This is a genomic window from Ideonella sp. (genome assembly GCF_041914305.1).
Lineage (GTDB): Bacteria > Pseudomonadota > Gammaproteobacteria > Burkholderiales > Burkholderiaceae_C > Ideonella.
Genome location: NZ_JAYSDQ010000003.1, coordinates 338958 through 393973 on the forward strand (window position 1 = coordinate 338958; position 55016 = coordinate 393973).

The following is a 55016-nucleotide window of genomic DNA, read 5'->3' on the forward strand; positions in this document are numbered from 1 at the left end:
CTCGCGCCTGACGATGGAGGCCAAGGTCTTCGGCGGCGGCGCGGTGATCAGCGGCATGAACTCGATCAACGTCGGTGAGCGCAACACGCAGTTCGTGCTCGACTTCCTGTCGACCGAGCGCATCCCTGTCGTCTCGAAGGACGTGCTGGACATCTACCCGCGCAAGGTCTGCTACCTGCCGGCCAGCGGCAAGGCGATGGTCAAGCGCCTGGCGCCGACCAATGCCGAAGCGCTGGTGGCCCAGGACCGCGCGGCCGCCCAGAAGGCCGCGCCCGCCAACACCGGCGGCGGCTCGATCGACCTGTTCTGACCACCCGACAACCCAGCCCAGCCAAGGAAGACAAGAATGGCCAAGACGCGTGTGGTGGTGGTGGACGACTCGGCGCTGGTGCGCAGCCTGCTGGCCGAGATCATCAACCGGCAGCCCGACATGGAGTGCATCGGCACCGCGGCGGATCCGTTCGCCGCGCGCGAGATGATCCGCAACCTGAACCCGGACGTGATCACGCTGGACGTCGAGATGCCGCGCATGGACGGCATCGACTTCCTGTCCAAGCTGATGCGCTTGCGGCCGATGCCGGTGCTGATGGTGTCCACGCTGACCGAGCGCGGCGCCGACGTGACGATGCGCGCGCTGGAGCTGGGCGCGATCGACTTCGTCGCCAAACCCAAGATCGGCGTGGCCGACGGGCTGAAGCAGCTGGCCGAAGAGATCACCGAGAAGATCCGCATCGCGTCGAAGGCGCATGTGAAGCGCGCCCCGCCACCGCCGGTGTCGGCCACGCCCGGCACGCCCGCGGCCGCCAAGCCCCCGGTGGCCAACCTGGGCCGGCTGTCGACCGAAAAAATCATCTTCATCGGCGCTTCCACCGGCGGCACCGAGGCCACCAAGGAAGTGCTGATGAACCTGCCGGCCGACGCGCCCGCGGTCGTCATCACCCAGCACATGCCGCCCGGCTTCACCCGCTCGTATGCGGCGCGGCTGGACACGCTGTGCAAGATCCGCGTGAAAGAGGCCGTGGACGGCGAGCGGATCCTGCCCGGCCACGCCTACATCGCCCCCGGCGGCCTGCACCTGAGCGTCGAGCGCTCGGGCGCCAACTACGTGGCCCGCGTGCGCGACGGCGAGCCGGTGAACCGCCACAAGCCCTCGGTCGAGGTGCTGTTCGAATCGGCTGCCCGCGTGGTCGGCCAGAACGCCTTCGGCATCATGCTGACCGGCATGGGCGCCGACGGCGCCAAGGCCATGAAGACGATGCGTGACGCCGGCAGCTACAACTACGCGCAGAACGAATCGACCTGCGTGGTCTTCGGCATGCCGCGCGAGGCGATCCAGCACGGCGCCGCCAACGAGGTGCTGCCGCTGCAAGACATCGCGACGCACCTGATGGAAAAACTGCGCTCGATGCACGGCGCATTGCTGCACCGCGTCTGAATCAGCGCGCCGCGTCAGCGGCGCGCTTCAAAGCAGCGTCACACCCGGCAGGTTCAGCAGCGAGGCCTCTCGCATGATGCGCACGAACTCGGCCAGGTAGGGCCGGTCGGCCAGGCGTTCCGGGGTGGCGGCATACAGCCGCCCGGTCAGCCCTTCGCGGCCGATGCGCTGGTGGGCCACGTAGCCGCGATCGAGATAGTTCTTCACCGCCCACACCGGCAGCGCCGCGAGCCCGCGCCCACTCGCCACCAGTTGCAGCATCGCCACCGTCAGCTCGCTCGTGCGGCGCGGCGGCGTCACGCCGGCCGGGCGCAGCACGTGCCGCACCAGGTCCAGCATGTCGTCGGGCACCGGGTAGGTGATCAGCGTGTGGTCGGCGAAGTCTTGCGCGTAGAGCCAGGGTTTGGCCAGCAATGCGTGGCCTTGCGGCAGCAGCGCGACGATCTCGAAGCTGAACAGCGGGCTGTAGACCACGCCGGCCTCGTCGTCTGACAGCTCGGAGACGATCGCCAGCTCGGCGCGGTCCTGGTGCAGCAAGCCCACCGGGTCGGCATGAAAGCCCGACACGATGTCCAGTTCGACCTCGGGCCAGCGGGCGCGCAGCGCGTCCATCGCCGGCATCAACCAATCGAAGCAGGTGTGGCACTCCACCGCGATGCGCAGCGTGCCGGCAGCCCCACCCACGAGCCGCGCCACATCGCGCTCGGCCTCGCTGACCTGCGGCAACACCGCATCGGCCAGGCGCAGCAGGCGTTGCCCCGCCGCGGTGAACGCCACCGGGCTGGACTTGCGCTCGAACAGCGCCGTGCCATAGGCCTCTTCCAGCCCCTTCATCTGATGCGACAGCGCCGACTGCGTCAGGTTCAGCAACTGCGCCGCGCGCGACAGATTGCCGGCCTCACGCAACGCCAGCAGCGTCTTCAAGTGGCGCAGCTCCAGCAGCGACTGGTTCATGAGTCCAATTCAAGTTCGTTCAAGAAAACTTTCGCTTGAATCATAGTGGTGCCCTGCCGATCATGCCAAGCGATTCATTCAAAGAATGCTCGATCATGATTCAGACTCATATTCTTGGCTTTCCACGCATCGGCGCACAGCGCGAATTGAAATTCGCGCTCGAGCGGCACTGGCGCGGTGAGATCAGCGCCGACGAACTGGACGCGACCGGCCGCACCCTGCGCCGCCGCCACTGGGAGCAGCAGCGCGACGCAGGCCTGAGCTTCCTGACGGTCGGCGATTTCGCCTTCTACGACCAGGTCGCCAACCACATCCAGCTGTTCGGCTGCGAGCCAGCGCGTTTCGGCTTCAGCGCCGCCGAGCCCGCGTTGGCGCGCCATTTCACGATGGCCCGCGGCGTGGCGCACACGCTCACGCACACGCACGGTGACGGCTGCGGCTGCGGTGCCCCGGCGGCCAGCGGCACGCCGGCGCTGGAGATGACCAAATGGTTCGACACCAACTACCACTACCTGGTGCCCGAGTTCACGGCCGATACCGCCTTCGCGCTGGCGCCGCAGCGCCTGCTGGCTGAGCTGGCCGAGGCGCAGGCGCTGGGGCTGCCGGTCAAGCCGATCTTGCTGGGCCCGCTGACCTTCTTGTGGCTGGGCAAGGCCAAGGCCGAAGGCATCGATCGTCTCGGCCTGCTCGACCAGCTGCTGCCGCTTTACGTCGACCTGCTGACCCGCCTGGCCGCGGCCGGCGTGCAGTGGGTGCAGCTGGACGAACCGATCCTCGGCCTCGATCTGCCGGCTGCGTGGACGCAGGCTTTCGAGCGCACCTACCAGCGCCTGGCCAAGGTCGATGTGTCGGTGCTGCTGGCGACCTACTTCTCGCCGCTGCAAACCAACCTGCCGCTGGCCTGCCGGCTGCCGGTGGCCGGCTTGCATGTGGACGCGGTGCGCGCGCTGGACGAGCTGCCCGCGGTGCTGGACGCGCTGCCGCTGGACCGCGAACTGTCGATCGGCATCGTCGACGGCCGCAACATCTGGCGCGCCGATCTAGACACCGCGCTGGCCCACCTGCGCCCGGCCCTGGAGCGCCGTGGCGGCCGGCTGTGGCTGGCCCCTTCGTGCTCGCTGCTGCACGTGCCACTGAGCCTGGCGAACGATGCGTCGCTCGACGCCGAACTGCGCCGCTGGGTGGCCGGCGCTGCCGAGAAGCTGGCCGAGCTGCAACTGCTCAAGCGCGCGCTGCTGAAGGGTGACGACGCCGTGGCCGGCGAGCTGAGCGCGGCCCGCACCGCGACCGACGAGCAGCGCCACAGCCCGCGGGTCACGAACCCGGCGGTTGCGCAGCGTTTGCGGCAGATGCCGGCCGGCATCGACCGCCGCATCAGCGCCTTCGCCCGGCGCCAGCGCCTGCAGCGCAAGCGGCTGAAGCTACCACCGCTGCCGACAACGACGATCGGCTCGTTCCCGCAGACACCGGCCATCCGCGCCGCGCGCGCTGCGCACAAGCGCGGCGAGCTGCCGGCCCAGGCCTACCGCGAAGCGATGCAGCACGAGATCGCGCAGGCCGTGGCGGCGCAAGAGGCGTTGGGGCTCGACGTGCTGGTGCATGGCGAGGCCGAGCGCAACGACATGGTCGAGTACTTTGCCGAGCAGCTGCAGGGTTATGCGTTCAGCGCCAACGGCTGGGTTCAGTCGTATGGCTCGCGCTGCGTGAAGCCTCCGCTGCTGTTCGGCGACGTGTCGCGCCCGGCGCCGATGACCGTCGAATGGGCCCGCCACGCGCAAAGCCTGACCCAGCGGCCGATGAAGGGCATGCTGACCGGCCCGGTCACGATGCTGCAATGGTCGTTCGTGCGCGACGACCAGCCACGCGCCGACACGGCCTTGCAGCTCGCCCTCGCGGTGCGCGACGAGGTGCTGGACCTCGAAGCCGCCGGCATCGCCGTCATCCAGATCGACGAACCGGCCCTGCGCGAAGGCCTGCCGCTGCGCCGCGCCCAGTGGCCCGACTACCTCGCGTGGGCGACCCGCGCCTTCCGCGTCGCGGCCAGCGGCGTGCGCGACGACACGCAGGTGCACACCCACATGTGCTACGCCGAGTTCAACGACATCCTGCCCGAGATCGCCGCGCTCGACGCCGACGTGATCACGATCGAGACCAGCCGCTCGGACATGGCGCTGCTGCAAGGCTTTGGCACCTTCCGCTACCCCAACGAGATCGGCCCTGGCGTGTACGACATCCACTCGCCGCGCGTGCCGGCCGCGGCCGAGATGGTGCGCCTGTTGCGCAAGGCCGCCGAAGTGGTGCCGGCCGACCGGCTGTGGGTCAACCCCGACTGCGGGTTGAAGACCCGCAGCTGGCCCGAGACGATGGCGGCGCTGCGCGAGATGGTGCAGGCGGCACAGCAGTTGCGCCACGAGCTGGCGCGGGGAGCGCGAGCCCCGGCCGAGACGGCCGAGGCCTGAGGGCTACAGGAAGATCGCCTGCAGGTCGCTCAGGAAATCGAAACCGCGCGCGGTGGGCCGGATCACCCGGCCCGTCGGCCCGCTCACGGTCTCGAGCAGGCCTTGCGCCTGCGCCATCTTCAGCCCTTCGGTGATGGCCGAGGGCGGCAGGCCAGTGCGGTCGGTGAACAGGGCCTCTTCGAAGCCCTCGCGCAGGCGCAGCGTGTTGAGCATGAACTCGAAGGGCAGCGACTTGCGCGCGACCTCGTCTTCGTTCGACGCGGCCTTGCCGGCCAGCGCCTCGGCCATGTAGCGCGCCGGCTCGCGCCACTTCACCGTGCGCAGCACCCGGTGCGGGAAGCTCAGCTTGCCATGGGCGCCAGCGCCCAGGCCGAGGTAGTCGCCGAACTGCCAGTAGTTCAGGTTGTGGGCGCAGCGGTGGCCGGGGCGCGCATAGGCCGAGACCTCGTAGCGCTGCAGGCCGGCCTCGCCGGTCAACTCGACCAGCCGGTCCATCATCATCGCGCTGGTGTCGTCGTCGGGCAGCACCGGCGGCTTCACTGCGAACGCGGTGTTCGGCTCCAGCGTCAGGTGGTACAGGCTCAGGTGCGGCGGGTTGAAGCCGAGCGCGGTGCGCACGTCGGTCTCCATCTCCACCAGCGTCTGGCCTGGCAGCGCGTACATCAGGTCGAGGTTGAAGGTGTCGAAGGTCGACGCCGCCTCTTCGATCGCGGCAATGGCCTGCGCGCGGTCGTGCACCCGGCCCAGCGCCTTGAGCTTGGCGTCGTCGAAGCTCTGCACGCCGATCGACAGGCGCGTGACCCCAGCGGCGTGAAAGGCACGAAAACGCTCGCGCTCGAAGGTGCCCGGGTTGGCCTCGAGCGTGATCTCGCAGCCGGGTGCGAGCGGCAGCAGCAGGCGCAGGTCCGACAGCAGGCGCTCGATGCCGGCCGGCGAGAACAGGCTGGGCGTGCCGCCGCCGATGAACACCGTCTGCACCGTGCGGCCCCAGACCAGCGGCAGGCTGGCTTCGAGGTCGGCGCGCAGCGCGTCCAGATACTGGGTTTCGGGCAGGTCGCGGTTGTTCCTCGACGCGCCGATCTCATGCGAATTGAAATCGCAGTACGGGCACTTCTTCATGCACCACGGCAGGTGCACGTAGACCGACAGCGGCGGCGGTGCGCCGAGCTGCAGCGTGCCCGGGCGGAGGAAGCGATCGGCTGCGGTCGAGTCCATCACAGGCGCCATGCACTTCGCATCAACGCGATCATCTGCACCGCGGCGATCGCGCGGTGGCTGTGGGCGTTCTTCAGTTCGGTGGGCAGCGAGGCCACGGTCCGGCCGAGCGTCGGAATAAACATCAACGGGTCGTAGCCAAAACCGCCCTCGCCTTGCGGCGTTGCCAGGATCTCGCCGCCCCAGCGGCCGAAGGCGATCAGCGGTTCGGGATCTTGCGGGCTGCGCAGCGCGATCAACGAGCAGACGAAGCTGGCGCGGCGATCGGTGGCGCCTGCCAGGCGGTCCAGCAGCAGGCGGTTGTTGGCGGCGTCTTGCGCACGGCGCTGCGCTTCGCGGTCCGTGCCCGGCTCGGGGGTGAACGGCGCGTACACCGCCGACTGCACGCCCGGCTCGCCGCCCAACGCATCGACGCAAAGGCCCGAGTCGTCGGCGATCGCCGGCAGCCCGGTCACCGCAGCCGCGTGGCGCGCTTTGGCCAGGCCGTTCTCGACGAAGGTGTGGTGCGGCTCATCTGCCTCGCTCACGCCGAGCGAGCCCTGCGTGACGAGCTCGATGCCCAGTGGCGCGAAGAGCAGGCCCAGCTCGGCCAGTTTCTTCGCGTTGTTCGAGGCGAGCACCAGCTTCACCGGCTCAACCCTTGCTCAGCGGCTGGGCCAGCGCGGCGCGCTGTGCCTCGGCCAGCTCCTGGATGCCCTTGCTGGCCAATGCCAGCAACGCGTCCATCTCGGCGCGGCTGAAGGTCGCGCCTTCGGCCGTGCCCTGGATCTCGACGAAGCCGCCGCTGGCGGTCATCACCACGTTCATGTCGGTGTCGCAGGCCGAGTCTTCGATGTATTCGAGGTCCAGCAGCGCGGTGCCGTCGATCAGGCCCACCGAGATCGCGGCCACGGCGTCGCGCACCGGCGAAACGGCGATCTTGCCGCTGGCCAGCAGCACCGAAACCGCGTCCTGTGCGGCGACGAAGGCGCCGGTGATCGCGGCCGTGCGGGTGCCGCCGTCGGCCTGCAGCACGTCGCAGTCGAGCGTGATCGTGCGCTCACCCAGCAGCTTGAGGTCGAACACCGCGCGCAGCGAGCGGCCGATCAGGCGCTGGATCTCCTGCGTGCGGCCGCTTTGTTTGCCGCGGGCGGCTTCGCGGTCGCTGCGGGTGTGGGTCGAGCGCGGCAGCATGCCGTATTCGGCCGTCAGCCAGCCCTCACCGCTGCCCTTCTTGTGCGGCGGCACACGCTCTTCGACCGACGCGGTGCACAGCACCCGCGTCTCGCCGAACTCGATCAGCACCGAACCCTCGGCATGTTTGGTGAAGCCGCGGGTGATGCGAAGCGGACGCAGCGAATCGGGCGCGCGGCCTTGGGAACGTTGGAAGCTCATGGGGTCTTTCTTGAAGCAGAAACGGCGCCCTGTGGGCGCCGACAAACATGGTCAGGATGCGGCCTCAGCCGGCGCCGGGCCGCCCCAAGGCGGCTGAGCACCCGCTCGGCGGGTGGTGACGGTAGTCCGTCACCGGGTGCTCCATCAACTCAGGGCCGCTTCTTGGACGAGCGCTGGATCGCCTCGTTGATCTCGCGGATCGAGCGCTCGATCTCGGCCTCGTCCAGGTCGCCCGGCGCGGTGTCGGCCAGGCTGGCCTGGATGGTCGAGGCGAAGACGTCTTCGCCCAGGCTGCGGGTCGATACGCCGGCGGCACTGTCGCTTTCTTCGACCGCTTCCCATTCGACCGCCAGCACGGTGACGTTGTCGCCATGGGCGCCGCCGTTGCGCAGCGCCCGCTCGACCATCTCGGGCACGCCGTCGGACAACGAGCGGGTCGACAGCAGCTCGACGATTTCTTCTTCGTTCAGCTGGCTCCACAGGCCGTCAGAGCAGACGATCAGGCGGTCGCCGGTCTGCAGCGTGACCGGACCCACCGTGTCGACCACCGGCTTGCCGGGGCTGCCCAGGCAGGTGAACAGCACCGAGCGGTTGAACTTGGCGTCGATCGGCACGACCTGCGACAGCGTGTTCTGCAACTCGGTGTACGAGTGGTCGCGGGTGCGAGCGATCAGGTTGCCGCCGCGCACCAGATAAAGCCGCGAATCACCGCAATGGGCCCAGAAGGCGGCGCGGCCTTGCAGCACGCAGGCGACGACCGTCGTGCGCGGCGTGTCGACCAGGCCTTTTTCGGTGGCGTAGCGCAGCAGCTGGTGGTGGCCTGCGAGGATCGAGTCTTGCAGGAAGCGCAGCGGGCTTTTCAGGCTCGACTTGGCTTCCCGCTGGAAAGCGGCGGCCAGCGTCTGCAGCGCGAGCTGAGAAGCCACTTCGCCTTCAGGGTGGCCGCCCATGCCGTCGGCAAGCGCGAACAGGCCCGAATCCCGCGTGTAGCAATAGCCCATGCGGTCTTCGTTCTTCTCGCGGCCGCCCTTCCGGCTGACCTGGTAGACGGAAAATTTCATCGTGCCCCGGTCTTCAGGTTCTCGATCTGCAATTTGAGGCGCTCAGTGAAACTGAGCGAGGTATAGCGCCGTTCGGTCTCGCGTGACAACTCTTTTTGCAACGCGAACACGCTTTGGGGCCGTGAAAGCGGATCCAGCGACATGCACCACTCGGTGACCTCGATCAGGTTGTCCGAGTAGGTGTTACGCATGCGCGACATCGACAAGGTCAAACGGTCTTTGTCGATGCGCTGCGGCGCGTCGGTGGGGGGGTAACCCTGCATGCAGGCGTAGATGCAGGCGCCGATCGCGTAGATGTCGGTCCAGGGGCCGAGCGAGCCGTCGCGGCGGTACATCTCGGGCGCGGCAAAGCCGGGCGTGTACATCGGCCGGATGAAGTTGCCCTCTTTGCTCAGCACCTCGCGGGCGGCGCCGAAATCGAGCAGCACGGCCTTGTTGTCGTTGGTGATGAAGATGTTGGCCGGCTTGATGTCCAGGTGCAGCATCTTGTGCTGGTGGACGATGCGCAAGCCTTTCAGGATCTCGTCGAACAACGAACGGATGGTCGACTCGCGGAAGACCTTTTCCTGCTTCAGGTCGCGCGCGGTGACGATGAAATCCTGCAGCGTGTCGCCCTGCAGGTAGTTCATCACCATGTAGACGGTTTCGTTCTCGCGAAAGAAGTTCAGCACCGAAACGACGCTGGGGTGCGAGATCTGCGCGAGCGAGCGGCCTTCTTCGAAGAAGCTCTTCAGGCCCAGCCGGTACAGCGGCTGCTTTTCGGGTTTGACGCGCGGCACCAGCTCGCCGACGGAGCGCTCGGCCAGCGAGGCTGGCAGGTATTCCTTCAGGGCAACCAGGTGGCGTTCTTCGTCTTCAGCGAGGTACACCACGCCAAAGCCGCCGGCCGCCAGTTTCTTGATGATCTGGTAGCCACCGACCACGGTGCCCGCGGGCAACGGGGCGGGTTTGGGCTTTGACATAATTGGGTTTTTGCTTGGTGCAAAAGCTTCATGCCAGTTTACAGCATGACCGGGTTCGCGAGCGCCAGCGCCGCCCCGGTGGCCGAGGGTGAAGCCCACCCTGCCGGTGTGACCGTGGAAATGCGCACGGTCAACAGCCGCTTCCTCGACATCGCGTTCCGCTTGCCTGACGAGTTGCGTCAGGTCGAGCCCGCGTTGCGGGAGCTTTTGACCGCCGGCCTGCGCCGGGGCAAGGTCGAGGTACGCGCCCTGCTGGGCCGCAGCGCCGACGAGGGGCTGCCCCAGCCCAGCACCGAGCAGCTGAACCGGATGGCGCGGATCGAAAGCACGGTGCAGGGCTGGTTGCCGAGCGCGGTCGGGCTGTCGGTGCACGAGGTGCTGCAGTGGTGCCGCGGCGGCGGCACCGGCAACGCCAACGCCGGGCTCGACGAGCTGGCGGTGCAGGCCGCCCGCACGGCGATCGACGCGCTGCGCGAGGCCCGCGCCCGCGAAGGCGCGCGGCTGACCCAGATCCTGGGCGAGCGCATCACCACGCTGCGCCAACTGGCCGAGCAGGCCGCGCCGCTGGTGCCGGCCGTCGTGCAGAAACAGCAGCAGCGCTTCATGGAGCGTTGGAGCGAGGCGCTGAACTCGGCCGGTGCGGCCGGCGCGGTGTCGGCCGAGGCCGCACGCGACCGGGCGCTGAATGAAGCGGCGGCCTACGCCATCCGCATCGACGTGGCCGAAGAGCTGTCGCGCCTGGTGTCGCACCTGGACGAGATCGAACGCCTGCTCGCCAAGGGCGGCGAGGTCGGCAAGCGGCTGGACTTCCTGATCCAGGAGCTGCACCGCGAGGCCAACACGCTCGGCTCGAAGTCGTCGGCGCTCGAGCTGACCGGCATTTCGGTCGACATGAAGGTCGCGATCGAGCAGATGCGCGAACAGGTCCAGAACATCGAATAAGCGTTGGCATGGAAACCCCCGGCAACCTCTTCGTCGTCGCAGCCCCCAGCGGGGCCGGCAAATCCAGCCTGGTCAAGGCCTTGCTGGAGCTCGATTCGCACCTGTCGGTGTCGATCTCGCACACCACCCGCCCGCCGCGCGGGCAAGAGCAGCACGGCCGCGAGTACTGGTTCATCTCGCCCCAGGAATTCGCCGGCATGGTCGAGCGCGGCGAGTTCTTCGAATGGGCCGAGGTGCACGGCAACCGCTACGGCACCTCGCGCCTGGGCATCGAGGCCCGCCTGATGGCCGGCGAAGACGTGGTGCTGGAGATCGATTTCCAGGGCGCGCTGCAGATCAAGCAGCTGTTCCCGCATGCGGTGCTGATCTTCATCCTGCCGCCCAGCTGGAGCGAGCTCGAGCAGCGGCTGCGCCGGCGCGGCGAAGATCACCCCGAGGTGATTGCCCAGCGCCTGGTCAATGCACGGGTCGAGGTCGACCAGGCCCGCCATTTCGACTACGTTATAATCAACGCCTTGTTCGAGACGGCGCTTTTCGACATGAAAACCGTCGTTCACTCGCAACGGCTGAAATACGCGGCCCAGCGTCGCGCCAAATCCACCGTCTTCGCCGCGCTCAATCTCGATTGATGCCGCGCGCAACTTGATTCGAAAGAACCACCATGGCCCGCATCACCGTCGAAGACTGCCTGAACAAGATCCCCAACCGCTTCCAACTCGTGCTGGCCGCCACCTACCGCGCCCGCATGCTGAGCCAGGGCCATGCGCCCAAGGTCGAATCGAAGAACAAGCCGGGCGTCACCGCGCTGCGCGAAATCGCCGCCGGCGAAGTTGGCATCGAGATGCTGCGCAAGGTCCCGACCTGACCGTCTCTTGCTTCATCGCACACCCAACGGGCGCCTGCAAGGCGCCCGTTGTGCTTTACGTGCGCGATCTCCACGCGCCCGGCTGGCCGGGTGAACTAGGCTAAATTCCCGGCATGGGGATTCGCTCCTTCGCCGCCGAACTGCTGCCCACCGCGCTGCAGGGGCGCCCGCGCGCGCCCACCAATGTGTCGCCGCCGAGTGCCGAGGTCAGCACCTTTGCCGGCCTGTCGACCAAACTGGGCCACTTGCCCAAGGCCGAGCTGAAGGCGATCCGCGACGCCTACAAGTTCGCCGACGAGGCCCACCTGGGCCAGTACCGCGCCAGCGGCGAGCCCTACATCACCCACCCCATCGCAGTGGCCGGCCTGGTGGCCGACTGGAAGCTCGACGCCCAGGCCATCATGGCCGCGTTGATGCACGATGCGATGGAAGACTGCGGCATCACCAAGACCGAGCTGATCGAGCGCTTCGGCGCCACGACCGCCGAGCTGGTCGATGGCCTGACCAAGCTGGACAAGCTGAACTTCTCGACCCGCGAGGAAGGCCAGGCCGAGTCGTTCCGCAAGATGCTGCTGGCGATGTCGCGCGATGTGCGCGTGATCCTGGTCAAGCTGGCCGACCGGTTGCACAACATGCGCACGATGAGTGCGATGAAGGCCGACAAGCGCCAGCGCATCGCCCGCGAGACGCTCGACATCTACGCCCCGATCGCCCACCGGCTGGGCTTGAACCAGGTCTACCGCGAGCTGCAGGAGCTGTCGTTCACCTACCTGTACCCCTGGCGCCATGCGGCGCTGGAAAAGGCCGTGCAACGCGCCCGCGGCTACCGGCGCGACATCGTCTCGCGGGTGCAGAAAGACGTCACCAAGGCATTTGCCGAGGCGCGCCTGAAGGTCGAGGTCAACGGGCGCGAGAAGACCGTCTATTCGATCTACCGCAAGATGCGCGAGAAGCACGCCGGCTTCGCGTCGGTGAACGACATCTTCGGTTTCCGCATCGTCGTGGCCACCCTGCCCGACTGTTACCTGGCGCTCGGCGTGCTGCACCAGCTGTACAAGCCGGTGCCCGGCCGCTTCAAGGACTACATCGCGATCCCCAAGGCCAACGGCTACCAGTCGCTGCACACCACGCTGGTCAGCCCGCTGGGCACGGCGGTCGAGTTCCAGATCCGCACCGAGGCGATGCACGCGGTGGCCGAGGCCGGCATCGCCGCGCACTGGCTGTACAAGGTCGGCACCAAGGGCGGCAACCCGTCGGATGTCGCGCAGCGCCTGGGCGCGCTGTGGCTGAAGTCGCTGATCGACATCCAGGACGAAACGCGCGACGCCGGCGAGTTTCTCGAGCACGTGAAGATCGACCTGGTGCCGGACGCGGTCTACGTCTTCACGCCGATGAGCAAGATCCTGGCGCTGCCGCGCGGCGCGACACCGGTCGACTTTGCCTACGCGATCCACTCGGACGTGGGCGACCACTGCGTGGCGGTCAAGATCAACAGCGAGCCGGCCACGCTGCGCTCCGAGCTGCGCTCGGGCGACGTGGTGGAGGTGATCACCGCACCGAACGCCCGGCCCAATCCGGCCTGGCTGAACTTCGTGCGCACCGGGCGCGCGCGCTCGAAGATCCGCCACTACCTGAAGAACCTCGAGCAGGAAGAGTCGCAGGCGCTGGGCGAAAAGATGCTGGCGCAGGCGCTGCGACTGGAGGGCCTGACGCTGCCGCCGCTCGAGCCCGCCGGGCCCGAGTCCATCTGGCCGGCCGTGCTGCGCTGGAGCGGCAACCGCAACCCGGCCGAGCTGATGACCGACATCGGCCTGGGCAAGAAGATTGCGACCATCGTCGCCAAGCGCATCACGCAAGACCTGCACGAGCTCGGCCACAAGCCCGATGCGGTGACGCTGAGCCTGAACCGCTACAGCAACCCCGATGGCGAAACCGTGCAGGGCCTGGTGGTCATCGACGGCGCCGAGGGCGCGAGCGTGACGATGGCGCCGTGCTGCCGGCCGATCCCGGGCGACGCGATCGTCGGCTACCTCGGCCGTGGCGAGGGCCTGACCGTGCACACCTCCGACTGCCAGGTCGGCCAGCGCCTGTACGAGCGCGACCGCGAGCGCTGGATGCAGGTCGAATGGGCCGAGGAGCCGACGCGGGCCTTCGAAACCCAGCTGCAGGTGCTGCTGCACAACGGCAAGGGCGCGCTGGCGCAGGTGGCGCAGGCGGTGAGCCGGGCCGAGGCCGACATCACCCACATCGACATGGGCGGCGAGCGGCCGGGCGAGACGGCGGACATGAAGCTGCTGGTCAGCGTGCGCGACCGGCTGCACCTGGCCGAGGTGCTGCGCACGCTCAAGCGCACGCCGGCCGTGCTGCGGGTGAACCGCGTGCGTCCCTGATCGGGCGCCGCGGGCCCGCCCTGCTTACTGCGGCACCAGCTTGAAGGTGGCGTGACGGGCACCGTCACCTGACACGCCGGTGGCCAGGATCACACCGTCCCGGTTGATGTCCCGGGCCCGTTCCAGCACAAAGCCCGCGCCCGACCCATCTTTGCACCCTGCGCTGCCGACCAGGTTGTTCAGGTCGCGGGGCGCGCCGCTCACCCCGAACCACACCATCGCGCGCCACGACTCGAAGTCAGGCAGTTCGCTTGCGCCGACGATGACTTCGTCGTCGTTCAGCTTCAGCGCGATGCTGGCCTTGTGGCCTTTCGGCATGCCCAACCCATGGATGCCGCTGGCGTCCCAGGCCACCGCCATCGCCGCGATCAGGCCGTTGTCCTTTTCGTAGGTGCCGGAGCCGACGACCGTGCCCTGGTTGTTGATGGCCGTGGCCTTCGAGCCGCCCCCGGTGGGCAGGCCACCCAGGTCGACAATGGTCCAGGGGTTGTCCCAACGCACCGCGTGCTGGCCGCCGCGGGTGGACTTCTTCACATCGCTCCAGCCGACGACGATGCCGGCGTCGTTGATGCCCAGCGCTTCGCTGACACGCTGCACCTGGCCGTTGTGTCCGCCCAGCGTGCCCAGGTCGAAGACCTTGCCCTTGCGCCACAGCGTGGCGTGCATGTTGCGGGTGTAGGGCCAGTCGAACGCGCCGCTGGCCCCGACGATGTCGCCCTTGTCGTTGATCGCCAGGGCGCGACCTGCGCCTGCCCAGCTGCCGGGCGGGATCGGCAGCACCTCGGCCTGGCCATTGCGCCAGGTCATCGGGGTCGGTTCGAGGTACGAGCGAAGGATTTCGGCGCCGACGACCTGGCCAGCGTTGTTGACGTCGGCCACCTCATGGAACGGCAGGTTCAGCATCGGCAGTTCCACCGGCTCTTCACCCACCACCCACACCATGGCCTTGGCCACTTCTTCCAGCTCGCCGGGGTTGTAGCGGGCAACGCCAGCGACGGTGCCCAGGTCGTTGATCGCGTGGCCCTCGGGGTACTGCGAATCGCCCTGGCCTGTCCCGGTCAGGTAGGTGCACTGATAAGTCGTGGGCGTGGCGGCGCAGGCCGCGGCAGCTGCCAGCGCCAACAAAGGCGTCATGGCGGCGCGCGCCAGCGATATCGAGCGGTATGTCATGGTGGTCTTCATGTCCTGCGAACGGTTTTCCTCGTGGGGCAGGTAATGTCCCAGAAGTCAGAGCCGAAGTCACACCCCTAACGTCGCAGCAGGATGTAAAGGACGAAAGCGGAAGACCAACCACACAGCAACTTGGACACTTGTTGAATCACGCGCTGGCATCGAGAGGCATTGGCACGCGCCCCCTTGTTCCCCGCGAGAGAGGCCGGAGAACGCGCCCCCGGCCGCCTGCCTCGTACCAACCTTCGCGCGCTGCGCGCTACTCCTTCGCCGGCTCCGGGTACCGCACCTCGATCACCTCCAGCGTCTCGACGCCGCCCGGCGTCATCAGCGACACCTCGTCGCCTTCGCGCGCCTTCAGCAGTGCGCGCGCGATGGGCGAGACCCAGCTCACTTCGCCGTGCAGGTGGTCGACCTCGTCGATGCCCTTGATCGTGATCGTGTGCTCTTCGCCCTTGCTGTTGGCATAGGTGACCGTGGCCCCGAAGAAGATCTGGTCGCTGCCGTGGTGCAGCGACGGGTCGGCCACCTCGGCAATGTCCAGGCGCTTGGTCAGGAAGCGGATGCGGCGGTCGATCTCGCGCAGGCGCTTCTTGCCGTAGATGTAGTCGCCGTTCTCCGAGCGGTCACCGTTCGACGCGGCCCAGTGCACCACCTCGACGATCTTCGGCCGCTCGTCGTCGATCAGCTGCAAGAACTCGGCACGCAGGCGCGCATAGCCGGCCGGCGTGATGTAGTTCTTGCCGCCCGCGGGCAACGGCGGCAGGCTGGGGCCGTCGTCGTCATCGTCGGCGGCGTCGGGTTCCTTGGTGAAGGCCTTGTTCATGGCACCGCGATTTTCGCAGGCGTTGCCGGCCCACAAGGGCGCGAGGGTTCAGGCGTGGCGGCTGCGCTTTTGGGCCACGCGCTGCAGCAGCTCGATCAGCAGCGCCCGCTCGGCCGGCGACAGCACCTTCAGCGCCTCTTGCTCCATCGTCTGGCCGATCTTGCGCGCCCGCGTGACAAGCGCCTGGCCCACCGGCGTCAGCCGGATCAGCTGCGCCCGGCGGTCGCGCTCGCTGCGTTCACGCCGGATCCAGCCCTGCTCGACCATGCGGTCCAGCGTCACCGCCAGGTTCGGCGGCGACACGTCCAAGGCCAGGCCCAGCTGCTTCTGGTTGACCTCGGCATTGGTGTCCACCAGCACCAGCACCGAGAACTCGACCGCCTTCAGCTTCAGCGGGCCGAGGTGCCGGCTGAAGGTCTTCTTCAGCTCGATCGACGCACGCGACGCCGCATAGCCCACCAGGTGCATCAGCCCGCTCTGGTCGAGGGCGCCATCGTGGCTGGCGGCCACCGGCACGGGGCCTGCTTCGGCTGGCTTGGCCGCCATCACGCCTTCTTCGCGCCGAGGTAGGTCTCGATCACGCGCGGGTCGACCGCCAGGTCACGCGCCGGCCCCTCGAGCGCGATCGAGCCCGTCTCCAGCACGTAGCCGTGGTCGGCCACCTCCAGCGCGGCGCGCGCGTTCTGCTCGATCAGCAGGATGCTGACGCCGGTCGCCCGCAGCGCGGTGATGGTGCGAAAGATCTCCTTCACCACCAGCGGCGCGAGGCCCAGGCTTGGCTCGTCGAGCATCAGCACCTTGGGCCGGCTCATAAGCGCGCGGCCCACCGCCAGCATCTGCCGCTCGCCGCCGGACAAGGTGCCCGCCAGCTGCGCCCGCCGCTCCTTCAGGCGCGGGAACAGGGTGTAGACCTCGTCCAGCGTCGAGCGCCATTGGGCCACACGCTGCTTCATCGGCCGGAACCCGCCGAGCACCAGGTTGTCTTCGACCGGCATCGTGCCGAACAGCTCGCGCTTCTCGGGCACCAGCGCCAGGCCGGCCATCACCCGCTCTTCGAGCGTGGCGGTGGACACGTCGACCCCGTCGAACACGATGCGCCCGCACGCCGGCAGCACGCCCATCAGCGCATTGAGCGTGGTCGACTTGCCGGCGCCGTTGGGGCCGATCACCGTGACCACCGCGCCACGCGGCAACACCAGGTTCAGGCCCGACAAGACCTCGGCCTTGCCGTAGCCGGCATGCAGGTCGCTCACTTGAAGAATCGGTTGCGCGCTCATGGGGTCAGTGCTCGGTGCCGAGGTAGGCCGCACGCACGACCGGGCTGGCCTGCACCTCGGCCGGCGTGCCGGCGATCAGCTTGGTGCCGAACTCCATCACGACGATGTGGTCGACCAGGCCCATCACGAAATCCATGTCGTGCTCCACGAGCAGGATCGACAGCCCTTCAGATTTCAGCTGGCGCAGCACCTCGGCCAGCGCCTGCTTTTCTTTCAGGCGCAGGCCGGCGGCCGGCTCGTCCAGCAGCAGCAGCGACGGGTCGGTGCACAGCGCGCGGGCAATCTCCATCAGGCGCTGCGGGCCCAACGCCAGGTTGCCAGCCAGCTCGTGCATCTGGCCGGCCATGCCGATGCGCGCCAGCTGCGCCTCGGCCTCGGCGAACAGCCGCCGCTCCTCGTCGCGGTCCAGCCGCAGCATCGCCTGGGTCACGCCGGCCGAGGTGCGCAGGTAACCGCCGAGCGCGACGTTCTCCAGCACCGTCATCTCGGGGATCATCTTCACGTGCTGGAAGGTGCGGCTCATGCCCAGCCGCGCGATCGCGCGCGACGGCAGCCCGGCCACGTCGCGGCCGCGGAACACGACCGCGCCGGCGGTCATCGGCAACACGCCGGAGACCAGGTTGAAGGTGGTCGACTTGCCGGCGCCGTTGGGCCCGATCAGGCCCATGATGTCGCCGGCGTGGATCGTGAAGCTGACATCGTTGACGGCCACCAGCCCGCCGAACTGCTTGCGCACCGCCTTCACGTCCAGCAGCAGCTCGCCGGGCTTCGGCTTGTCGCGCGTGGGCAGGGCCGCGGCACCTTGCCAGTCTTTCACCCGCTGCGGCGCCGGCAGCCAGCGCTGCACGAACGTCCACAGCCCTTCGGGTGCGTACTTCAGCACCAGCACCAGCACCAGGCCGAAGACGATGATCTCGAAGTTGCCGCTGGTGCCGATCAGCTTGGGCAGCAGCACCTGCAACTCGTCTTCGACCAGCTTGACCACGGCCGAGCCGGCGAAAGCGCCCCAGACATGGCCGACACCGCCCAGCACCGCCATGAACAGGAACTCGATGCCCTTGGGCAGCCCGAACGGCGACGGGTTCACCGTGCGCTGGAAATGCGCGAACAACCAGCCCGACACCGAGGCCAGCATTGCCGCCAGCACGAAAGCTGTGAGCTTGTAGCGAAAGGTCGAAATGCCCATCGCCTCGGCCATCGTCGAGCCGCTCTTCAGCGCGCGGATCGCGCGGCCGCTGCGTGAATCGAGCAGGTGCGTCACACCCAGTGCCGATGCCAGCGCGATGACCCAGATCAGCCCGTAGATCGCGCGCCCGCTGGCCAGGCTCTGGCCGAACAGCGTGAGCGCCGGCACGCCGAGGATGCCGTCGTACTTGCCGAGGAACTCCATGTTCGACATCGTGTAGTACAGCGCCAGGCCCCAGCAGATCGTCGCCAGCGGCAAGTAGTGGCCGGACATGCGCAGCGTCAGCGCGCCCAGCACCAGCGCCACCAGCACCGCCAGCGCCAGGCCGACGAACAGCGCGATCCACGGCGACACGCCCAGGCTCACCGACAGGTAGGCCGAGGTGTAGGCGCCGACACCAACGAACGCCGCCTGGCCGAACGAGGTCAGCCCGGCCACGCCGGTCAGCAGCACCAGCCCGAGCGAGACGATGGCGTACAGCCCGATGTAGTTGAGCTGCGTGATCCAGAACTCGGGCACCGGCAGCAGTGGCACCGCGAGCATCGCCACCGCAAACAGCGGCAGCCAGAACTTGCGTGGCAGCATGTTCAGTGCTCCTCCCCGTGCGGGTCACGCAGCGAGCGCCACAGCAGCACCGGCAGGATCGCGGAGAAGACGATCACCTCCTTGAACGAGCTGGCCCAGAACGAGCCGAAGCTTTCGAGCAGGCCCACCCCCAGGGCGCCCACCAGCGCCAGCGGGTAGCTCGCCAGGCCCGCGAACACCGCGGCCACGAAGCCCTTCAGGCCGATCAGGAAACCCGAGTCGTAGAACACTGTCGTCGTCGGCCCGATCAGCAGGCCCGACAGCGCACCGATGAACGCCGCCATCGTGAACGACAGCCGGCCGGCGCTGGTCGACGAGATGCCCATCAGCCGCGCGCCGAGCCGGTTCACCGCGGTGGCGCGCAAGGCCTTGCCCCACAGCGTGCGCTCGAAGAACAGCCACAGCATCACGATCAGCGCGATCGAGACCGCGAACACGATCAGCGTCTGGCCCGACAGCGTCAGCGGCCCGAGGTTGAAGCGCTCGTCCCAGAAGCTGGGGTTGCGAAAACCCTCGGCACCGAAGAAATACAGCCCCAGCCCGGTCAGCGCAAAGTGCACGCCCACCGACACGATCAGCAGCACCAGCACGCTTGCGTCGGCCAGCGACTCGTAGGCCAGCCGGTAGATCAGGCCACCGAAGGGCGTGACCAATGCGAGTGTCAGCGCGGCCTGCACCAGCAGCGGAAACTGCCGCGGTGCGGCCCAGATCGTCAACAGCGCAATCGCCACCGGATACGCCAGCGAGCCCACCACCGCCTTGGCCACCCGCAGCGGTGCCCGCTTCGCACGCAGCCCCGCGGCCACATCGGCCATCGCCGCCAGGCCCGCCATCACCAGCAGGAACCAGACGGTGCCCGGCACCTGCCCCAGCTGCAGCGTGGCCAGCGTCAGCGCGCCAAAGGCGACGAACTCGCCCTGCGGGATGAAGATGACCCGCGTGACCGCAAACAGCAGCACCGTGGCCAGCGCCAGCAGGGCATAGACGGCGCCGTTGGTGACGCCGTCCAGCGCGAGGATGCTCGCAATCGTCAGATCCATATCACTCAACGGTAGATGGCGCCCGACGAGCGCGCGAAGCGCCGCTCGTCGTCAAGTGGCGTGCGCGGATCCGGCTCCGCCGGTCCGCTGCGCGAGCCCCCCTCGGGGGGCAGCCCCCGGAAGGGGGCGTGGGGGCTCAAGGTTCTATCTTCCAGTCACCGTTGACGACCTTCAGGACCAGGCCGGTCTCAGTGGTGAAGCCCCAGTGGTTGGTCTTGGTGTAGTTCAGCACGCCATGCGCCACCACCGTGCGGCCCATGTTCTCGGTGGCCGTGCGGATCGCCGCGCGAAACTCCGGCGTGCCGGGCTTGCCGGCCTTCAACGCGACCGGGATCACCTTCTCCAGCACGACGACCGCGTCATAGCCGTGGCCCGCGAACTGGTTGCGGTTGCCCGCGCCGTAGGCCTTTTCGTACTTGTTGACGAAGTCCTGCGCCACCGCCTTGGACGGGTGGTCCGCCGCCAGCTGCTCGGGGATCACCGCCGGGCCTGAGACGACATAGGCGCCTTCGACATCCTTGCCGCCGATGCGCATCAGGTCGCGCGTGGCCGCGGCATGGGTCTGGTAGATCTTGCCCTTGTAGCCCCGCTCGACGATGGCCTTGTGCGGCATCGCCGCGCCGCTGCCCGAGGCCACGATCAGCATCGCGTCGGGGTTGGCCGAGACCAGCTTCAGCGCCTGCGCGGTGACGCTCGTGTCGGCGCGCGCGAAGCGCTCGGTGGCGACGATCTTCGGGCCGTTGAGCAGGGTTGACTGGTCCTGGAAGTCTTTCAGCCAGCTCTCGCCGTAGGCGTCGGTGTAGCCGAGGAAGCCGACCGTCTTCACGCCCTGCTTCTTCATGTGCTCGATCATCGCGTAGGCCATCACCGCATTGCCCTGCGGCAGGCGGAACATCCAGCCGTCGGTGCCGGCCGACACCACCGCGGGCGAGAACGAGAACTGCACCGTCTTGGCCTCGGCGATCACCGGCGCCATCGCGATCGCCACCGGCGTGGCCGCCGAGCCCATCACGATGTCGGCCTTGTCTTCGGTGACGAAGCGGCGCGCGTTGTTGACGCCCTTGGTCGGGTCGGTCGCATCGTCGAGCACGATCACGTTGAGCTTCTCGCCGGCGATCGTGGTGGGCCAGAGCTTGATGTAGTTGGCCACCGGGATGCCCAGCCCAGACGCGGGGCCGGTCAGCGGCAGGCTGATGCCGATCGTGATGTCGGCCCAAGCCGGCGTGCCGGCCAAGGTGGCCAGCGTTGCCGCCAGTGCCAGTCTGAAGAAGCCGTGTGTGCGTGCTTGCATGTTGTCTCCTGCGGTCGTCAGGGTGGTGAAACCATAACAGCGCCTTTGGGCGGCTCACGCTGGCGTGAACCCGCAGCCGGCGCTCTCGAATGTGTTCAGCGTGGCGCCATGCGCAAGGCCCCGTCGAGCCTGATCACTTCGCCGTTCAAGTGCCCGTTGGTCACGATGTGCGCGGCCAGCGCCGCAAACTCGCCCGGCTGGCCCAGCCGTTTCGGGAACGGGATGCTCGCGGCCAGCGAGGCCTGCACCTCGTCGGGCAGCTGTTGCATCAGCGGCGTCGCGAACAGGCCGGGCGCGATGGTGCAGACCCGCACGCCCCACTGCGCCAGGTCACGCGCCAGCGGCAGCGTCATGCCGACGATGCCGCCCTTGGAGGCCGAATACGCCTCTTGCCCGACCTGGCCGTCGAAGGCCGCCACCGACGCGGTGTTGACGATCACGCCACGCTCGCCGTCGGCCAGCGGGTCGAGCTTGGCGAGGCGCGCCGCCGCGAGGCGGATCACGTTGTAGGTGCCGACCAGGTTGATGCGCACGACGCGCTCGAAGTCTTCCAGCGGTGCGGGTGAGCCGTCTTTCTGCACCACGCGCTTGGCGGTGCCGATGCCGGCGATGTTCATCACGATGCGCGCCGGGCCGTGCGCGGCCTCGGCGGCGTCCAGCGCCGCGGTCACCGACACGGTATCGGTGATGTCGCAGCGGCAGGCCAGCCCGCCCACCTCGGCGGCGACACGCGCAGCGCCGTCGCCGTTGACGTCCAGCACCGCCACCTTCGCGCCCAGCCGCGCCAGCTCGCGCGCCACGGCCTCGCCCAGGCCCGAGCCTCCACCGGTGACCAGCGCCGCCTGACCTTCGATCTTCATGGCATGGGTTCCTTGTTGGGCAGGATCACCGGAACGCCGGTGCCCTCGTACAAAGCCTCGACCAGCGCCGCCCGGTTCGCCAGCACCGCGCGCTGGTTGATCGAGCCTTTGTCGGTCACCTCGCCGTGGTCGATCGACGGCGGCTCGCTCAGTAGGTGCAGCCAGGCCGGGCGGCTGGCGCTGCCGGTGCCCTCGCGCCACAGCCGGTCGGCCAGCGCCTGGAAGAACGCGCCCACCACCGGGTGCTGCAGCACCTCGCGCAGTGGCACGGCCTCGCCCAGGCCGGCGAGCTTGCGGCACTCGTCGGCGCGAGGGAACAGCAGCAGGCCCAGGTCGTCGCGGTTGATGCCGGTGGCCACCGCGTCCTGCACGCAAGGGTGGCCCTGGGCGATCACCTTGGCCCGCAGCGGGCCCACGCTGACGAAGGTGCCGCTCGAGAGCTTGAAGTCTTCGGCGATGCGGCCGTCGAACTGCAGGCCGCGGGTCGGCTGCGCGGGGTCGATGAACCTGACCGCATCGCCGGTGCGGTAGAAGCCTTCTTCGTCGAAGGCTTCGTCGGTCTGCACCGGTGCGCGCCAGTAGCCCGGCATCACGTTCGGGCCGCGAAAGCGGATCTCGGTCTTGCCGCTGGCGGCGTCGGGCACCAGCTTCACCTCGACCCCCGGCGCCGGCAGCCCGATGTGGCCGGCGCGCACATCGGTGCCCACGGCAAAGGTGCACGAGGGCGCGGTCTCGGTCATGCCCAGGCCGGTGATGATGCGCACGCGCTCACCCACCGCGGCTTCGGCATGCGCGTCGAGCTTGTCCCACACCGCCTGGCTCAGGCCCGCGCCGGCGAACATGAAGGCCTTGCAGCGCTTGAACAGCCGGTCGCGCAACACGAGGTCGTGGTCCATCGCGGCGGCGATCTCTTCGAAGCCCTTGGGCACGTTGAAGTACACCGTCGGCGAGATCTCGCGCAGGTTGCGCAAGGTTTCGGCGATGCCCTTGGGCGTGGGCTTGCCTTCGTCGATGTAGAGCGTGCCGCCGTTGTAGAGCACGATGCCGACGTTGTGGTTGCCGCCGAAGGTGTGGTTCCACGGCAGCCAGTCGACCAGCACCGGCCCGCCGTGCTCGTCCTGGTCCGCCAGGAAGGCCATGCACTGGCGCAGCATCTGCTGGTTGGCGCAGATCATGCGGTGCGTGTTGATCACGCCCTTGGGCTGGCGGGTCGAGCCCGAGGTGAACAGGAACTTGGCGATCGTGTCCGGCCCGACCTTTGCATGCGCGGCGCGCACGCCCTCGCCCGGCGGCGTGGCCAGCAGGGTGTCGAAGGCGAGCGTCGCGCGGCCATCGATCGTGCCCTCACCCAGCACCACGGCGGCATCGGCCGGCACCGCCGCGACGATCGCCCTCTCGTAGGCCGGCGACGCGGCAAACACCAAGCCCGGCGTGGTGGTGGCCAGGATCTGGCGCAGCTTGCCGAAGTCTTGCGAGATCAGCGAATAGGCCGGCGAGATCGGCACATAGGGCACGCCGGCCCACATGGCGCCCAGCGCCAGCGTCAGGTGCTCGAGGTCGTTGTCCGACAGGATCGCCACCGGCCGCTCGGCCGACAAGCCGCGGTCGACCAGGGCCTGACCCACCGCCTGCACCCGCTGCAGCATCTGCGCGTAGCTGATGTGGCGCCAGCTTCCACCGTGCTGGCGTTTGGCGACGAATGTGCGGTCGGGCGCTTCAATGGCCCATTGCTCGAGCCGGTCGGTCAGGCGATCGGGGTACGCCTGCAGCGCCTCGGTCGACCGCAGGACCTGCGTGCCATCGGCCCGCCGTTCGAGCGTGGCCTCGACGCAGCCGCCCACGCGGGCGGCGCGGTAGGTCGGGCGCTGGGCCGGCAGGCTCATGACCGCAAGACCTTGCCGGCCCGGCCTTCGAGGAACGCACGCAGGCGCTCTTTCGCGTCTGGCGTGCTCTCGGCCACCGCCGCCATCAGCGACTCGGTGAACAGGCCTTGCTCTTGCGACTGGTCGGCGATGCGCGGCAGCGCATGCATCACCGCAAAGTTGGACATCGGTGCGTTGCCGGCGATGCGGCGCGCGAGCTCCATCGCCTTCGCGAAGCCTTCACCGTCGGCCACCGCGTACTGCGCCAGGCCGGCCTGCACACCCTCGTCGCGGCCGTAGACGCGGCCGGTCAGCATCAGGTCGGTCATGCGGGCCACCCCCATCAGGCGCGGGATGCGCGCCGACCCACCGCCGCCGACGAACAGCCCACGCTGCCCCTCGGGCAGGCCGAAGTAGGCGGAGGCTTCGGCCACGCGCACATGGCAGGCCGAGGCCAGCTCCAGCCCGCCACCGACCACCGCGCCGTGCAGCACCACGATCACCGGCACGCGGCCGAACTGGATCTGGTCGAACGCCGCATGCCACATGCGCGAATGCAGCACGCCTTCGCCAACGTCGCGCTCCATCAGCTCGGCCAGATCGAGGCCGGCGCAGAAATGCTCACCCTCGCCGGTGACCACCACCGCGCGGGTCGCCTCCGGCAGGTTGACGAACGCGGTGTGCAGCTGAACGATCAGCGTATCGCTCAGCGCATTGCGCTTGGCGGGGCGGTTCAACCGCAGGTGGGTGACCGGGCCGGCATGCTCGATGCGCAGCAGGTCGAGCGTGGCCAGCAGGCCGCCAGCGGGTTCGAGATCAGGGGGCCGTGGGTCGCTCATGGCTGCTCCGCAATATTTATGTGATTTAACTAAATCGCCTCACCCGACGCCACTTGGTAATAACCCTCATCTTGCAGTGCAGCATGACCAGCGCCCGGGAAGGTCACTTGCGCCCAACCGATTTATTTATGAGAATTAAATATCTTCCCGATCGAACGCCACCCCGCATGAACACCGCCGAGCTGATCGCGATCGACACCCACACGCACCTCGAGGTGTCGTGCCGCAACCCCTTCGACAACTACGGCGAGGAGTACGACCGCGCGGCCGACAAGTACTTCCGCTCGAGCCGGCGGCCGACGATGCAGGAGACGATCGACTTCTACCGCGAGAAGAAGATCGGCTTCGTCAATTTCACCGTCGATGCCGAGACGCAGCTCGGCCGCCGCCGCATCCCGAACGAAGAGATCGCCGAGGCCGCGCTGGCCAACCCCGACGTGATGATCGCGTTCGGCAGCATCGACCCGCACAAGGGCAAGATGGGCGCGCGCGAAGCGCGCAAGCTGGTCGAGGAGTTCGGCGTCAAGGGCTTCAAGTTCCACCCCACGGTGCAGGGCTTCGAGCCGGCCGACGAGATGGCCTGGCCGATCTACGAGGTGATCAACGAACACCAACTGCCGGCCGTCTTTCACTCGGGCCATTCGGGCATCGGCAGCGGCATGCGCTGCGGCGGCGGCCTGCGGCTGCAGAACTCTCGCCCGATGCTGCTCGAAGACGTGGCGATGAAATTCCCCGACATGCAGATCGTGATCGCCCACCCGTCGTGGCCGTGGCAAGACGAAGCCCTGTCGCTGGCGATGCACAAGCCCAACATCTGGATCGATCTTTCGGGCTGGAGCCCCAAGTACTTTCCGCCCCAGCTGGTGCAGTACGCCAACACGCTGTTGAAAGACCGCATCCTGTTCGGCAGCGATTTCCCGCTGATCACGCCCGACCGCTGGCTGGCCGACTTCGAAGAGGCCGGCTTCAAGGACGCAGTGAAGCCGTTGATCCTGAAGGAAAACGCCAAGCGGCTGCTGCGCCTGGCCTGACCCGGGCGCCTGCCGCTAACGCGTGAAATACGTGGCATCTCGCGCGATGCTCACCGGGCAGGCACGCTGCTTGCCGCCAAACCTGGTTTGACCGGGCGGGGCGAGGGCCAACGGCCGAAAACACCACCCAGCGAAGGGGCCATCGCAAGCGTAGGATGTGCCGCACGTCAGCGAACGGACGGCCGGCTGCAAGGCGCTGTTGGGCCACCTGCGGCCAGAGCACGTCCTCAAAAAAGATCGGGGACTGGGCATGCAATCACCGCGCCGACGATGCGCCTGGGCAGCCTTGATGTGGTGCAGCGCGGTCACCGTGCTGGCGCAGCCTGAGCCACGCCTGAGCGAACTCAGCCTCGAGGCGCTGGGCGACCTGCAGATCACCTCGGTCTCCAAGCGCGCCGAGCGCCTGGCCGATGCGCCGACCTCGGTCTACGTGATCACCGCCAACGACATCCGCCGCTCCGGCGCCACCAGCCTGCCCGAGCTTCTGCGGCTCGCACCCAACCTGCAGGTGGCGCGGTCGAGCGCCAGCGAGTACGTGGTCAGCGCGCGCGGCTTCGCCGGCAACTCGGCCAACAAGATGCTGGTGCTGATCGACGGGCGTTCGATCTACACGCCGCTGTACTCGGGCGTGTTCTGGGACGTGCAGGACCTGATGCTGGAAGACATCGACCGCATCGAGGTCATCAGCGGCCCCGGCAGCACGCTGTGGGGCACCAACGCGGTCAATGGCGTGATCAACATCATCACGCTCGACGCGGCCTCGGCCGCGGGCACGCTCGCTACGGCCAGCGTGGGCACCGACGCCAGCCGCGTCAGCCTGCGCCGCGGCGCCAGCACCGGTGGCGTGGCCTGGCGGCTGTATGCCACGCACACCGACCGCCAGCACACCGAGACCGCCGACGGCACGCGCATCGACGATGCCGGGTGGCACAGCCAGATCGGCTTGCGCGCCGAAACGCAACGCGGCGCCGACCACTTCATGCTGCGGGCCAGTGCCTACCAGGGTCGGCGCGAGCAGCCTGCCTCGGGCGGGCAGCCGATCGACCTGGGCCCGGTCACCGTGGCCGGTGCCCATGTGCTGGGCCGGTGGGAGCGCGAGCTCGGCGGCGGCGGCGCGCTGCAGCTGCAGGCCTACGCCGACCACACCGAGCGCACGGCGGTGCCGATCTTCGGCGACATCCTGGACATGCTGGACCTGCAGGTTCAGCATTCGCCGGCATCGTGGGGCCGCCACAGCCTGGTTTGGGGCGCGCAGTACCGCACCGCCTGGGACCGGGTCGACAACAGCAGCTACCTGGCCTTCTTGCCGGCCGACCGGCGGCAGAGCTGGGCCAGCCTGTTCGCGCAGGACGACATCGCTCTGGACGACGACTGGCGCCTGATCGTCGGCGCCCGCGCCGAGCACAACGATGACACCGGCACCGAGTTCCTGCCCACCGCCCGCCTGGCCTGGAAGTGGGCCCCGCAGCAGCTGCTGTGGGCCGCCGCCTCGCGCACGGTGCGGGCCCCGTCGCGGCTGGACCGCGACTTCTACGTTCCCGGCCAGGCGCCCTACCTGCTGCGCGGCGGCGCGCACTTCGAGTCCGAGGTGGCGACCGTTGCCGAGCTGGGCTACCGCGGCCAGCCGACCGCCGCCACCTCGCTGTCGGCGAGCCTCTTCCACGCCGACTACGACCGCCTGCGCACGCTGCAGTTCGACCCCGCCAGCCAGGCCTTCTTGCTGGCCAACGGCATGAAGGGGCGCACCCACGGCGTCGAGCTGTGGGGCAGCCTGCAGGCACTGCCAGGTTGGCGCCTGCATGCCGGCTACAGCCGGCTGTGGCAAGACCTGCACCTGAAGCCGGGCAGCAACGACACCCAGACCGTGGCCGCGACCGAAGGCGCCAGCCCCTCGCATGGGTGGGTGCTGCGCTCGACCCACGACCTGGGCCGCCAGGTCGAGCTCGACCTGATGCTGCGTCACGTCGCGGCGCTGGCCCTGCCGGCGGTGCCGGCCTACACCGCGCTGGACATGCGGCTGGCCTGGCGACCGAACCCGGCGCTCGAGCTGGCGCTCGCCGGGCAGAACCTGACCGGCGACGGCCACGGCGAATTCGGCGATGTCGCCGTGCGGGCGCAGCTGCAGCGTGCCGTGTCCGCCCAACTGAGCTGGCGTTTCTAGTTTCTAGAACGAGGCCCACCATGAACCGCCCCGTGTCTGCCCCCGCTGCCGCCAGGCAGGCGCTGCGCTGGGTCTTTCTGGCGATGCTGGTGCTGGCCGCAGTCGCCGCGCCACCGGCCTGGGCCAACGACATCCAGGCGGCCGAGTACCGCATCAAGGCGGCCTTTTTGTGCAAGTTCGGCAACTATGTCGAATGGCCCTCGCCCGCCGCGGCGGACACACCTTTCAACATCGGCGTGCTGGCCACCTCGGCCGTGGTCGACGAGCTGACGGCGGTCGCGCGGGGGCAGATGGTGAACGGCCGGCCGATCGTCGTGCGCAAACTCGAGCGCGGCGACCCGATGGACGGCGTGGACATGCTGTTCATCGCCCGCACCCACACCGCCCGCCTGGCCGAGACGCTGGCCGCGCTGAAGGACCGGCCGGTGCTCACGGTGACCGAGACCGAGCCCGGCGTCGCGATCGGCAGCATGGTCAACTTCGTCATCGTCGACGACAAGGTGAAGTTCGACATCTCGCTGGCAACGGTCGATCGCAGCAAGCTGCGCATCAGCGCCCGCCTGCTCGGTGTGGCCCGCACGGTGGCCGGGGGGCCGCCGTCATGAAGCTCGCGTTCGGGGGCTCGCTGCGGCGCAAGCTGCTCGCCGCGATCTTGCTGACCTCGCTGGTGGCAGTGGTGGTGGCGCTCGGGGCGATGATCGCCTACGACCTGCGGGCCTACCACCGCAGCTGGCTCGACAACATCGACGCGCAGGCCGCCTTGATCGGCCGCACCACCGCACCGGCGCTGTCGTTCGACGACCCGCGGGTCGCACAGGACAACCTGGCCGTGCTGCGCTTCCAGCCCAAGGTGCGGGCCGCGGCCGTCTACACCACGCGGGGCGTGCTGTTCGCGCGTTACCTGGCCGACGGCGTGAAGGCCGAGTTTCCGGCCCTGCCGGGCGCCGACGGGGTGACGGTGGCGGGCAGCAGCGTGATCGCCTTCCGGCGCATCGTCGAGCATGGGCAGATCCTGGGCACGGTCTACCTGCAGGCCGACTACGAGCTGATCGACCGGCTGCTCAGCTATGCCGGCATCGCGCTGGCGGTCGCGATGTTCGCGATGCTGGTGGCCACGCTGGTGTCGGCCTGGATGCGCCAGATCGTGATGCGGCCGATTCTTGCGGTGGGCACCGCCGCGCGCGAGGTCGTCGAGCGGCAGGACTACTCGCGCCGCGTCGAGCAGCGCAGCGACGACGAGCTGGGCGCGCTGGTCGCCGCGTTCAACAACATGATGAACGAGATTGAGCGCCGCACCATCGCGCTCGAAGCATCCAACCTCGACAAGGCGCGCGAGGTCGAAGAGCGGCGCGGCGCGCAACAAGAGGTGATGCGGCTGAACGAAGAGCTCGAGCGCCGCGTGCACGAGCGCACCGCCGCGCTGGAGCGCAGCAACGCCGACCTGGCACTGGCCAACGACGCCGCGCAATCGGCCAACCGCGCGAAGTCGGAGTTCTTGTCGAACATGAGCCACGAGCTGCGCACGCCGCTGAACGCGATCATCGGCTTCGGCCAGATGCTGGCGATGGCCGACCCGAACTCGCTGCCGCCCGAGCGCTACAAGGCCTTCCTCGACCACATCGTCAAGGCCGGCCACCACCTGCTGAGCCTGATCAACGACATCCTGAACCTGGCCCAGATCGAGGCCGGCAAGCTGACCCTGTCGGTCGAGCCGATCCGCGTGGCCGATGTGCTGGCCGAATGCCAGTCGATGACCGAGCCGCAGGCCGAGCGGCGCGGCATCCGGCTGCTGTTCCCGGCCGGCCCCGAGGCGATGGTGAAGGCCGACCGCACTCGGCTGAAGCAGGTGCTGCTGAACCTGCTGTCCAACGCCATCAAGTACAACCGCGACTCGGGCTCGGTGGTGGTCGACTGCCTGCGCCTGGGCCCCGACCGGATGCGCCTGTCGGTGCAGGACACCGGCATCGGCATGCGGCCCGAACAGGTGGGCGCGCTGTTCCAGCCCTTCAACCGGCTCGGGCAAGAGGGCGGCGCCCAGGAAGGCACCGGCATCGGCCTGGTCGTCACCAAACGCCTGGTCGAGCTGATGGGCGGCGAACTGGGCGTCTCGAGCCGGCCGGGTGCGGGCAGCCAGTTCTGGGTCGACCTGCCGGCCGAGCCGGCGCCCGACCTGGTGACCGAGCCGATGCCCTTGCTGCCGGCCGCCGACGAGCCGGCCGCGGCCACGGTGCTGTGCGTCGAAGACAACCCGGCCAGCCTCGACCTGATCCAGGCAGCGCTGGCGGTGCGGCCGGGCGTGCGGCTGCTGACCGCCTCGAACGGCAAGCGTGGCGTCGAGCTGGCGCGCGCGCACCAGCCCGATGTGATCCTGATGGACAACAACATGCCGGTGCTCACCGGCGGCGAGGCACACGTGATGCTGAAGAACGACCCGCGCACGGCCCACATCCCGGTCATCGCGATCAGCGCTAACGCGATGCCCGACGCCGTCGGCAAGGGGCTGGCGGCCGGTTACTTCCGCTACCTGACCAAACCGGTCGACCTGACGGCGCTGGCCGAGGCGCTGGACAGCGCGCTCGCGCTGTCCGCCAGCCGCCAGCCGCCGCGCTGAACGCTGCAGCGGCGGGTGCCGTCGTCAGCCGGCGTACAGGGCCGCCGCGGCGCGGTGCCGCTCGTTGACCAGCCGCACCAGCGGGGCCGGCGCCAGCACCTTCACCTGCGGGCCGTGGCGCAGGATGTCCATCGCCAGCTCGGTCGCGTCGGCGTAGGGCAGCTCCATGCGCAGCGAGCCGTCGGGCTGCAGCTTCAGCCGTTGCTCGGGGTGCCACTCTTCCTGCGCCACCCACTGCGCGGCATCGGCATCGAAGGCCAGCGTGGCCCACTGCTCGGCCTTGCCGCTGAAGATGCCGTAGCCGCCGTCCAGCTCGGCCTCGACCGTCTTCATCGCCACGTCCTTGGCGCGCGGGTGGTCGAGCGCCTTGGCCGAGCGCACGGCGTCGAGCGCGAAGCGGCGCAGGCCGTCGCTGGCATGGCACCAGGCGTCGAGATACCAGGTGTTGCGGTAGTGGATCAGCCGCTGCGGCGACACCTCGCGCCGGCTCTCGGTCTGGCGCTTGCGGGTGAAGTACAGCAGGTCGATGCGCTGGCGCTTCAGCAGCGCACTGCCCACCACCTCGAACCAGCGCGGCGGCACCGGCCGGCGCGCCGGCGCGGCGATCTTGACCCGGCGCATCATCTCGCGCGATTCGCTCTCGCTGGCCCCGAGCATGCCGTGCAGCTTGTCCAGCAGCGGCTGCAGGTGGCGGCCCAGCACGCCGCCGCCGTCCAGCCCCTTGATCAGCTGGTGCATCGTCAGCAGCGCGTGGATCTCGGCCTCGCTGAACCAGACACCCGGCAGCTCATGCGACGACGCCTTGGTGGACACCGCGCCCGGCATCGCCCCCTCAAAGCGGTAGACGTTGTCGAAACGGTCGTAGACGATCGGCGCGTCCATGCGGTCGCGCAGGTACTGCAGGTCGCGCTTCAAGGTGGCGCGCGAGACCTCGAGCTCGCCAAGCAGCTCTTCGAAGCTGACGCCGCCGCGTGACTTGATCAACAGCTCGATGCGATAGAAGCGTTCAGTGCGGTTCATGGGGTAGACGGTAGCACAGGCTCATGGCGTGAGCCTGCATGGTTGATTTCATTTTCTTTTCGGGGTTCATTTGACCCTTTGGCAGGCTCATTCCATGAGCCACAGCGGCCAGAAACTGCCTTCATACGCTGTCCATCACACCCACCCTTGTTCTTCACGGAGCATCCCATGGCCGCCCAGACCACCCTCGCCTTCGACGACCTGCCGCAAACCCGCCCGACCCTGGCGCTGGCGCGCACCGGCCGCACCGCCCGGGCCCTGCAGCCGCTGCAAGAGGCCGCCCGCCACGCCGAGGCCGACGACCTGTTCGGCCCCGGCGAGGCGCGCGATCCGGCGTTCGAGCTGGGCTGGGATTTCGCTCACCACGGCCTGGTGCCGCCGGCCGAGCACCTGCTGCCCGGCCACCCGCTGCGCCACGGCTGGGAGGCTGGCCGCGCCGCCTTCGGTGCCCGCACGCTGCGCGCCGGCCGGGGCGTGCGCCAGTGGCTGCAGCTGCGCCTGCTCGCCTGGCACCACGGCCAGTCGTTCGAGGCGGTGCAGGTCACGCCCCACTTCCTGGCCCAGATCGACAGCCCGCGCTGCCCGGTCACCCGCGCCGAGCTGGGCGAAGCCGAAGGCCATGAGGCGGTGGTCGAGCGTGTCAACCACCGGGCTGGTTACGCCGCCGGTAACCTGGCCACGCTGAGCCGCCGCGCCCAGCAGGCCAAGGGCGGCAAGCGCTGGGACGAAGCCCGCCTGATGGCCGTGCTGGCCGAGGCGCGCCGGGCCGAAGGCAGCGGCACCGCCGAAGGCCTGAGCAGCGCCGAGTGGGCCCGCCTGGCCACGCTGATGTCGTTCGTCACGCCGTTGCCGCACGAGCTGGCCGCGTCGCTGCCGCTGCGGGTGCTGCCGCCCAACCGACTGCGCCTGCTGAACCCGATCCAGTGCCTGCAGGTGCTGATCACGCTGCAACTGACGCACAGCGGCTTTGCCGTGCGCATCGCCCAGCTGACCCAGCTGCTGCGCGGCACCGACCTGCGGCGCGACTTCCACCTGTTCTTCCACACGCTGTTGCCGCGCGCCTGGCAAGGCGGCCGGCCGGGCAGCGACGAAGAGATGCGCGAGCGCCTCGAAGATGCCTGGCAAGACCCCGCCGTGCTGCGCCGCTGGCAGCGCTTTGCCGCCCACCTGAGCGCCGAACAGGCCGACGACCTGGTGCAGCGCCTGGTGGCCAAGGGCCTGGCCAGCGGCGTGCCGGGCGCCCAGCGCACCCGCACCGCCCAGTGGCACCCGAGCCAGAGCGCCACCGAGGGCTGGGCACTCGACCACGCCGGCCACGCCGCCCGGCCTGCCACCGGCCCTCGTCCGGTGGCCACGCTGTCGGCCTGAGCGAGCCCGCCGCCTGCGGGTGCGCCGCGGGCCCACCCGTGCGCGTAAGCTGTCGGGCATCGGCGCCGACTGACGCACGATCGCCACCCGCGTCGGGTGGCTCGTTGCGCCGCCGTCGCGCGAAGAAAGGCCTCCATGTCCAAGCCCGCTTTCACGCTGAAAGCCTTCGGTATCTACCTGCTGGTGTTGGGCGTCGGCCTGACCACGGCGCCGAACCTGCTGCTGTCGCTGTTCGGCATGCCGTTGACCACCGAGGTCTGGCTGCGGGTGGTCGGCGTTCTGGTGTTCAACATCGGCATCTACTACCTCTACGCCGCCCAGTGCGAGGCGCGGGCCTTCTTCCAGGCTTCGGTCTACACCCGCTGCCTGGTGCTGGCGGCCTTCATCACCTTGGCGGCGCTGGGCCTGGCGCCACCGATGCTGGTGCTGTTCGGTGCGGCCGACTTCCTCGGCGCGATCTGGACGCAGCTGGCCCTGCGCGGCGAAGCCCGGGCCGCGTGAGCCTGCTCGATTCGGCCCGCCGCTACGCCGCGCTGGCCCTTCGCTGGCACAGGGGCCGCCGGGGCGCCGGTCACGACAAGATGCGGCTGCTCACCGCGCACTGGCCGCTGCAGTTCGACACCTGATCGGCTACCGCGAAGGTTCGGAGATCGCTTGCGGGCTTTCGCTAGCCTGCCGGCTGCGGCGTGGCTGCTATGGTCGCGGCTGCCATTCTTACTAACGATTCGAGGGAGCCTCTTGATGGACACCACCACCCCCGCCGCCGATCCGGTCGTGCAATCCGCCGCCCGCTGGTTCTGGTGGATCGCCGGCCTGTCGCTCGTCAACGCCGTGCTGTTCTACGCCGGCAGCGACACGAACTTCGTCGTCGGGCTGGGCATGACGACGCTGGCCACGATGCTGTTCGCCGGCAACCTGCCCATCGCGCTGGCCCTGGCCGGCCTGACGATCGGCTTCTACGTGTTGATGGGCTGGCAGGCTCAGCGGCCACGTCTGTGGGCCTTCTACCTCGGCGTGCTGGTCTATGCGCTGGACGCGCTGATCTACATGAAGATCGAAGACTGGATGTCGGTCGGCTTCCATGGCCTGGCGATCTTCTTCATCGCCAAAGGCATCGTGCGGGCACACGAGTTGGGCCGCGCGGCGCCGGCCGCGGCAGCGCCTCAGGCGTAGGTCACCCAGTCCGCCAGCTCGGGCTTGTGCAGGTGCGGCAGGCTGTTGAAGCTCAGCAGGCTGTGGCGCTTCGGGTTGGCGACGAACTCGGTCACCGCGCTGTTGCGGATGCGCAGGTTCAAATCGACCACCGCCTCGGGCGCCAGGCCCAGCACCAGGCCGACCGCGGTGGAGATCGGGCCGCCGCTGGAGACGATCAACACGTCTTCGTCGGCCCGCTCGCGCGCCCGCTCCAGCGCCTTGCCGACGCCGGCCGCAAACTCGCTGAAGGCCGGCATGCCGACCGGCGCGGTGCGGCCCTGCATCCAGGCGACCAGCCCATCGCGCAGCAGCCGAAAGTGCTGGCGCACGGCCTCGGGTGAATCGGGCGGGGGCAGCTCGCCGCTGTAGACCGCGCGCACCACCGCCTCGGGATCGTATTCGTTCAGCCCCGGCCAGACCTCGGGCGTGAGCTGCTGGCCCAGGCCTTCGGCAATGCCTTCATACGTCTCGCGGTGGCGACGCAGGCTGCCGGTCAGCACGGCGCCGAAGCGCAGGTTCGTGCTGCGAAAGTGCTCGCCCAGTGCGCGGCACTGGCGGTGGCCGAGCTCGCTCAGGCGGTCGTAGTCGTGGCTGCCGAACGAGGCCTGGCCGTGGCGAACGAGGTAGAGCGTGCCCATGGCCGCCATTGTCGTGCGCGGCGTGCGGCGCGCCTGTCTCCGCGGCGACGCCGGCGCGCTGCCACTACTTGGTGTGCCGCTTGAAGAAGGCCCAGATCTCGCTGCTGGCGTTCAGTGCCATGCTGGGCTGCGCGCCCAGCCGGCTGCCACGCTCGCCGCCGGGCCAGGCATGCGGGTGGTCGGCCAGCACGATCTGCTCGACCTCACGGCCCGCCGGGCAGCGGTAGCGCGTGCGCTGCACCGCGCCCTGGGTAGTGACCTCGGGCGCACCGGTGCAGCCGTCGGCAGCGGCCCAGAAGCTGGCCTGCGCGGCGGCGGGCAAGGGGTGCGCGCCGTCCCACGCGTTGGCGAAACGCCCGCCGGGCGCACCACCGGCCAGCGGCACCGATGCATCGAGCGCCCCGTTGATCATCAGCGCCGACACCCCCTGCGCCGGCTTTTTCTCATCGCCGAACAGTGCCGCCACCACCGGCGCGATGGCCGCCAGCTTGTCCGGCAGCTCGATGCCGAGGCGGTGGCTCATCATGCCGCCGTTGGAGATGCCGGTGGCGTACACGCGCCGGGCATCGACCGGGTAGTCGGCCACCAGCTGGTCGATCAACCGGCGGATGAAGCCGACGTCGTCGACCTGGCGCTGCATCGCCTGCCCGCAGCAATGGCCTGCGTTCCACGTCAGCAGGTGGTTGCCCAGGCGGCCGGTGCCTTCGGGGTAGACGACGACCACGCCCTCTCGCTGGCCGAGCGCGGTGAAGCCGGTCGTTTTTTCGGTGATGGCCGCGTCGCCGCCACCACCATGCAACACCAGCACCACCGGCCAACGCTGCCCGGCCGGCGGGGCGCCCGCCGGCAGGCGAACCACGTAGCCGCGTTCGATGCCTTGGTGGGCCAAGCTCTGGCGGCCATCACGCAGCGGTGTGCCGGCGGCCGCGGCATCGCACCACACCATGACCACCCAGGCGAGCAGGGGCTTCACATGCAGTCGTCGGCTGGTGGCGCGTCCGGTGCGCCATAACGCAAGCGCAGCACGGTGCTGTCGGCAGCCTTCGGCGAGACCACGACAAACGCCTGGCCGAAGCTCGATTCGCACAGCTCCAGCATCCGCGGGCCGCCCAGCGCCTGCACGATCGCCGGCACCGTGTTGCTGTGGCCGACGACCAGCACCTGGCCGCTTTGCTTGCGCACCAGCGCGGCCACCTCGGCCACATGCGCCTCGGCGCTCTCGCCCGAGCGTGGCGCCACCACCTGCGGCTGCAGCCCCAGGCGCCGCGCCAGCGGCAGCGCGGTCTCGCGCGCGCGCCGGTAAGGCGTGGTGATGATGCTGGTGATGTGGGCCGATTCGAGTGCCGCGGCCAGCGCAGCGGCGCGCTGCTGGCCGGTGGGCGACAGCGCCGGGTCGCTGGCCGGCTCGCTGCCCTTGTCGGCATGGCGCACCACCACCACCAGGCTCGGTTCGGCCAATGTGATTGCCGGCGCCGCGGCCAGCAGCGGGCCGGTCATCGCGACCACGGCCTTGATGACGAAAACACCTGTTCTTTTCATCGGGCTTGTCTCTGCCACGCAGTCAAAGCTCAATCGTACGCCGCACTGTTCGCAGGCCCTTCGGGCGGCCGAGGGCCCTGGCGCGGCATTTGCCCATCTCCGATCACCACCATGGTCCAACGGTAGGACCTGTCCCACAACCGAAAGGCGCATTCACAGGTGCGCCACCACGGGACGTGACCCGCATGATGCTGCCACACCAAACACGAAGGGCTGAAGAATGAACTCGAACACCTCCACCCATGCCGATGCAGCCCCAGGCAGCGCGCCCTCGTGGCTGCTGCTGGGGGCCGAGCCGCTGCGCGCGGTGTGCGAGCTGGCCAGCGCGCAGTTCATGAACAAGTCGGCACTGCCGCAAGGTGACGGGCACCCGGTGGTGCTGTTTCCCGGGCTCGCGTCCGACGCGCGGGCGCTCGGGCCGCTGAAGGGCTTGTGCGAGGGCCTGGGCTACACCACGCACGACTGGGGCCGCGGCTTCAACACCGGGCCCGAGGGCGACATCGACGACTGGCTCGATGGCCTGGCCCACGATGTGAAGGAACAGGTGGGCGACACCGACGAACCGATGAGCCTGGTCGGCTGGAGCCTGGGCGGCATCTACGCCCGAGAGCTGGCCAAGAAGCTCGGCCCGCGCCGCACGCGCCGCGTGATCACGATCGGCACGCCGTTCAGCGGCACCGTGCAGCAAACCCACGCCGGCTTGATCTACCGCCTGCTCAACGGCAGCAAGGCCGAGCTCGAAGCCGAGACGATGCGCCGCCTGGCCACGCCGCCCGAAGTGCCGACCACCTCGATCTACAGCCGCAGCGACGGCGTCGTCTCGTGGCAGGCCTGCATTCAGCGCGGGCGGCGCCGCCATGTCGAGAACATCGAGGTCAGTGGCAGCCACTGCGGCCTGGGCTGGAACACCGAGGTCTTCACGATCGTGGCCGACCGGCTGGCGCGACGCTGACCGAGCCGACGATGGCCTGGCCGGCCCTGCACCCGCGCGAGCTGCTGGGCCTGGTTCGCCAGGCGGCGCAAGGCTGGTCAGACGACGACGCGCCGAGCATGGGCGCGGCGCTGGCCTACTACACGCTGTTCTCGATCACGCCGCTGTTGATGATCGTGATCGCGGTCGCCGGCCTGGTGTTCGGCGAGCAGGCCGCGCGCGGCGAGATCATGGGCGAGTTGTCGGCGCTGCTGGGGGCCGACGGCGCGCAGGCGGTCGAGGGCATGCTGAAGGCCGTCAACTACCACCGCGGCAACCCGTGGGCCACCGGAGCCAGCGTGGCGGCGTTGCTGGTCGGTGCGACCACGGTCTTCGCCGAGCTGCAAGACGCACTCAACCGCATCTGGCGCGGCACGCCGGTCGAGCATGCCAAGCGGGGCGTGTGGGCGATGGTGCGCACCCGCTTGTTGTCGCTCGGCATCATCTTGTGCCTGGGCTTTCTGTCGATGGTGTCGCTGGTGTTCAACGCGCTCGTCTCGGCCTTGAGCGGCTGGTGGACGCCCTACCTCGGCGATGCGGCCGCGTTCGGCCAGGCGATCGATTTCTCGGTCAGCTTCGGCCTGGTCACCGTGATGTTCGCGATGCTCTACAAGTGGGTGCCGGCCGCCAAGGTGCGCTGGCAGGACGTGTGGATCGGCGCCATCGTGACCGCGCTGCTGTTCAGCATCGGCAAGTCGGCGATCGGCTTCTACATCGGCAAGAGCGGCGTCACCTCGGCCTTCGGCGCCGCAGCCTCGCTGGTGGTGCTGATGGTGTGGGTGTACTACTCGGCCCAGATCTTCCTGATGGGGGCCGAGCTGACCTGGGCCTATGCGCGGCGCTTCGGCTCGATGAAGAACATCGCCCAGAACAGCCCGGGCGCGGGCGCGGGCCCGCTGTAGGCCCGTGCCTACAGCAAACCGCGGCCACTTCTGCTGTTGCCGGCCCGCCGCATTGAGCACCATGCACAGCACCCGCCGACGCATGCAGCGTGACAGGCGGCGAATTACCCACATTGCCTTTCGGCGATCCATCGACTCAAAAGGAGATTCCTATGACGCGCACTCAGCACACCACCCATGCTCTGGTCGCCCTGGCCGCCGCCCTGGTCTGCGGCATGGCCCAGGCCAGCAACTATTCGAAGCCCGTGCTCGACGCCGCCCGCGACGACGTGAAGGCCCAGTACAAGGTCAACAAGGACGCTTGCGACAAGCTGTCGGGCAACGCGAAGGACATCTGCGTGGCCGACGTGAAGGGCAAGGAGAAGATCGCCCTGGCCTGGCTGGACTACAACTACTCCGGCGACGCCAAGGACCAGCTGAAGCTCAACGAAGCCGTGTATGACGCACGCTACGACGTGGCGAACGAGAAGTGCGACGACCTGGCCGGCGAGTCGAAGGACCTGTGCCAGCGCGAAGCCAAGACGGCGCGCGACAAGGCCAAGGCCGACGCCAAGCTGAACAAGAAGGTCGCCGACGCGGTGGACGACGCCGAAGTCGCCCACATGAAGGCCGACTACAAGCTGGCCGCCGAGCGCTGCGACACGCTGTCGGGCGACAAGAAGGACGTCTGCATGGCCTCGGCCAAGGCGCGCTACCACGAGCGTTGGTAAGCCCACGGCGGGGCCGCTTGGGCCCTGACTGACAGCGAACGCGCGGCCCTCACCGGCCGCGCGTTCTTTTTTGATCAGCCCGCCTCGGGGTACAGGTCGTGCACGCGGCCGAACAGGCGCGTCAGGCCCAGCAACGCATCGATATTGGGCGTGGCGAGGCCCACCCGCTGCGCGATCTCGCGCACGGCGCCGACGATGCCGTCGAGCTCGATCGGCCGGCCAGCCTCCACGTCTTGCAGCATCGAGGTCTTGAACGCCCCGAGCTTGGTGGTGATCGCGTGCCGGTCTTCGGGCGACTGGTCGACCGGGCAGCCGATGCGCGCGCCGACCTGGGCCGCCTCGGTCATCGCGGCGGTGCAGAAGGCCCGCACCAGCGGGTCGCCCAGCACGCGGTCGACCGTGGCCCCGGTGATCGCCGAGACCGGGTTCATCGTCAGGTTGCCCCAGAGCTTGAACCAGATGTCTCGGCGGATGTTGTCCGAATGCGTGACCTCGAAGCCGGCGCCGGTGAACAGGTCGGCCACCGCCTGTACTTCGGCGCTGCGGCCACCGGCGGCCTCGCCGATGATCAGCCCCTGGCCGAAGCCATGGCGCACCAGGCCAGGTTGCGGGCTCGACGCCGCGATGTGGACCACGCAACCGATGACGCGTTCGCGCGCGATCGCGGCGCCGATCTCACCGCCGGGGTCGACGCTTTGCAGCGGCGCGTCGTCGACACCGGGCAGGCCTTGGCAGAACCACCAGGGCACGCCGTTCATCGCCGGCAGCACGCGCGTGTTCGGCCCGAGCAAGGGCTGGATGCTGCGCGCCACGGACGTCAACGCCGGGCCCTTGACGGCCACCAGCACCAGGTCTTGCGGCCCCAGCGCCGCGGCATCGTCGCTGGCCACGGCGGGCGCCTGCAGCAACTGCCCGTTCTGCTGCAGTTGCCAGCCACGCTGGCGCAGCGAATGCAGGGTCGAGTTGCGCGCCAGCACGCTGACCTCAGCCTGTTTTGCCAACGCGAGCTTGGCGCCGATGAGCCCGCCGATCGAGCCGGCGCCGATGATGCAAACCTTCATGTCTTCTTGGGCGCGGCCTGTGCAGCCGCGCGGTAGTTGCTCTTCAAATGATCGGGCACGCGCTCGTCGAAACCCAGCGCCACCCGCCGGACCTCGGGGCTGTCGGTCGGCGGGGCGCCCACCCCCAGCGCCGACGCGCGCGGCGCGGGCGCCGCCACCACCGCGCCGGCCAGGCGGCCGATGCCGGTGATCTCGCATTCCACCACGTCGCCGGGGTCGACCGAGCGCGAGTGGCACGGCGTGCCCATCAGGATCACGTCACCGGGCAGCAGCGTGATGTGGCGTGCGATGTCGGCGATCACGTAGTGCGGGCCCCAGATCGTTTCATCGCCGATGTGGGCTTCTTGCACGACGAGGCCGTTGCGGTAGGTGCGCAGCGTCTGCTCGAACAGGTTGACGCCGCGCACGATGCCGGGCCCGATCGGCAGCAGCGTGTCGGCGCCCTTCACGCGCAGCATCGAGCCCTGGTCGGTGTCGCGAAAATCCTGCAGGCCCATGTCGAGCGCACAGCAAAACCCTTCGATGCAGTCCCAGGCTTCGTCGGGCGTCACGTTGCGCGTGGTGCGGCCGATGACCACGGCGTACTCGCCCTCGTAGTTGAGATATTGGCAGTCTTCGGGCTTGAGGATCTGGCCGCCATGGCCGTTGAGCGCGGTCGGCGGCTTGGTGAAGTAGGTCGGCGCTTCGGTGGGTTGGGGTTTGTTGCGGGTCTCGATGCTGCGCGAGCGGTACGAGATGTGCACCGCGATGATCTTGCTCGGGTTGACCGGCGGCAGGTGGGTCGTCGTGGTTGGATCGACGCTGCGGCCATCGTCCAACTGCAATCGGCCATCGTCTTGCATCGTGCCCCAGAAGGCACTGCCGCCGATCATCACGCGGCGGCGCTCGATGCGCGGGCCTCTCATCACGGCGGGCAGGTCTTTGGGTGGGAATTCGAAGTTCATATCGAAATGCTTGAAAGTTGACTGCAATCGTCGTGGCGGCAAGGTGACGGCGGTGCCCCCGTCCTCCGGCCAGCTCGCGGGCGACTGTCGAGCTGCGCCGTGTACATCCGCATCAACACGGTGGGTGCTCTGGACGCGTGGGGGCGACCGCGAATGAGGCCTGCGGCCGGGGACACCGCCGCCACCCTGCAGGCACCGTCTTGGGCGTGGCACGCCGTGGCATGCCACGCGTGTGCCTGGGGTCGGTGGATCGGGGCAGGTTCGGCGGTCTTCATTCGCGGTCGCCCCAACCGCCGCACGAGAACACATGGCCGACCGGGAGCCTGCGGCACGCGCACCCCGGCTCCCCGCGAGCAGACCGCCGAAGATGGCCCGGTCCGCCGGCCCCCGCCACCACCGTGACACGCGTTGGCCAGCTCAGGTTCCATCGAACCAGATGTGAACGTTGCCCGTCCCTCGCGCGTTCTCGTAAGCCGACAGCGCTTGGCCACGCACCCGGCATTCGCGCCCACCCATCGCCCCCACCATCTGCAGGTAGTGGGCGCCGAACGCCTCCCAGGGCAGCGTGCGGTACTCGCTGTCCCACGCGTCCAGCACGGCGTCGTGCCGACCTTGGGTGAACAGCTCGATCGCCCGCTTGTCGCTGGCAACGTTCTCCGGCCGCGCCACGTTGGTCTCGTGAAAGATGCGCGGGTGCTTGGGCACCCAGTCAATGTTGTTGAACCGGTGGCTCAACGCGCCCGAGGCCAGCAACAGCACATGCAGGTGGCTGCGGCGAATCGCCTCGCCGATCACTTCGCCCGATTGCAAGAAGTGCTTCGGCTCGCAGTTCTGGCACGAGCCGACCGAGACGATCGGCGTGCCCTCCAGCCGCAGCTGCTTGACGACATTGATCGTCGCGTACTGGCGGCCCAAGTCTGGGTGCTCGATCGCCCGGCTGTGCACCTGGCGCTCGCGGGCCACCGCCTCGACACTGCGCGCCAGCTCGGGGTGGCCCCGGTAGTCATACGGCACCCCGTGCAGATACCAAGGCATCTCGTCAGAGATGTACAGGCCCTGGTAGCGCGCCCCGGCGTCGATCAGGTGGTAGCCGGTGGTGAACCAGTGCGAGTCGAAGATCATCACCACATCGGGCTTCGCGGCGGCGATCTTGTCGCGCAGCCTCGCGTAGCCGGCGATCAGGTCCGAATCTTCGCCGGCACCCATCAGGCGGCGGAACTCTTCGCATTGCATCAGGCCCGGGTGGTGCGACACCAGCGCGGCGCCAACAATCTGTCCCATCGTTTTCGTTCCCCGGTCAGCGGTGGCTGAAGCTCGCGCGAAACGGCTTGGCCGGCACGACCACGTCTTTCACGTCGCAGAAGAATTCGAAGCTCCAGTCACCGCCCTCGCGGCCGATGCCCGAGCGCTTGATGCCGCCGAACGGTGCCGCGAGGTCGCGGATGCCGAAGCTGTTGACCCAGATGAAGCCGGTGCGCACCTGCCCGGCCACCTCGGTGGCATGGGCTGTCTCGCCGTAGCAGACGCCGCCGAGGCCGAAGTCGGTGCCGTTGGCCAGGGTGATCGCCTCGTCGTCGTCGGCAAAGGTCTGCAAGGTCAGCACCGGGCCAAAGACCTCGTTCTGCACGATCTCGTCGGTCTGGTTCAGGTTCGCCAGCATCGTCGGCTCCACGTACTGCGCGCCGAACGGGTGCGGCTTGCCGCCCCACAGCAGCTGGGCGCCCCCCACCACCGCGCGGTTGATGAAGCCCATCACCCGCTCCACCTGGCGCGGGTGGACGATCGGCCCGACCTCGGTCGCCTCGTCGCGCGGGTCGCCCACCTTCAGCTGGCCCACATAGCCGCGCAGCGCGTCGACATACCGATCGACGATCTTCTCGTGCACCAGGAAGCGCGTGCCCGCCAGACACACCTGGCCGGCATTGCGGTACATCAGCGCGCCGGTGGCCGCGGCGTTGTCGAGGTCGGCGTCTTCCAGCACGATGAACGGGCTCTTGCCGCCCAGCTCGAGGCTGCAGGGCACGAGGTTGGCGCCGGCGGCCTGCGCGATCCACTTCGCGGTCGGCACCGAGCCGGTGAACGAGATGCGCGCCAGCCGCGGGTCGCTGACCAGTGCCGCGCCCGTGTTGGCGCCCGTGCCTTGCAGCAGGTTGAACACGCCTGGCGGCAGGCCGGCCGCGTCGGCGCAATCGGCCAGCAGCGACGAGGTCAGCGGCGCCCACTCCGGCGCCTTCAGGATCACCGTGTTGCCCGCCGCGAGCGCCGGGCCGATCTTCCAGGTGGCCAGCATCAGCGGCGCGTTCCACGGCGTGATGATCGCCACCACGCCGGCCGGGTCGTGGCGCACGTGGTGCGTGGCCTGCTCGGTGGTGATCGTGCGGTCTTGCAGCGTCAGCGCATGCTCGGCGAACCAGCGGATGTTCAGCATCGCGCGCGGCACCACGCCATGGCGCATGCGGCTCAGCAGCACGCCGGCGTCGTTGCTTTCGACGACGCAGAAGTCGTCCGCGCGTTTGCCGATCTCGTCGGCGAAGCGGTTCAGCATCGGCTGGCGCTCGGCGGCGCTGAGCCCGGCCCAGGCGGGGAACGCCGCCTGGGCGGCGCGGATCGCAGCATCCACCTCGCCGGCAGAGGCTTCGCCCACGTGGCCGAGCAGGCGCTGGTCGATCGGCGATTGCAGCGCAAAGCTGGCGGCCGAGGCGACGCGGCGGCCGCCGATGTAGTGGTCGGGCGAGATGGCCACGCCGGCCACGTCGAGCAAGGGGGAAGTCAAGGCCAAACCTTTCCGCGGTTCATCAGGCGAAACGAACGTCGATGACACCCAGCCGGCCATAGTCGGCCTGGAACACATCGCCCGCGGCGCAGGCCACCGGCCGCGTGAACGAGCCGCCGAGCACGATCTCGCCGGCCGCCAGCCCTTCGCCATGCAGCGCCAGCTTGTTGGCCAGCCACGCCACGCCGTTGCCCGGGTGGTTCAGCACCGCCGCAGCCAGGCCCGACTCTTCGATCACGCCGTTCTTCAGCAGCAGCGCGCCGCACCAGCGCAGGTCGACCGCGTCCGGCTTGACCGCGCGGCCGCCGAGCACGATGCCGGCGCTGGCTGCGTTGTCGGCGATCGTGTCGGTGACCTTGCGCGGCGCCCGTGTCTCGCGGCAGAACTGCTCGATGCGGGCGTCGATCAGTTCGAGCGCCGGCATCACGTGGTCGGTCGCGCCCAGCACGTCGGCCAAGGTCACGTTCGGGCCCTTCAGCGGCCGCGCCAGCACGAAGGCTAGCTCCACCTCCAGCCGCGGCACCAGGAAACGCGCCGCCTCGAGCTCGGCACCGCTGTGGAACACCATGTCGTCGAGCAGCGCGCCGTAGTCGGGCTCGGTGATCTGCGAGGCGATCTGCATCGCGCGCGAGGTCAGGCCGATCTTGTGGCCGACGACACGCCGGCCCTCGGCGAGCTTCAGCGCCATCCACTCGCGCTGGATCGCATAGCTGTCGGCGATCTCCAGCGCCTCGAAGCGCCGGCTGAACTGCGGGATCGCGGTGCGTGTGCGTTCGGCTTGTTGCAGCTCGTGCGCCAGTTGGCGATGAAGGGCGGGGCTCAGCATGCGCGGCAGTGTCGGTCGGCCGGTTCGCAACCACAAGCGATGAATACTGACCTATATTCAAGCTGAGCTAATCAATCGAACCCACGATGCCGCTGCCCCGCTTCAGCCCGCGCCAACTCGAGGCCTTCGTCACCGTGGCCGAGCTGCGCAGCTTCAGCGCCGCCGGCCCGCGGCTGGCGCTGTCGCCCTCGGCCGTCAGCCAGCTGATCGCCGAGCTCGAGACCGCGGTCGGCTTTCGGCTGTTCGACCGCAGCACGCGCAAGGTGGCCGTCTCGTCGGCCGGGCGTGACTTTCTCGGCCCCGCCCACACCGCGCTCGACCACCTTCGCCGCGCCGACACCGCCGCGGCGGACGTGCGCAACCGCGCCGCCGGCGTCGTGCGCGTCGCCACCACCCAGGCGCTGGCCTGCGTGGTGCTGCCGGCGGCGATGAAGGCCTACCGCGCCGAGCGGCCGAAGGTGGTGGTGCGCATCCGCGACGCAGCGGTCGAGCAACTGGTCGACGCGGTGGCCGCCGGCGACGCCGACCTCGGCCTGGGCCCCGACCGAATGACCGGCGCCGACGTGACGCGCAGCGCGCTGATCGACAGCCCCTGGGTGCTGTGGTGCCCGGCCGACCACCCGCTGGCGGCCAAGCCCAGCCTGCGCTGGCGCGACCTGCGCGACCAGCCGCTGGTGGCCGCCGGCCGCGACCACGAGCGCAGCGTGGCGCAGATGCGCGCCGAGCAGCCCGAAGGCACGCGCATCGTGCCGGTCGAGGTGGTCGACAACATCACCACCGCGCTCGGCCTGGCGGCGCAGGGCCTGGCGCTGACGCTGTCGCCGGCCTATGTGGCGGCGCTGGCCGAGCCGCTGGGCCTGGTGATGCGGCGGGTGCTGGCGCCCGAGGTGATGCGCCAGGTCTGCCTGTACCGGCCGGCCCAGCGCACCATCCCGCCGGCGGCCGAGGGCTTTGCCGAGTTCCTGGGGCCGTGGCTGAAGGCCTGGGGCGCCGCGCGCGCGGCCCCGGCGGCGCTCAAGCGGCCGGCGCGAGCCCGTTGACGCCTGCAGCCGGCGGCGGGGCGGTGGGCGCCACCGCAGCGCCCAGGCCGGCCGAGCGGGCGACGATGCCCTGCCAATGCTCGGACCAGCGCGGCAGCGCCGCACCGTCCTGCTCGAACTGGTGGCGCAAGAACGCGGCGGCCAGCGCCTTGGTCGCGCCCTTGACCTGCTGGTTCAGCTCGTAGCCGCCGCTCACGGTGCGGTCGGTGAAGATGCTGTGCGAGCCATGGCCGAAGACGACCAGCGCCTTGCGCGCATCGGGCACCGCGTCGTAGATGGCCAGCCGGTCTTCGACCCCCGAGCGGTAGCCGGGGATCAGGATCACGTCGTCGTTCGAGGTGATGTGCAGCGTGGGCAGTTTCACCGGCGCCAGGATGCCCGCCAGGTCGCGCTCGCCGTAGAACGGCGGCACCGAGAGCAGGATCGCCGCGCGAAAACGCGGGTCGTGAAAGTCGTAGACCCGCTCGCCGCGGGCCACGCGGGCCCCCACCGCCAGCAGCGTGGTGTTGGCACCGTACGAATGGCCGGCCGCGACGATGCGCTGCGCATCGACCGCCTCGGCCACGCGGCCGACCAGCGGGTGCTGCAGCGCCGGGTCCAGCAGCCGGTCGAGCGCGAAGCGCAGGTCCTGCACGCGGTGGATGGCCTCGGACTCCTGCGCCGCGCTGCGCAGCCGGTCGACCAGGCTGAACGGGTTGCCGAACCACAGCGCCCGATCGCTGCCCACATGCTGCACATGCAGGCAGGCCCAGCCGCGGCTGGCCAGGTGGCGGCCGAGGTAGCTGTAGCCCTGCCGAGAGCCGCCGATGCCGTGCGAAAACACCACCAGCGGGACCGGCGACCCGGTCGCCGACGGCGGGCGCTGCGGCCAGTACAGCCGCACCGGCACCTGGCGCTGGCGGGCCGTGTCGACCCACTCCCAATCGATCGCCGGCACCTGCGCGGCGGCGTCGATCTCGTTCAGCGCGCCGGCGGCTTCGGGCCGCTCACCGGCCGTCGCCCAGGCGGGCCAGGCAAATGCCGGCGCGGCGGCCAGGGCCAGCAGCGTGCGGCGCTTCAGGTCAACGTCGTGGGGGGCGGCGGGTCGCATGGCCAGCCCAGTATCCACGCGCCGCCGCGCGGCTGCTCGCCTGGGGTCAATACCCGACCGTGAATCGTTGGCGCCGGTGCTGCGGGCGCTCGGCTTCGTTCAGCATCGCCACCGCGTAGTCGGCGACCGAGATCTCGCTCTTGCCCGCCGCGCTGAACAGCAGCTGGTCGCCGCCGAGGCGGAACTGGCCGGTGCGTGCGCCGGGCTGGATCATCATCGACGGGCTCAGCATCGTCCAATCCAGCGTCGGCTCGTCGCGCAGCCAGTTCAGCGCGTCGCGCGCGCCTTCGGCCGAGCCTTTGTACGCGGCCGGGAACTCGGGGCTGTCGACCAGCTGCTTGCCCGGCGCGACCTCCAGGCTGCCGGCACCGCCGACCACCAACAGGCGCGGCACCGCGGCCTGCTTGGCCGCCGCGATGATCGAGCGCACGCCGCGGTCATAGGCCTCGCGCACGTCCTTCTGGGCATGGCCGCTGAAGGCGCTGATGACTACGTCGTGGCCGGCCAGCGCGGTGGCCAGCGCCGCGGTGTCGTTGACGTCGACCGCGGTCACGCTCAGGTTCGGCGCGGCCGCCAGCTTGGCCGGGTTGGACACCAGCGCGGTGACCTGGTGGCCACGCGACAAGGCCTCTTCGCGCAGGCCCGAGCCGATGAACCCGCTGGCGCCGATCAGTGCGATCTTCATGGTGTGTCTTTCTTCGATGGGGGTTGCGATGGGCTGAATGATGGGCCGGTTCGTCGTTTCGATAAACCAGCACAGTCACGACACACTGTCCTTCTCTGATTGACAATCAGGTGATGGCGACCTCCGACGATCCGAACGATCTGAACCGGCTTGGCGCCTTCGTCGCCGTGGCACAGTGCGGCGGTTTCACCGCCGCGGCGGACCGGCTGGGCACCAGCAAAGCCCGCGTGAGCCTGGACGTTCAGCGGCTGGAGCGCGCGCTCGGCACCGCCCTGTTCACCCGCACCACGCGCCAGGTGCGGCTGACCGACGCGGGCCAGCAGCTGCTCGACGACGCCGCGCCGCTGCTGGCCGGCCTGGGCGACGCGGTGGCGCGCGCCGCGCACAGCAGCGCCGAGGTCAGCGGCACGCTGCGCATCGCCGCCGCGGTGGACCACGCCGCGCAGCACATGGGCGCCGCGGTGGCCGAGTTCGCCGCGCTGCACCCGGCCTTGCGCATCACGCTGCACGCGAGCGACCGGGTCAGCGACATGCTGGCCGAGGGCATCGACCTCGCGTTCCGCATGGGCTGGCTGCGCGATTCGTCGCTGCGTGCGGTGAGGCTGGCCGATTTCGAGCAGTACGCGGTCGCCGCGCCCGGCTACCTGCAAAAGGCCGGCGTGCCCAAGCACCCGGACGAGCTGGCGCAGCACGCCTGGGTCGCGCTGACGCTGCTGCCGGCGCCGCTGACCTGGGCCTTCACCGCCCGCAACGGCCACAGCCGCAGCGTGCGAATGAACGCGCGGCTTCAGACCGACTCGGCCACCGCCTTGCGTGCGCTGCTGCTCAACGGCGCCGGCGTCAGCGTGATGGACCGGCTGAGCGTGCAGGCCGACATTGCCGAGGGCCGGCTGCAGCGCCTGCTGCCCGACTGGCGGCTGCCGTCGGGCGGGGTGTTCGCGGTCTTCCCGCCGGGCCGCCACATCAGCGCGGCGGCGCGTGCCTTCGTCGATTTCTATCGTGATAGGTGGCCAAGATGAATGAGCCCCCACGGCCCCTTCCGGGGCCTGCCCCCCAGGGGGGCTCGCGCAGCGGACCGGCGGAGCCGGATCCGCGCACGCCACTTGGGGTGAGCGGCGCGGCGCGCGCTCGGGGCAAGCCGGCTACGCCAACGCCGTCCACTTCTGCTCGCTGCGCGCCGACGCGACCGTGGCCTCGATGAAGCGCACACCGCGTGCGCCGTCTTTCACCGTCGCGTAACGCCCCGGCGCCAGCGGCGGCAGGCCGGCCTCGCGGGCCCGCACATCGGCCGCCACGCCGCGGTAGATGTTGGCAAAGGCTTCGATGAAGGCTTCGGGGTGGCCAGCCGGCAGGCGGGTGGCTTGGCGGGCGGCTTCGCCGAGCCACGGCGAGCCGCGCGTCAGCAGCTGGCGCGGGCCGTTCAGCGGCGCGTGCACCAGCGTGTTCGGCTCTTCCTGCCGCCAGTCGAGCGTGCCTTCGCTGCCGAACACGCGCAGCCGCAGGTCGTTCTCGCAGCCGGCGGCCACCTGCGAGGCCAGCAGCACGCCGCGCGCGCCGCCGCGAAAGCGCAGCAGCAGGCTGGCGTCGTCGTCGAGCAGCCGGCCGGGCACGAACGCCGTCAGCTCGGCGCACAGGCTCTCGACCTGCAGCCCGGTCACGGTCGCGATCAGGTTCTCGGCGTGCGAGCCGATGTCGCCCATGGCGCCGGCGATGCCATTGCGCGTCGGGTCCATGCGCCAGTCGGCCTGCTTGTTCGCGCCGGGCTCGTGCCGACGCGCCAACCAACCCTGGTGGTACTCGACCACCACCTTGCGCAGCGTGCCGATCGCGCCGGCCTGCAGCATCTCGCGCGCCTGCTGCACCATCGGGTAGCCGATGTAGTTGTAGGTCACGCCGAAGACAAGGCCGCGTTCGCGCGCGATGCGCACCAGCTCGTCGGCCTGCGCACTGGTGTGCACCAGCGGCTTGTCGCAGACCACGTGGATGCCGGCTTCGCCGAAGGCCTTGGCCACTTCGTGGTGCACATGGTTGGGCGTGACGATGCTGACGAAGTCGATGCGCCGCTCGCGCGGCAGGCCCAGCTCGTGGCGCAGCAGCGCGCGCCAGTCGGCATGCGTGCGCTCGGGCGCCAGCCCGAGGTCGCGGCCCGAGGCCAAGGCCTTGTCGGGCTGCGACGACAAGGCACCGGCGACCAGCCGGATCTCACCATCGAGCGCCATCGCCTGCCGGTGCACCGCGCCGATGAAGGCGTCGCGGCCACCACCGACCATCGCACAGCGCAAGACGCGGCCGGGCATCAACCCGCCATGCCGCCCTGCGGCAACTTGTTCTCGAACGCCGCGTCGAACGCACCGGCCGCAGGCGGGAAATCAAGCTTGCGGCAGAAGGCCGCGCTCTCGGTCGCGCCATGCACGCGGTCCATGCGGGTGTCTTCCCACTCCACGCTCAGCGGGCCGGCGTAGCGCACATCGTTCAACGCGACGATGATGGCTTCGAAGTCGATCATGCCGCGGCCAACGCTGCGAAAGTCCCAGTTCCGCCGAGCGTCACCAAAGGCGGTGTGGCCACCGAACACGCCGACCGTGCCGTCGCCCTTGTTCCACCACACGTCTTTCATGTGGGCGTTGAAGATGCGCGCGCCGAAGCGGCGCACGAAGCCGACATAGTCGACACCCTGGTAGGCGAAGTGGCTGGGGTCGAAGTTGAAGCCGAACCGGGCATGGCCGTTGACCGCGCTGATCGCCCGTTCGGCCGATGCGATGTCGAACGCGATCTCGGTCGGGTGCACCTCGAGCGCGAAGTTGACGCAGCGCTCGTCGAACACATCGAGGATCGGCGTCCAGCGGGCGCCGAAGTCCTTGAAGCCCTTGTCGATGTAGCTCTGCGGCGTGGGCGGAAAGGCATACACCGCATGCCAGATCGACGAGCCGGTGAAACCGGTCACCGTGGGGGCGCCGAAGCGGGCCGCGGCGCGCGCGGTGTCTTTCATCTCCTGCGCAGCGCGCTGGCGCACGCCCTCGGGGTCGCCATCACCCCACACATGCGCCGGCAGGATGGCCTGGTGGCGTTCGTCGATGCGGTCGCACACCGCCTGGCCGGTCAGGTGGTTGCCGATCGCATAACACTCCATGCCGTACTCGCGCAGCAGCCCGCGCTTGTCGGCCACGTAGCGCGGCGAAGCCAGCGCCTCTTGCACGTTGAAGTGGTCGCCCCAGCAGGCCAGCTCGAGGCCGTCGTAGCCCATGCGCTTGGCCAGCGGCACCAGTTGGGTCAAGGGCATGTCGGCCCATTGGCCGGTGAACAGGGTGATGGGGCGAGCCATGGGAAACCTCAGAACGGCGAGTCGGGGAAGTAGTACTGCGGAGCGTTCTCTTTGGTGATCAACACCGACGGGATGATGGTGCTGGGTGGCAGCTTCTCGCCCTTCAACCGCGCCTCGGCAGTGAGCCTGATCGCGTCGTAGATGAACTTGGGCGAGTACGACACATTGGCCTGGATCAGCGGGTTGCTGCCATCCATCAGCGTCTTGACCATGCTCTTCATGCCGGCGCCGCCGAAGACGATCTTGATGTCTTGCCGCTTGGCCTGCTCGATCGCTTTCAGCACGCCGACCGCCATGTCGTCGTCGGCCGCCCAGACGGCATCGATCTGCTTGAAGCGGGTCAGGTAATCCTGCGTGACCTTGAACGCGTCGTCGCGGTTCCAGTTGCCGTGCTTGGCGTCGAGCAGCTTCACGTCGGGGCTGCTCTTCAGCACCGCGTTGAACGCATCCATGCGCTCGTTGTCGATCGTCGTCGGGATGCCGCGCAGCGCCACGATGTTGCCCTTGCCGTGGAGCGCCTTCACCAGGTACTCGGCCGGGATGCGGCCGAACGCGATGTTGTCGCCCGACACGTAGGCGTCTTGCGCGCTGGTATCGGTCAGGCCACGGTCGACCACCGTCACGTAGATGCCCTTGGCCTTGACCTGCGCCACCGGCTTGGTCAACGCCGCCGACTCGAACGGAAAGATCACCAGCGTGTTGATCTTGGTGGCGGTCACCAGGTCCTGCAATTGGTTGGCCTGCTCGGGCGCGCCACTGGCCGTCTTCACCGTCACCTTCAGGCCCGGGTGAGCAGCCTCGAGGTCCTTCTTCGCCTGGTTGGCCCAGAAGACGATGCCGGCGGTGAACGCATGGGTCGCCGCCGGAATGGCGACGCCGACGTTGACGTCTTTCGCATCGGCCGCGCGCGCGCCCGCGCCGAGGCTCAGGGCGGCGGTGGCCGCGAAGGCCACGGCAAGTCGACGGGTGGTCTGGCTCATGGGTGTCTCCAAAGGGTCAGTGCAAGTGAAAAGTCAGTTCATCGCCGCCGCTGCGTGAAGGCCACCGCGATGATCACGAAGCCTTGCACCGCGGCGTTGAGGTAGACGCTGATGATGTTGGTCAGGTTGAGGATGTTGCTGATCACCGAGAGCAGCACCGCCCCGACCACCGTGCCGGCGATGCTGCCGGCGCCCCCGCGCAAGGCCGTGCCGCCGACGATCACCGCGGCGATCGCTTCGAGCTCCCACAGCAGCCCGGTGGTCGGCGAGGCCGAGCCCAGGCGCGGCACATACAGCAGCGTGGCCATGCCGACGCACACACCCAGCAGCGCATAGGTCAACACCTTGACCCGGTCGACGTTGACCGCGGCGTAGCGCGCCACCTGCTCGCTCGAGCCGATCGCCTGTACATAGCGGCCATAGGCGGTGCGGTTCAAGATCAGGCCGCCCGCGCCGGCCACCAGCGCAAAGACCCACACCGGCACCGGCACGCCCAGCAGGCTGGCGTAGTAGACGGGGCCGTAGGCATCGGCCAGCGCGTTGTCCAGCGTCAACGCGCCGCCATCGGCAAAGTAGGTCAGGCCAGCGCGGTAGATGCCCAGCGTGCCGAGCGTGACGATGAACGGCTCGATGCGGCCGCGCGTGATCAGCAAGCCGTGGGCGAGGCCGAACACCGCGCCCAGCAACACCGCGAAGGCCATGCCGGCCACGACGATGGCCACCGGCGGCCACCCGCGTGGCGCCAGCATGTTCATCAGCATGATCACGCAGCCGGCGATCAACGCGGCCATCGAGCCCACCGACAGATCGATGCCGCCCGACACGATGACGAAGCACATGCCGACCGCGATGATGCCGATGAAGGCAGTGCGGGTCAGCACGTTCAGCGCGTTGTCGAGCGTCGCGAATTCGGGGTTTAACAAGGTGCCGGCGACGCACAGCAACACCAGGCCGAGCACGGGGCCGTGGGCGTGCAGGCGACCCCACAGCCGCAATGAAGCGGCGGTGCGGCCGGATTTGCTGGATACCGATGCAGCGGTCATCCTCGTCCGAGGTTGCTCATCGCGAGCCACTCATTCGATTCGACGCACGTCACGGGATCAGGCCGCCGGGGCACTCTGTTCCGCTCATGTCCCCCGCCGCCAGCCTGCGGCTGCCGGCTCCTCCTAATACTTCGCTGCACAGAGCACCCCACCGTCCTGATCGGGCACGGTCGAGGGGCATCAACGCAAGTCAGATCCCGTTGATCATCGAGGGCGTCGGGTGACCGGCGCAGTGAAGTATTAGGAGGAGGAGATGGCCGAAAGGCTGTCTCCGGGGGACATGAACGGAGCCGGTCACCCGGCGCCCTCGATGCGCGCCAACTTTCAACGTTCGATTGCTCGGCGGGTAGCCTTCGGCACGGCCGCTGCATCTCAATGGGTCCCGGTCGCATGGGCGATCAACAGTTCTTCGCTCAAGCCTTCGGCCGGCAACACCGCCTGCAAGCGGCCATGGCGCATCACCGCCACGCGGTGGCACACCCCCATCAGCTCGACCAGTTCGGACGAGATCACGACCACCGCGTGGCCCTCGACGGCCAGGCGCTGAATCAAGGCGTAGATGTCGCGTTTGGCGCCGATGTCGACGCCGCGTGTCGGCTCGTCCAGCACCACCACGCACGGCTTCGGGTGCAGCACCTTGGCCAGCGCGAGCTTTTGCTGGTTGCCACCGGACAGCGCCGACGCGCGCAGACCCAACGAGCCGGTGCGGATGCCGAAAGCGGTGACCGCTTCTTGCAGCGCAGCGCGCTCGGCACCGGACCGCAGCCAGGGGTGGGCGTAGCGTTGCAGCGCCATCAACGTCAGGTTCTCGGCCAGCCCGAAGGCCACGTGCAGGCCCTTGCCTTTGCGGTCTTCGCTGAGGTAGGTCAGGCCCAGATCGGCCGCTTCGCGCGGGCTGCCGATGCGCACCTCGCGGCCGTCGAGCGCCACGCGCCCCGCGCTGCGTGGCCGCAGGCCCAGCACGCCCTCGAACAACTCGGTGCGGCCCGCGCCGACGAGGCCCGCGAAGCCCAGGATCTCGCCAGCCCGCACGTCGAAACTGACGTCGCTGGCCCAGCCCGGCACCGACAGGCCTTGCACGCTCAGCCGCGGCGGCGCGTCGCCCAGCGGCACCGGCTGGCGCGGCGGAAACAGGTCGGACCACTCGCGCCCGACCATCAGCTGGGCCATCTGCTGCCGTGTCAGCGCGGCGGTGGGTTGGCGCGCAACGAAGCGGCCGTCGCGCATCACGATCACCTCGTCGGTGATGCGCTCGACCTCGTCGAGCTTGTGCGAGATGTAGACGATGGTCACGCCCTCGGCCTTCAGCCGCGTCATCAGCGTGAACAGGCGCTCGGTCTCGCTCGGTGTCAGCGTCGCGGTCGGCTCGTCCATGATCAACAGGCGCGCCTTTCGGCCCAGCGCCTTGGCGATCTCGACCAGCTGCTTCTCGGCCACGATCAGCTGACGCACCCGCGTGTCGGGGTCGATGGCCAGCCCCACCTCAGACAGCAGCGCCGCCGTCTCGGCGCGCATCGCCGCGTCGTCCAGCCACAGGCCGCGCCGCCTCTCGTGGCCGAGGAACACGTTCTGTGCCACCGTCAGGTCGTCGGCCAGGTTGAACTCCTGGTGGATCAGCACGATGCCGGCGGCCTCGGCATCGCGTGACCCATCAAAGCGCACCGGCTGACCATCGATGCGCAGTTCGCCACCGCTCGGCGCTTCATAGCCGGCGGCGATTTTCATCAGCGTCGATTTGCCGGCTCCGTTTTCCCCGAGCAATCCGTGGATGCGGCCTGCCTTGAGCGCGAAGCTGACGCCGTGCAGCACCTGCACCGGCCCGAAGGCCTTCACGACATCGTGGAAGGCCAGCGAGATCACCCCACCGCCTCACGCATCTGCAGGCTCTCTTGCATGCCCAGCACGCCGGCGCCGATCAGCCCGGCGCGCTCGCCAAGGGGCGTGTACTGGATCTCCAGGTGCCGCGTCGACAGCGCCAGCGAGCGGTGGTAAACACTTTGGCGCACCGCGGCCAGGAACAGCGGGCCGATCTTCTGGATGCCGCCGCCGATGAAGATGTGCGACGGGTTGTAGAAGTTGACCACCGCCGCGAGCATCTGGCCGACCAGCGCGCCCGAGCGCTGCACGATCGCGTTGGCCGCCGCGTCGCCGGTGCGGCTGGCTTCGGCCACGTCTTGCAGCTTGAGCGCGCCGCGCTGGTCGAGCATCTGTTTCAGCAACGGGCTGTCGCCGCTCTCCGCCGCTTCGGTGGCGGCCCGCGCGATCGCCGGGCCGGCAGCCATCGCCTCGACACAGCCGAGGTTGCCGCAGTGGCAGCGTGGCCCTTGCGGGTCGACACAGATGTGGCCCACGTCGCCGGCCGAGCCGTTGGCGCCGCGGTAGACCTGACCATGGCAGACGATGCCGCAGCCGATGCCCGTGCCGACCTTGATCACCAGGAAGTTCTGCAGCCCGCGCTGCATGCGCCAGAGTTCACCCAACGCCATCACGTTGACGTCGTTGTCGACGTAGACCG

53 protein-coding genes (2 of these 53 cut by a window edge) are annotated in these 55016 nt (G+C 69.2%); 20 read left to right on the top strand and 33 right to left on the bottom strand.

The genetic code is table 11. The features are described 5' to 3' along the window. Both cheD and ACE3SG_RS06225 read left to right on the top strand, forming a co-directional pair. A protein-coding gene (gene cheD / locus ACE3SG_RS06220; protein WP_374563229.1) for a chemoreceptor glutamine deamidase CheD crosses the window boundary here: on the top strand, nucleotides 1–310 show its final stretch. Its footprint begins 395 nt before the window's first position; 310 of the gene's 705 nt are visible here — the last part of the coding sequence; the start codon falls outside the window, past its left edge; its stop codon occupies nucleotides 308–310. Nucleotides 311–346: 36 nt separating this feature from the next. Continuing rightward, nucleotides 347–1435, top strand: coding sequence for a chemotaxis response regulator protein-glutamate methylesterase (locus tag ACE3SG_RS06225; RefSeq protein WP_374563231.1), 1089 nt, complete (start codon nucleotides 347–349; stop codon nucleotides 1433–1435). Between the two features lie 27 nt (nucleotides 1436–1462). Here the strand turns inward: ACE3SG_RS06225 and ACE3SG_RS06230 are convergent, their stop codons facing one another. Then, nucleotides 1463–2389: a LysR family transcriptional regulator gene (locus ACE3SG_RS06230; RefSeq protein WP_374563233.1), complete on the bottom strand. Its 927-nt coding sequence runs from the start codon at nucleotides 2387–2389 to the stop codon at nucleotides 1463–1465. Between the two features lie 95 nt (nucleotides 2390–2484). Here ACE3SG_RS06230 and metE point away from each other — a divergent pair, with 95 nt between their 5' ends. Next, nucleotides 2485–4848 (top strand): 5-methyltetrahydropteroyltriglutamate--homocysteine S-methyltransferase, encoded by a 2364-nt coding sequence (gene metE, locus ACE3SG_RS06235; RefSeq protein WP_374563235.1) that lies wholly within the window; start codon nucleotides 2485–2487, stop codon nucleotides 4846–4848. 3 nt (nucleotides 4849–4851) lie between these two features. On the opposite strand, the gene hemW is transcribed toward metE, so the two are convergent. The 5 genes from hemW to ACE3SG_RS06260 form a co-directional block, all read right to left on the bottom strand. Further along, complete coding sequence (gene hemW / locus ACE3SG_RS06240) at nucleotides 4852–6063, bottom strand: radical SAM family heme chaperone HemW (protein WP_374563237.1); 1212 nt, start codon at nucleotides 6061–6063, stop codon at nucleotides 4852–4854. Further along, nucleotides 6063–6692: a non-canonical purine NTP pyrophosphatase gene (locus ACE3SG_RS06245; RefSeq protein ID WP_374563239.1), complete on the bottom strand. Its 630-nt coding sequence runs from the start codon at nucleotides 6690–6692 to the stop codon at nucleotides 6063–6065. The genes hemW and ACE3SG_RS06245 overlap by 1 nt, the downstream gene beginning before the upstream one ends. 4 nt (nucleotides 6693–6696) lie before the next feature. After that, nucleotides 6697–7437 carry a ribonuclease PH gene (gene rph / locus ACE3SG_RS06250; protein WP_374563241.1) on the bottom strand — a complete coding sequence of 247 codons (741 nt, stop codon included), beginning with the start codon at nucleotides 7435–7437 and terminating at the stop codon, nucleotides 6697–6699. Nucleotides 7438–7586: 149 nt separating this feature from the next. Beyond that, nucleotides 7587–8498, bottom strand: coding sequence for a PP2C family serine/threonine-protein phosphatase (locus ACE3SG_RS06255; RefSeq protein WP_374563242.1), 912 nt, complete (start codon nucleotides 8496–8498; stop codon nucleotides 7587–7589). Beyond that, nucleotides 8495–9460: a serine/threonine-protein kinase gene (locus ACE3SG_RS06260; protein WP_329716749.1), complete on the bottom strand. Its 966-nt coding sequence runs from the start codon at nucleotides 9458–9460 to the stop codon at nucleotides 8495–8497. The genes ACE3SG_RS06255 and ACE3SG_RS06260 overlap by 4 nt, the downstream gene beginning before the upstream one ends. A 30-nt stretch (nucleotides 9461–9490) precedes the next feature. Between ACE3SG_RS06260 and ACE3SG_RS06265 the strand changes: the two genes are divergently transcribed. The 4 genes from ACE3SG_RS06265 (at nucleotide 9491) to ACE3SG_RS06280 (ending at nucleotide 13657) form a co-directional block, all read left to right on the top strand. Then, nucleotides 9491–10402: a YicC/YloC family endoribonuclease gene (locus ACE3SG_RS06265; RefSeq protein WP_374563244.1), complete on the top strand. Its 912-nt coding sequence runs from the start codon at nucleotides 9491–9493 to the stop codon at nucleotides 10400–10402. 8 nt (nucleotides 10403–10410) lie between these two features. Continuing rightward, nucleotides 10411–11031, top strand: a complete 621-nt coding sequence (gene gmk, locus ACE3SG_RS06270; protein ID WP_374563246.1) for a guanylate kinase — start codon at nucleotides 10411–10413, stop codon at nucleotides 11029–11031. Nucleotides 11032–11063: 32 nt separating this feature from the next. Further along, complete coding sequence (gene rpoZ, locus ACE3SG_RS06275) at nucleotides 11064–11267, top strand: DNA-directed RNA polymerase subunit omega (protein ID WP_374563248.1); 204 nt, start codon at nucleotides 11064–11066, stop codon at nucleotides 11265–11267. A gap of 113 nt (nucleotides 11268–11380) precedes the next feature. After that, nucleotides 11381–13657, top strand: coding sequence for a bifunctional (p)ppGpp synthetase/guanosine-3',5'-bis(diphosphate) 3'-pyrophosphohydrolase (locus ACE3SG_RS06280; protein WP_374563250.1), 2277 nt, complete (start codon nucleotides 11381–11383; stop codon nucleotides 13655–13657). Between the two features lie 24 nt (nucleotides 13658–13681). On the opposite strand, the gene ACE3SG_RS06285 is transcribed toward ACE3SG_RS06280, so the two are convergent. From ACE3SG_RS06285 to ACE3SG_RS06330, 10 genes are all read right to left on the bottom strand, one after another. Next, complete coding sequence (locus tag ACE3SG_RS06285; RefSeq protein WP_374563252.1) at nucleotides 13682–14827, bottom strand: DUF3466 family protein; 1146 nt, start codon at nucleotides 14825–14827, stop codon at nucleotides 13682–13684. Nucleotides 14828–15086: 259 nt separating this feature from the next. Beyond that, nucleotides 15087–15653: a transcription elongation factor GreB gene (gene greB / locus ACE3SG_RS06290; RefSeq protein ID WP_374563254.1), complete on the bottom strand. Its 567-nt coding sequence runs from the start codon at nucleotides 15651–15653 to the stop codon at nucleotides 15087–15089. 48 nt (nucleotides 15654–15701) lie between these two features. Beyond that, nucleotides 15702–16199 (bottom strand): MarR family winged helix-turn-helix transcriptional regulator, encoded by a 498-nt coding sequence (locus ACE3SG_RS06295; protein ID WP_374563256.1) that lies wholly within the window; start codon nucleotides 16197–16199, stop codon nucleotides 15702–15704. Then, nucleotides 16199–16930, bottom strand: coding sequence for an ABC transporter ATP-binding protein (locus ACE3SG_RS06300; protein WP_374563259.1), 732 nt, complete (start codon nucleotides 16928–16930; stop codon nucleotides 16199–16201). The genes ACE3SG_RS06295 and ACE3SG_RS06300 overlap by 1 nt, the downstream gene beginning before the upstream one ends. Nucleotides 16931–16934: 4 nt before the next feature. Beyond that, nucleotides 16935–18701 carry an ATP-binding cassette domain-containing protein gene (locus tag ACE3SG_RS06305; RefSeq protein WP_374563261.1) on the bottom strand — a complete coding sequence of 589 codons (1767 nt, stop codon included), beginning with the start codon at nucleotides 18699–18701 and terminating at the stop codon, nucleotides 16935–16937. A gap of 2 nt (nucleotides 18702–18703) precedes the next feature. Next, entirely contained in the window at nucleotides 18704–19741 is a 1038-nt protein-coding gene (locus ACE3SG_RS06310) for a branched-chain amino acid ABC transporter permease (RefSeq protein ID WP_374563263.1), read from the bottom strand. 136 nt (nucleotides 19742–19877) lie between these two features. Then, nucleotides 19878–21032, bottom strand: a complete 1155-nt coding sequence (locus ACE3SG_RS06315) for an ABC transporter substrate-binding protein (RefSeq protein WP_374563265.1) — start codon at nucleotides 21030–21032, stop codon at nucleotides 19878–19880. A gap of 95 nt (nucleotides 21033–21127) precedes the next feature. Further along, entirely contained in the window at nucleotides 21128–21892 is a 765-nt protein-coding gene (locus ACE3SG_RS06320) for an SDR family NAD(P)-dependent oxidoreductase (protein ID WP_374563267.1), read from the bottom strand. Further along, entirely contained in the window at nucleotides 21889–23775 is a 1887-nt protein-coding gene (locus tag ACE3SG_RS06325) for a feruloyl-CoA synthase (protein WP_374563269.1), read from the bottom strand. Before ACE3SG_RS06325 ends, ACE3SG_RS06320 begins: the two co-directional genes overlap by 4 nt. After that, on the bottom strand, nucleotides 23772–24593 hold the full coding sequence (locus ACE3SG_RS06330; RefSeq protein WP_374563271.1) for a crotonase/enoyl-CoA hydratase family protein: 822 nt from the start codon (nucleotides 24591–24593) through the stop codon (nucleotides 23772–23774). The genes ACE3SG_RS06325 and ACE3SG_RS06330 overlap by 4 nt, the downstream gene beginning before the upstream one ends. A gap of 167 nt (nucleotides 24594–24760) precedes the next feature. Between ACE3SG_RS06330 and ACE3SG_RS06335 the strand changes: the two genes are divergently transcribed. The 4 genes from ACE3SG_RS06335 to ACE3SG_RS06350 all read left to right on the top strand — a co-directional run bounded on the left by ACE3SG_RS06335 (nucleotide 24761) and on the right by ACE3SG_RS06350 (nucleotide 30396). Continuing rightward, nucleotides 24761–25624 carry an amidohydrolase family protein gene (locus ACE3SG_RS06335; protein WP_374563273.1) on the top strand — a complete coding sequence of 288 codons (864 nt, stop codon included), beginning with the start codon at nucleotides 24761–24763 and terminating at the stop codon, nucleotides 25622–25624. Between the two features lie 250 nt (nucleotides 25625–25874). Next, nucleotides 25875–27785: a TonB-dependent receptor plug domain-containing protein gene (locus tag ACE3SG_RS06340; protein ID WP_374563275.1), complete on the top strand. Its 1911-nt coding sequence runs from the start codon at nucleotides 25875–25877 to the stop codon at nucleotides 27783–27785. A gap of 20 nt (nucleotides 27786–27805) precedes the next feature. Continuing rightward, on the top strand, nucleotides 27806–28390 hold the full coding sequence (locus ACE3SG_RS06345) for a YfiR family protein (protein ID WP_374563276.1): 585 nt from the start codon (nucleotides 27806–27808) through the stop codon (nucleotides 28388–28390). Beyond that, nucleotides 28387–30396: an ATP-binding protein gene (locus tag ACE3SG_RS06350; RefSeq protein WP_374563278.1), complete on the top strand. Its 2010-nt coding sequence runs from the start codon at nucleotides 28387–28389 to the stop codon at nucleotides 30394–30396. Before ACE3SG_RS06345 ends, ACE3SG_RS06350 begins: the two co-directional genes overlap by 4 nt. Nucleotides 30397–30420: 24 nt before the next feature. On the opposite strand, the gene ACE3SG_RS06355 is transcribed toward ACE3SG_RS06350, so the two are convergent. Further along, on the bottom strand, nucleotides 30421–31416 hold the full coding sequence (locus ACE3SG_RS06355; RefSeq protein ID WP_374563280.1) for a helix-turn-helix transcriptional regulator: 996 nt from the start codon (nucleotides 31414–31416) through the stop codon (nucleotides 30421–30423). Between the two features lie 168 nt (nucleotides 31417–31584). On the opposite strand from ACE3SG_RS06355, the gene ACE3SG_RS06360 reads away from it, so the two are divergent. From ACE3SG_RS06360 to ACE3SG_RS06375, 4 genes are all read left to right on the top strand, one after another. Then, on the top strand, nucleotides 31585–32784 hold the full coding sequence (locus ACE3SG_RS06360) for a hypothetical protein (protein ID WP_374563282.1): 1200 nt from the start codon (nucleotides 31585–31587) through the stop codon (nucleotides 32782–32784). A 135-nt stretch (nucleotides 32785–32919) separates the two neighbouring features. Then, nucleotides 32920–33285 carry a hypothetical protein gene (locus ACE3SG_RS06365; RefSeq protein WP_374563283.1) on the top strand — a complete coding sequence of 122 codons (366 nt, stop codon included), beginning with the start codon at nucleotides 32920–32922 and terminating at the stop codon, nucleotides 33283–33285. Further along, the gene (locus tag ACE3SG_RS06370; RefSeq protein WP_374563285.1) at nucleotides 33282–33410 is read left to right on the top strand and encodes a hypothetical protein; all 129 of its coding nucleotides are present in this window, start codon (nucleotides 33282–33284) and stop codon (nucleotides 33408–33410) included. Before ACE3SG_RS06365 ends, ACE3SG_RS06370 begins: the two co-directional genes overlap by 4 nt. A 115-nt stretch (nucleotides 33411–33525) precedes the next feature. Next, nucleotides 33526–33957, top strand: a complete 432-nt coding sequence (locus ACE3SG_RS06375) for a hypothetical protein (RefSeq protein WP_374563287.1) — start codon at nucleotides 33526–33528, stop codon at nucleotides 33955–33957. Here the strand turns inward: ACE3SG_RS06375 and ACE3SG_RS06380 are convergent. The 3 genes from ACE3SG_RS06380 to ACE3SG_RS06390 form a co-directional block, all read right to left on the bottom strand. Further along, nucleotides 33948–34616 (bottom strand): histidine phosphatase family protein, encoded by a 669-nt coding sequence (locus tag ACE3SG_RS06380; protein ID WP_374563289.1) that lies wholly within the window; start codon nucleotides 34614–34616, stop codon nucleotides 33948–33950. The genes ACE3SG_RS06375 and ACE3SG_RS06380 overlap by 10 nt on opposite strands. Before the next feature lie 64 nt (nucleotides 34617–34680). Further along, complete coding sequence (locus ACE3SG_RS06385) at nucleotides 34681–35589, bottom strand: PHB depolymerase family esterase (RefSeq protein ID WP_374563291.1); 909 nt, start codon at nucleotides 35587–35589, stop codon at nucleotides 34681–34683. Then, nucleotides 35586–36155, bottom strand: coding sequence for a phosphoglycerate mutase family protein (locus ACE3SG_RS06390; RefSeq protein WP_374563292.1), 570 nt, complete (start codon nucleotides 36153–36155; stop codon nucleotides 35586–35588). The genes ACE3SG_RS06385 and ACE3SG_RS06390 overlap by 4 nt, the downstream gene beginning before the upstream one ends. A 220-nt stretch (nucleotides 36156–36375) precedes the next feature. Between ACE3SG_RS06390 and ACE3SG_RS06395 the strand changes: the two genes are divergently transcribed. The 3 genes from ACE3SG_RS06395 (at nucleotide 36376) to ACE3SG_RS06405 (ending at nucleotide 38737) form a co-directional block, all read left to right on the top strand. Then, nucleotides 36376–37107, top strand: coding sequence for an alpha/beta fold hydrolase (locus ACE3SG_RS06395; RefSeq protein WP_374563294.1), 732 nt, complete (start codon nucleotides 36376–36378; stop codon nucleotides 37105–37107). 11 nt (nucleotides 37108–37118) lie between these two features. Next, entirely contained in the window at nucleotides 37119–38027 is a 909-nt protein-coding gene (locus ACE3SG_RS06400; protein WP_374563296.1) for a YihY/virulence factor BrkB family protein, read from the top strand. A gap of 152 nt (nucleotides 38028–38179) precedes the next feature. Beyond that, nucleotides 38180–38737 carry a hypothetical protein gene (locus tag ACE3SG_RS06405; RefSeq protein ID WP_374563298.1) on the top strand — a complete coding sequence of 186 codons (558 nt, stop codon included), beginning with the start codon at nucleotides 38180–38182 and terminating at the stop codon, nucleotides 38735–38737. A gap of 74 nt (nucleotides 38738–38811) precedes the next feature. On the opposite strand, the gene ACE3SG_RS06410 is transcribed toward ACE3SG_RS06405, so the two are convergent. From ACE3SG_RS06410 to hpaH, 5 genes are all read right to left on the bottom strand, one after another. Next, nucleotides 38812–39798, bottom strand: coding sequence for a 2-dehydropantoate 2-reductase (locus ACE3SG_RS06410; protein WP_374563299.1), 987 nt, complete (start codon nucleotides 39796–39798; stop codon nucleotides 38812–38814). Next, a complete protein-coding gene (locus tag ACE3SG_RS06415) occupies nucleotides 39795–40742 on the bottom strand; it encodes a fumarylacetoacetate hydrolase family protein (protein ID WP_374563301.1) in 948 nt (315 codons plus the stop codon). Before ACE3SG_RS06415 ends, ACE3SG_RS06410 begins: the two co-directional genes overlap by 4 nt. 417 nt (nucleotides 40743–41159) lie before the next feature. Next, nucleotides 41160–42023, bottom strand: a complete 864-nt coding sequence (locus tag ACE3SG_RS06420; protein WP_374563303.1) for an extradiol ring-cleavage dioxygenase — start codon at nucleotides 42021–42023, stop codon at nucleotides 41160–41162. A gap of 16 nt (nucleotides 42024–42039) precedes the next feature. Further along, complete coding sequence (locus tag ACE3SG_RS06425; RefSeq protein WP_374563305.1) at nucleotides 42040–43515, bottom strand: aldehyde dehydrogenase family protein; 1476 nt, start codon at nucleotides 43513–43515, stop codon at nucleotides 42040–42042. A gap of 22 nt (nucleotides 43516–43537) precedes the next feature. Continuing rightward, a complete protein-coding gene (hpaH, locus tag ACE3SG_RS06430) occupies nucleotides 43538–44341 on the bottom strand; it encodes a 2-oxo-hept-4-ene-1,7-dioate hydratase (RefSeq protein ID WP_374563307.1) in 804 nt (267 codons plus the stop codon). 86 nt (nucleotides 44342–44427) lie between these two features. Between hpaH and ACE3SG_RS06435 the strand changes: the two genes are divergently transcribed. Then, nucleotides 44428–45381: a LysR family transcriptional regulator gene (locus tag ACE3SG_RS06435; RefSeq protein WP_374563309.1), complete on the top strand. Its 954-nt coding sequence runs from the start codon at nucleotides 44428–44430 to the stop codon at nucleotides 45379–45381. Here the strand turns inward: ACE3SG_RS06435 and ACE3SG_RS06440 are convergent. Next, nucleotides 45356–46471 carry an alpha/beta hydrolase family protein gene (locus tag ACE3SG_RS06440; RefSeq protein WP_374563311.1) on the bottom strand — a complete coding sequence of 372 codons (1116 nt, stop codon included), beginning with the start codon at nucleotides 46469–46471 and terminating at the stop codon, nucleotides 45356–45358. The two genes, ACE3SG_RS06435 and ACE3SG_RS06440, sit on opposite strands and share 26 nt — an antisense overlap. Nucleotides 46472–46517: 46 nt before the next feature. Continuing rightward, a complete protein-coding gene (locus ACE3SG_RS06445; RefSeq protein ID WP_374563313.1) occupies nucleotides 46518–47156 on the bottom strand; it encodes an NAD(P)-dependent oxidoreductase in 639 nt (212 codons plus the stop codon). 113 nt (nucleotides 47157–47269) lie between these two features. On the opposite strand from ACE3SG_RS06445, the gene ACE3SG_RS06450 reads away from it, so the two are divergent. Further along, on the top strand, nucleotides 47270–48175 hold the full coding sequence (locus tag ACE3SG_RS06450) for a LysR family transcriptional regulator (RefSeq protein ID WP_374563314.1): 906 nt from the start codon (nucleotides 47270–47272) through the stop codon (nucleotides 48173–48175). 123 nt (nucleotides 48176–48298) lie between these two features. On the opposite strand, the gene ACE3SG_RS06455 is transcribed toward ACE3SG_RS06450, so the two are convergent. The 6 genes from ACE3SG_RS06455 to ACE3SG_RS06480 all read right to left on the bottom strand — a co-directional run. Further along, nucleotides 48299–49453 carry a Gfo/Idh/MocA family protein gene (locus tag ACE3SG_RS06455; protein ID WP_374563316.1) on the bottom strand — a complete coding sequence of 385 codons (1155 nt, stop codon included), beginning with the start codon at nucleotides 49451–49453 and terminating at the stop codon, nucleotides 48299–48301. Next, entirely contained in the window at nucleotides 49453–50478 is a 1026-nt protein-coding gene (locus tag ACE3SG_RS06460) for a sugar phosphate isomerase/epimerase family protein (RefSeq protein ID WP_374563318.1), read from the bottom strand. Before ACE3SG_RS06460 ends, ACE3SG_RS06455 begins: the two co-directional genes overlap by 1 nt. An 8-nt stretch (nucleotides 50479–50486) precedes the next feature. Beyond that, complete coding sequence (locus ACE3SG_RS06465) at nucleotides 50487–51458, bottom strand: substrate-binding domain-containing protein (RefSeq protein ID WP_374563320.1); 972 nt, start codon at nucleotides 51456–51458, stop codon at nucleotides 50487–50489. A 38-nt stretch (nucleotides 51459–51496) separates the two neighbouring features. Next, nucleotides 51497–52501: an ABC transporter permease gene (locus tag ACE3SG_RS06470; RefSeq protein WP_374563322.1), complete on the bottom strand. Its 1005-nt coding sequence runs from the start codon at nucleotides 52499–52501 to the stop codon at nucleotides 51497–51499. Nucleotides 52502–52873: 372 nt separating this feature from the next. Beyond that, nucleotides 52874–54358, bottom strand: coding sequence for a sugar ABC transporter ATP-binding protein (locus ACE3SG_RS06475; RefSeq protein ID WP_374563341.1), 1485 nt, complete (start codon nucleotides 54356–54358; stop codon nucleotides 52874–52876). Continuing rightward, a protein-coding gene (locus ACE3SG_RS06480; RefSeq protein ID WP_374563343.1) for an ROK family protein crosses the window boundary here: on the bottom strand, nucleotides 54358–55016 show its 3' portion. 511 nt of this gene lie beyond the right edge of the window; 659 of the gene's 1170 nt are visible here — the last part of the coding sequence; its start codon lies beyond the right edge, outside the window — the gene reads right to left on this strand; the stop codon is at nucleotides 54358–54360. Before ACE3SG_RS06480 ends, ACE3SG_RS06475 begins: the two co-directional genes overlap by 1 nt.

What these genes read in the sequence shown, in the direction of transcription:
- hpaH (WP_374563307.1), bottom strand. Translation starts at nt 44,341, where the DNA reads ATGCTGAGCCCCGCCCTTCATCGCCAACTGGCGCACGAGCTGCAACAA.
- ACE3SG_RS06315 (WP_374563265.1), bottom strand. Translation starts at nt 21,032, where the DNA reads ATGCAAGCACGCACACACGGCTTCTTCAGACTGGCACTGGCGGCAACG.
- ACE3SG_RS06410 (WP_374563299.1), bottom strand. Translation starts at nt 39,798, where the DNA reads ATGAAGGTTTGCATCATCGGCGCCGGCTCGATCGGCGGGCTCATCGGC.
- ACE3SG_RS06400 (WP_374563296.1), top strand. Translation starts at nt 37,119, where the DNA reads ATGGCCTGGCCGGCCCTGCACCCGCGCGAGCTGCTGGGCCTGGTTCGC.
- ACE3SG_RS06310 (WP_374563263.1), bottom strand. Translation starts at nt 19,741, where the DNA reads ATGGATCTGACGATTGCGAGCATCCTCGCGCTGGACGGCGTCACCAAC.
- ACE3SG_RS06295 (WP_374563256.1), bottom strand. Translation starts at nt 16,199, where the DNA reads ATGGCGGCCAAGCCAGCCGAAGCAGGCCCCGTGCCGGTGGCCGCCAGC.
- ACE3SG_RS06320 (WP_374563267.1), bottom strand. Translation starts at nt 21,892, where the DNA reads ATGAAGATCGAAGGTCAGGCGGCGCTGGTCACCGGTGGAGGCTCGGGC.
- gmk (WP_374563246.1), top strand. Translation starts at nt 10,411, where the DNA reads ATGGAAACCCCCGGCAACCTCTTCGTCGTCGCAGCCCCCAGCGGGGCC.
- ACE3SG_RS06260 (WP_329716749.1), bottom strand. Translation starts at nt 9,460, where the DNA reads ATGTCAAAGCCCAAACCCGCCCCGTTGCCCGCGGGCACCGTGGTCGGT.
- ACE3SG_RS06440 (WP_374563311.1), bottom strand. Translation starts at nt 46,471, where the DNA reads ATGCGACCCGCCGCCCCCCACGACGTTGACCTGAAGCGCCGCACGCTG.
- ACE3SG_RS06280 (WP_374563250.1), top strand. Translation starts at nt 11,381, where the DNA reads ATGGGGATTCGCTCCTTCGCCGCCGAACTGCTGCCCACCGCGCTGCAG.
- ACE3SG_RS06325 (WP_374563269.1), bottom strand. Translation starts at nt 23,775, where the DNA reads ATGAGCCTGCCGGCCCAGCGCCCGACCTACCGCGCCGCCCGCGTGGGC.
- ACE3SG_RS06445 (WP_374563313.1), bottom strand. Translation starts at nt 47,156, where the DNA reads ATGAAGATCGCACTGATCGGCGCCAGCGGGTTCATCGGCTCGGGCCTG.
- rpoZ (WP_374563248.1), top strand. Translation starts at nt 11,064, where the DNA reads ATGGCCCGCATCACCGTCGAAGACTGCCTGAACAAGATCCCCAACCGC.
- ACE3SG_RS06365 (WP_374563283.1), top strand. Translation starts at nt 32,920, where the DNA reads ATGTCCAAGCCCGCTTTCACGCTGAAAGCCTTCGGTATCTACCTGCTG.
- ACE3SG_RS06300 (WP_374563259.1), bottom strand. Translation starts at nt 16,930, where the DNA reads ATGAGCGCGCAACCGATTCTTCAAGTGAGCGACCTGCATGCCGGCTAC.
- ACE3SG_RS06355 (WP_374563280.1), bottom strand. Translation starts at nt 31,416, where the DNA reads ATGAACCGCACTGAACGCTTCTATCGCATCGAGCTGTTGATCAAGTCA.
- metE (WP_374563235.1), top strand. Translation starts at nt 2,485, where the DNA reads ATGATTCAGACTCATATTCTTGGCTTTCCACGCATCGGCGCACAGCGC.
- ACE3SG_RS06360 (WP_374563282.1), top strand. Translation starts at nt 31,585, where the DNA reads ATGGCCGCCCAGACCACCCTCGCCTTCGACGACCTGCCGCAAACCCGC.
- rph (WP_374563241.1), bottom strand. Translation starts at nt 7,437, where the DNA reads ATGAGCTTCCAACGTTCCCAAGGCCGCGCGCCCGATTCGCTGCGTCCG.
- ACE3SG_RS06415 (WP_374563301.1), bottom strand. Translation starts at nt 40,742, where the DNA reads ATGAACTTCGAATTCCCACCCAAAGACCTGCCCGCCGTGATGAGAGGC.
- ACE3SG_RS06455 (WP_374563316.1), bottom strand. Translation starts at nt 49,453, where the DNA reads ATGCCCGGCCGCGTCTTGCGCTGTGCGATGGTCGGTGGTGGCCGCGAC.
- greB (WP_374563254.1), bottom strand. Translation starts at nt 15,653, where the DNA reads ATGAACAAGGCCTTCACCAAGGAACCCGACGCCGCCGACGATGACGAC.
- ACE3SG_RS06255 (WP_374563242.1), bottom strand. Translation starts at nt 8,498, where the DNA reads ATGAAATTTTCCGTCTACCAGGTCAGCCGGAAGGGCGGCCGCGAGAAG.
- ACE3SG_RS06460 (WP_374563318.1), bottom strand. Translation starts at nt 50,478, where the DNA reads ATGGCTCGCCCCATCACCCTGTTCACCGGCCAATGGGCCGACATGCCC.
- ACE3SG_RS06340 (WP_374563275.1), top strand. Translation starts at nt 25,875, where the DNA reads ATGCAATCACCGCGCCGACGATGCGCCTGGGCAGCCTTGATGTGGTGC.
- ACE3SG_RS06305 (WP_374563261.1), bottom strand. Translation starts at nt 18,701, where the DNA reads ATGCTGCCACGCAAGTTCTGGCTGCCGCTGTTTGCGGTGGCGATGCTC.
- ACE3SG_RS06350 (WP_374563278.1), top strand. Translation starts at nt 28,387, where the DNA reads ATGAAGCTCGCGTTCGGGGGCTCGCTGCGGCGCAAGCTGCTCGCCGCG.
- ACE3SG_RS06420 (WP_374563303.1), bottom strand. Translation starts at nt 42,023, where the DNA reads ATGGGACAGATTGTTGGCGCCGCGCTGGTGTCGCACCACCCGGGCCTG.
- hemW (WP_374563237.1), bottom strand. Translation starts at nt 6,063, where the DNA reads ATGGACTCGACCGCAGCCGATCGCTTCCTCCGCCCGGGCACGCTGCAG.
- ACE3SG_RS06380 (WP_374563289.1), bottom strand. Translation starts at nt 34,616, where the DNA reads ATGGGCACGCTCTACCTCGTTCGCCACGGCCAGGCCTCGTTCGGCAGC.
- ACE3SG_RS06435 (WP_374563309.1), top strand. Translation starts at nt 44,428, where the DNA reads ATGCCGCTGCCCCGCTTCAGCCCGCGCCAACTCGAGGCCTTCGTCACC.
- ACE3SG_RS06285 (WP_374563252.1), bottom strand. Translation starts at nt 14,827, where the DNA reads ATGACATACCGCTCGATATCGCTGGCGCGCGCCGCCATGACGCCTTTG.
- ACE3SG_RS06375 (WP_374563287.1), top strand. Translation starts at nt 33,526, where the DNA reads ATGGACACCACCACCCCCGCCGCCGATCCGGTCGTGCAATCCGCCGCC.
- ACE3SG_RS06230 (WP_374563233.1), bottom strand. Translation starts at nt 2,389, where the DNA reads ATGAACCAGTCGCTGCTGGAGCTGCGCCACTTGAAGACGCTGCTGGCG.
- ACE3SG_RS06225 (WP_374563231.1), top strand. Translation starts at nt 347, where the DNA reads ATGGCCAAGACGCGTGTGGTGGTGGTGGACGACTCGGCGCTGGTGCGC.
- ACE3SG_RS06470 (WP_374563322.1), bottom strand. Translation starts at nt 52,501, where the DNA reads ATGACCGCTGCATCGGTATCCAGCAAATCCGGCCGCACCGCCGCTTCA.
- ACE3SG_RS06335 (WP_374563273.1), top strand. Translation starts at nt 24,761, where the DNA reads ATGAACACCGCCGAGCTGATCGCGATCGACACCCACACGCACCTCGAG.
- ACE3SG_RS06390 (WP_374563292.1), bottom strand. Translation starts at nt 36,155, where the DNA reads ATGAAAAGAACAGGTGTTTTCGTCATCAAGGCCGTGGTCGCGATGACC.
- ACE3SG_RS06465 (WP_374563320.1), bottom strand. Translation starts at nt 51,458, where the DNA reads ATGAGCCAGACCACCCGTCGACTTGCCGTGGCCTTCGCGGCCACCGCC.
- ACE3SG_RS06265 (WP_374563244.1), top strand. Translation starts at nt 9,491, where the DNA reads ATGCCAGTTTACAGCATGACCGGGTTCGCGAGCGCCAGCGCCGCCCCG.
- ACE3SG_RS06345 (WP_374563276.1), top strand. Translation starts at nt 27,806, where the DNA reads ATGAACCGCCCCGTGTCTGCCCCCGCTGCCGCCAGGCAGGCGCTGCGC.
- ACE3SG_RS06450 (WP_374563314.1), top strand. Translation starts at nt 47,270, where the DNA reads ATGGCGACCTCCGACGATCCGAACGATCTGAACCGGCTTGGCGCCTTC.
- ACE3SG_RS06330 (WP_374563271.1), bottom strand. Translation starts at nt 24,593, where the DNA reads ATGAGCGACCCACGGCCCCCTGATCTCGAACCCGCTGGCGGCCTGCTG.
- ACE3SG_RS06395 (WP_374563294.1), top strand. Translation starts at nt 36,376, where the DNA reads ATGAACTCGAACACCTCCACCCATGCCGATGCAGCCCCAGGCAGCGCG.
- ACE3SG_RS06405 (WP_374563298.1), top strand. Translation starts at nt 38,180, where the DNA reads ATGACGCGCACTCAGCACACCACCCATGCTCTGGTCGCCCTGGCCGCC.